We start from the raw sequence: 55,656 nt of genomic DNA on the forward strand, positions 1-55,656 counted from the left end.
CGCGGGGGGGGGAGGGGCGGCACCGACCCCCACCCGGACCTTCGGTCCGACCTCCCCACAAGGGGGAGGTAGAGGCGCCAGCGTGACGCGATCTACCTTGCGACAACAAAAAACCCGCCTCGAGGGCGGGTTTTTGATCTGCGACAATGCCGAAGTGCGTCTAGAGGCCGAAACCCTCAAAACGCTTCTTGAACTTCGACAGGCGGCCACCGCGGTCGAGCAGGGTCTGCTGGCCGCCGGTCCAGGCCGGATGGGTGGTCGGGTCGATATCGAGGTTCATCGTATCGCCTTCCTTGCCCCAGGTCGAACGGGTCGTGTATTCGGTGCCGTCGGTCATGACGACCTTGATGGTGTGGTAGTCGGGATGAATAGCGCTCTTCATGGGTCGGTTCCTGGCTTGTCGGCGCGGCTCACGGGCCAATGGCCTGCGTCGATGCGCCCCTTTTTAAAACTCGAAGCCGCAGCTATTGAGGAGCCACGGCTTCTAAAACGGTCGGCGTGCCTATACATCAGCCGGAATTGAATCACAAGGCCGCGGCGAGCGCATATTGAGGCGCACACACCGAGGCGGCTAGAGGAAACACCGAGATGGCGCAATCCAGCAGCGCAGACGAGCGCCGACGCTCGCTCAAGCCGCTCAGCCGCCTGTTCCCCTATATAACGCATTACCGCACGCTGGTTGTCGGCGCCCTCATCTCGCTGACCATCGCGGCGGCAACGACATTGGCGCTGCCGCTGGCCGTGCGGCGCATGATCGACCATGGGTTCTCCTCATCGAGCACCATCTTCATCGCCGAATATTTCGCCGCCCTTGTGGCAATGGCTGCCGTGCTGGCGGCGGCATCGGCCGGCCGCTACTATTTCGTCATCACGCTGGGCGAGCGCGTCGTCGCCGATATCAGGCGTGATGTCTTTGCCCATGTGACGACGCTGTCGCCTGCCTTCTTCGACACCGCCCAGTCGGGCGAGATCGTCTCGCGGCTCGCCGCCGACACCACGCAGGTCAAGTCGGCGGTCGGCGCTACGGCCTCGGTCGCGCTGCGCAACGTCATCCTTGGCCTGGGCGCGGTGGGAATGATGGTCGTCACCAGCCCGAAGCTGTCGGGCCTTGTCATTGCGGCCATTCCCGTCATCGTGCTGCCGCTGGTCGCCTTTGGGCGGTCGGTGCGGCGCAAGTCAAGGCAGGCGCAGGACACGCTGGCCGAGGCGACCGCCTATGCCAGCGAGCAGATCGGCGCGGTGCGCACCTTGCAGGCCTTCACCAATGAAAAGCTGGTCACCGGCCATTTCTCCAGCGCCGTGGAGGCTGCTTTCGAGGCGGCCCGTGCCTCGATCTTCGCGCGCTCCTTCCTCACCTTCTTCGCTATCTTCACCATCTTCTCTTCCGTCGTCGCGGTGCTGTGGTTCGGCTCGCGCGACGTGCTCGAAGGCACGATATCGCCGGGCACCCTCGGCCAGTTCCTGCTCTATTCGGTGTTCGCCGCCGGTGCGCTCGGCGCGCTGTCGGAAGTCTGGGGCGAACTTGCGCAAGCCGCGGGTGCAGCAGAACGGCTAACCGAGATCCTGGCCGAGAAGCCGGCGATCCAGGCGCCGGCCGATCCGAAGCCGCTGCCGGCGGTCGCCAGGGGGGCGATCGTCTTCGACGACGTTTCTTTCTCCTATCCGGCCAGACCCGACCGCGCTGCTGTCCACGGGCTGAGCTTTCAGGTCATGCCCGGCGAGACGGTGGCCATCGTCGGTCCTTCGGGTGCAGGCAAAAGCACGGTTTTCTCGCTGATCTTGCGCTTCTACGATCCCGAAACCGGCAAGGTGCTGATCGACGGCGTCGACGTGCGCGAGGCCGATCCCGCCTCGGTGCGCGGACGCATCGCGATCGTGCCGCAGGACGTCACCATCTTCGCGGCCACCGCGCGCGACAATATCGGCTTTGGCCGGCCGGGCGCCGGCAAAGCCGAGATCGAGGCGGCGGCGAAGGACGCGCTGGCCGACGAATTCATCCTCAAGCTCGACAAAGGCTATGACAGCCAGGTCGGCGAGCGCGGCGTGACGCTGTCCGGCGGCCAGCGTCAGCGGGTGGCGATCGCCCGCGCTATCCTGCGCGACGCGCCGATCCTGCTGCTCGACGAAGCCACGTCGGCACTCGACGCCGAAAGCGAGACGCTGGTGCAGACGGCACTCGAACGGCTGATGCAGGGCCGCACCACCATCGTCATCGCCCACCGGCTGGCGACCGTGCTGAAGGCCGACAGGATACTGGTCATGGATGGCGGCTCGATCGTCGAGGAAGGCACGCACCATAGTCTCGTCGCCAAGGGCGGCATCTATGCACGGTTGGCCAAGCTGCAGTTCGAGACCGGCGCCAGCGCCTTCCGGGGCGCGGCGGAGTAGGCGTTTTCCGATCCGGCGGGCTGTTGCCGCCGGTCGCCGAAAACCGGAATGGCGCGATGGCCGATTTCAGCCGCCGTAGCGCTGCTTCAAGTGGTTGACAAAATACGCGGCATTGAGCTTTTCGCCGGTGGCGCGCTCGAGCAGCTCCGGGGTCGACCAGCGCGATCCTTGCGACCATATCTTCTTGCGGCGCCAGTCGTTGATATCAGCGAAATTCCCTTTCGCCAGATCGCCATCGGCTGACGGATGCTCCCGCGTCAGCGCGGCCCATTGCTGCGCCGCCATCATCGCGCCCAGCGTGTAGGAGGGGAAGTAGCCGAAGGCGGCACTTGGCCAATGCACGTCCTGCATCGGCCCGTCGGCCGGATTGTCGATGGTGGAGAGGCCGAGATAGTCGCGCATCCTAGCGTCCCAGGCTTCGGGCAGATCAGCCACCTCCAGCCGGCCCGTGACAAGTTCCTGCTCCAGCTCGTAGCGCAGGATGACGTGCAACGGATAGGTCACCTCGTCGGCGTCGACCCGGATCAGGCCGCGCTCGACATGGTGCACATGCGGCAGGATATCGTCGAGCGACCAGGCTTCGCCGAGATGCTTTTCCACCACCGGCAGAGCCCAGCGCCAGAAAGCGGGATTGCGGCCGATCTGCTTTTCGACGAACAGGCTCTGGCTTTCATGCACGGCCATGCCGCGGGCCTTGCCGAGCGGCCAGTGCGACCATGCCTTGGGCAGGTTCTGTTCGTAGAGCGCGTGCCCGGTCTCGTGCAGCACGCCCATCAGCGCCGACAGGAAATCGGAGGTCTTGTAGCGGGTGGTGATGCGCACGTCGCTCGGCACGCCGCCGCAGAAGGGATGGTGCGACACCGACAGCGAGCCGTGTGTCAGGTCGAAGCCGACCGCCGCCATCATGGCAAGGCCGAGTTCGCGCTGGCGGTCGATCGCGTAAGTGCCCGAAAGTGGCTTCAGCGGATGCTTGCGCAGCCGCGCTTCCTGCACTGCCAGCGCCTCCGGCACGAACCCCTTGAGGAAGGCCTTCAACTCGGTGAAGACAGGGGTGATGTCGGCGACGCGGTTGCCGGGGTCGTATTGCTCCATCAGCGCATCATAAGGGGCGAGGCCGAGCACGTCGGAGCGCAGGGCGGCCTCTTCGCGCACCAGCGCCACCACGCCCTCCAGCGCCGGCTGAAAGCCCGCCCAATCATTCTTGGCGCGCAGGTCGCGCCACAGCTGCTCGCAACGCATGCGCGCCGTCGTCTGGCGTTCGACGAATTCGACCGGCAGGCAGGTCAGGTTGGTGTATTGGCGCCGCAGTTCGGCGAGTGCCGCGCGCTGCTCGTCGTCGAGCGCCTCACCTTCGGCGGCGGCGATCCAGTCGGATATCTCCGGTGCGGTCGCCCTGGTGTGGTACATGCCGGCAAGGGCTGCCATCGCTTCGGCACGCTTTTCGCCACCGCCCACGGCCATGTGGGTCGCTTCATCGGCACCGAGGATGGCCAGCGCATGCTCGAGCGCTTCGAGCTTGTGGCCGAGATCGTCGAGTTTCTGAAAGGACATGGCGGCTTCCGTGATTGAGGACGGCGCGAAAAGACACCAACGCAAAAGCGTTGGCAACCCTCGGAGATCGTCCGGCAGATGCGCCTTGCGCCGACGCCGTCGCGCATGAAATGCTGACGGGCCAAATGAAGGGGGAGCAAATGATCGGCAACATCCTGGTCGGGCTGGTGGCCTTGATCCATGTCTACATCGTCTATCTCGAGATGGTGCTTTGGGACACGCCGCGCGGGCACAAGACGTTTCGCCTGACGCCGGAATTCGCCAGCGCCTCGAAGGTGCTCGCTGCCAATCAGGGTCTTTACAACGGATTTCTCGCTGCCGGCCTGATCTGGGGGCTCACCCTCGGCGCGGCCGGTTTCCAGGTCAAGGTCTTCTTCCTTTTGTGCGTGGCCATTGCGGGCCTCTACGGCGCGGCAACGGTCGGCCGCAAGATCCTGTTCATCCAGACCGTTCCGGCTGTGCTCGCCCTGATCGCGGTCTGGCTCGGTTGGTAGGCAAGCTCGGCCGATGGGGAAAAAGGACGCCTGCGGGATTTGGGGTCCCGAAGGCGCCAGGTGGTCCCTTCCTCTGGGACCTTTCCAGGCGGGATAGCCTCAGCCGTTCGGATAGTTTCCGCCGTCGGAGCCGTCGCCCATCATGAAACCGCTGCCGGTGTCGCCCCTCAGCCGCTGGTCGACATTGTCGAGATGACGCAGCAGGTCACGATACTGCGCGGACGGGATCCTGCCGTGATCAGACGCAGCAATCTTCTCGGCGGCCTGGCTGATCTGGTTGGTGCGCATTTCCAGGTGTTCGGCGACCGCTGGGGTGATGTTGTTAGCCTGTCTTGCATCCACGATGCCCTGACGGACGCCCTGCGCCTGTTCGATGAGAGCCTCGACACGCGGGCCCTTCATCTCGGTCGGCGGGGCGGCGTCGAGCGCGCCCTTGTGATGGCCCGCGGCATAGGCGCCGGCAAGAGGGGCGGCAATCAGTATTGCGGCAAGGGTTGCAGTCTTGAGAGATGCTGAAGAGCGCATGAGGGCGCCTCCTTTTGCTGGGGAAAAGGGAGCGGCCTTGCCGCCCCGCGTTCCGGACGCGGGCCGTCCGGTTCCGTCGCGTCGCGATGGGAGGCATCGCCGGCGGTTCTCGGCCCTGCGCAGCAAGCTAGGAGCGCTCCGGCGCGAAGTGTAATTAAAAAAAGATAATCTTTTCAGGCCTTGCCGGCCGCACTTTGCGCCCTAGAGTTGAGCCGGCGAACAAATTCGCGTGACATCGCGTGATGATGGATCAACGTTCGGTGAGCTTGAGTTCAATGCGGCGGTTCTTGTTGCGCGCCTCTTCGGTGTCGGCGGGATCGAGCGGCTGGAACTCACCAAAGCCGGCGGCGACCAGCCGGTTGGCCGGCACGCCGTTCTCGATCAGGAACTTGACCACCGAGGTCGAGCGCGCCGTCGACAGTTCCCAATTGTCGCGATAACGGCCGGTGCCGGACAGCGGCTTGTTGTCGGTGTGGCCATCGACGCGCAGCACCCAGTTGATCTCCGGCGGAATTTCCTTCTGCAGCTCGATGATGGCATCGGCGAGTTTCTTCATCTCGACCTTGCCTGCATCGTTGATCACCTCGGAGCCGGTCGGGAACAGCACTTCCGACTGGAAGACGAAGCGGTCGCCGACGATACGGATGTTCTCGCGATCGGCGAGGATTTCGCGCAGGCGGCCGAAGAAGTCGGAGCGGTAGCGGTTCAGTTCCTGCACGCGCTGGGCCAGCGCGACGTTGAGGCGGCGGCCGAGATCGGCGATCTTGGTGTTGGAATCGCGGTCGCGCGTTTCGGACACGTTGAGCGCGTCCTCGAGCGCGCCGATCTGCTTGCGCAGTGCGGCGATCTGCTGGTTGAGGATTTCGACCTGGCTCAGCGCCTGCTGGCTGATCTGGCGCTGGTTGTCGAGTTCTCCGCCGAGCGCCGCCGCACGTTGGTTGGCGGCATCGCCGGCGCCGGCGCCTTGCGCCAGCAATTGTTCGAGCCGGCTCTTCTCGGCCTCCGCCGCCGACAGCGATGCCTGCAGATTGGCGAGCGAATCATCCTTGTCCTGTGCTGTCGAGCGCTCCAGCGCCAGAAGCTGGGTCAGTTCGTTGATCTGCGAGTTGAGGCGTGACAGCGCCGTATCCTTGCCGGAGATTTCGCGGCCGAGCAGGAACTGCGCCAGCACAAAGACGGTGAGCAGGAACATGATGGCCAGCAGCAGCGTCGACAGTGCATCGACGAAGCCTGGCCAATAGTCGATGCGGCGATCGGCGCGCCGCGCCCGTGCCAGGGCCACGCTAGTGTACTCCCTGCTTCTTCAGGACGTCGGCGATCTTTTCCAGCGTGTTGCGCATCGCCTTCTGCTCGTCGGATTGAGCCTCGACCCAGTCGCGCATGATCTGCTGCTCGGAGCGCATGTTCTTGACCAGGCCGGAAATGCCATCGGCAAGATTGGCCATGGCGGTGGCAACGCGCGGGTTGGAGCCGCCGCCGTTCTCCTGCATGCTGCGCAGCTTTTCGGACAGCACGCGGATCTCGTCGGAGGATTCGGTCTTGGCGGGGTCGGAAACCACAATGTCGGACGAGAGGTCCGTGACCGAAGACAGCCAGTTCTCAAGTTCGGTGTAGAAGCGCGTCTGGGCGCGGCCGGCCTGCAGATCGAGGAAGCCGAGTACGAGCGAGCCGGACAGGCCGAACAGCGAGGACGAGAAGGCGGTGCCCATGCCGGCCAGCGGCGCCGACAGGCCTTGTTTCAGTGAATCGAGCACCGCGGCCGCGTCACCCGTGCCGGGATCGAGCGATTCGATGGTCTCGCGGATAGAGCCGATCGTGTTCAACAGGCCCCAGAAGGTGCCGAGCAGGCCGAGGAAAACCAGCAGGCCGACAAGGTAGCGCGAGGTGTCGCGGCTTTCATCGAGGCGCGTGGCGATGGAATCGAGCATGGTGCGCATCGAGGAGGTCGAGAAGGCCATCGACGACGACCGGCCGATCATCGCCTTCATCGGCGCCAGCAGCACCGGTTCGGTGGTTTCCGAGCCGGCCCGGAAAGAGTTGACCCAGCGCACCTCGCGAAACAGCCGCCCGACCTGGACGAAGGCCAGCAGGATGCCGACGGCGAGCACGCCGACGATCAGGCCGTTGAGGCCGGGATTGGTGACGAAGGCGGTCGAGATCTGGCGGGTCAATATCGCGGCGATAAACGCCACGATGGCCAGGAAGATGACCATGGTGAGCAGGAAGACCTGCGGGCTCGACAGTTTATGTGGATCGTAGATCAGGACGTCGGAGCGCCTGCCCATGCCGAAGGATCTGAGAAAAGCCATTCGTGCCCCGTTTCCGATGCCGCTGCCGCCGATCACGTCGTTGGCGACTCTAAACGGAATTGTGACCAAATTGAATGGCGCTTGGCAATATTGCCGTGGGGCTAATGTGCAGCGCGTCCATCCGACATGCAAACCGAAATCGGCTTCCAGGATCAGAGGCGGTTTATCACCAGACAGTCGACCATGGCCGCCAGATGCAAGCCGGCGCCGGTGACGACGAAGCCATGCCACAGCGCGTTGTGGAAGCGCAGTCCCTTCCAGGCGAAGAAAACGACGCCGCAGGAATAGACGACGCCACCGGCGACAATGAGTACGATCGATGTCGTCGGCAGCGTCTCGACGAGCGGCTTGACCAGTACGACCCCGCTCCAGCCGATGGCGAGATAGAAGACGATCGCCAGGCGGTCGAAGCGGCCGGGGAAGAACACCTTGATGGCGATGCCCGTTGCCGCCGCGACCCAGACCAGCACGATCATCCATCTGGCCAGCGGCGAGCCGTCGAGCTGGGCCAGAAACGGCGTGTAGGTGGCCGCGATCAGCAGATAGATCGCGGCGTGATCGAAACGCCGCAGGATCCATTTCGCCGGCGAGGTCACCGGCCACAGATTGTAGGTCAGCGATACCGACAGAACGGTGAGCAGCGAGACGACATAGAAGGCGGCGGCAATGTATTCGCCAGGCCCGACCCGAGACGCCGCCAGCGCCAGCAACGCCGAGCCGGCCGCGATCGCCAGCACGATGCCGACCGCATGGACGATGCCGTCGGCGATCATCTCCGCGCGGGAGTAGTGCCAGCGCCCGACAAAGGGGATTTCGAGTGCGGCGGGGATTTCGAGTTGCGGCGGTGTGTTCGTCATCAATGATCCTGCGTCACCCTATCTGGGCAGCCGCCGGACAGTATTTCAAGCTTTGGTTGCGGTTTTGCGACTGCGGCGGTTCAGCGCGGCGGCATTTGTGCCCTACGCAATTCCCCAGGGAAAGCGCTACGCGCCTTTCCCGGAATTGCTTCAGCGGGGCGCGAGGGGCTTTTTCACCGTCTTCAGCAGCGCCCGCTGGATGATCTCGTTGCCGGCGACGACCGAACCATGGTCCAGCATGTCCTGTCCGCCATCCATGTCGGAGACGAAGCCGCCCGCCTCGCGGATGAGGAGCAGGCCAGCGGCGATGTCCCAGGCCGACAGGCCGATTTCCCAAAACCCGTCCATGCGGCCGGCGGCGACATAGGCCAGATCGAGCGAAGCCGAGCCAAGGCGCCTGACGCCGGAGACCTCGGCCATGACGTGGCGCAGCTCGATCAGGAAATTGCCGTGCTGGCCGCGTCCCAGATGCGGCACGCCGCAGCCGATGACGGCGTCGACGAGCTTGGTGCGGCCAGCGACGCGCAGACGGCGGTCGTTCAGGAAGGCGCCGCCGCCACGCTCGGTCGTGTAGAGCTCGTCCATTGCCGGATTGTAGATGACGCCGGCGACGATCTGACCTTGGCGCTCAAGCGCGATCGAGACGGCGAACAGCGGAATGCCATGCAGGAAATTGGTGGTGCCGTCGAGCGGATCGACGATCCAGCGGTGCTGGCTGTCGTCGCCGGCGACGATGCCGCGCTCTTCCATCAGGAAGCCGTAGCCCGGGCGTGCCTTCGACAGTTCGGCAAAGACGATATCCTCGGCCTTGCGGTCGGCCTGGCTGACATAGTCGCCCGGCCCCTTCATCGAGACCTGCAGGTTCTGGACCTCGCCGAAGTCGCGCGACAGCGAGCGGCCGGCCTTCATTGCGGCCTGGACCATGACGTTGAGAAGGGCTGAGCGTGCCATCGTATGTCTTCCTGTGCCCGCATTAAACTCTGTCTTGATGCATGTCGGTGACCCAAAACCGGGGCCACTTTTGGGCGACATGCATCAGTCGGCGCGGCGCACGTATGTGATTTCGTTGGTGTCGACGATGATGCGTTCGCCGGCACCGATGAAGGGCGGCACCAGAACACGGATGCCATTCTCCAGCACCGCCGGCTTGTATGAGGATGCCGCCGTCTGGCCCTTCACCACCGGGTCCGCCTCGGTGATGGCCAGGGTCACGTAATCGGGCAGCGAGATCCCGATCGGCCTTTCCTCGTAGAGCTGCACCGTCACCATCATGCCGTCCTGCAGGAAGGCGGCGCGGTCGCCGACGAAGTCCTTGTTCAGTTCGAGCTGCTCGTAGCTTTGGGTGTCCATGAACACCAGCGCGTCGTCCTGTTCGTAGAGGAAGGAAAAATCCTTCAGGTCGAGGCGGATCTGCTCGACCGTCTCGGCCGATCGGAAGCGCTCGTTGAGCTTGGTGCCGTTGATGAGGTTCTTCAGCTCGACCTGGTTGTAGGCGCCGCCCTTGCCAGGCTTGACGGTGTTGGTCCTGACCGCCACCCAGAGGCCGCCATCGTGCTCGATGACGTAGCCGGGACGGATTTCGTTGCCGTTGATCTTGGCCATGATGAGGTGATCCGGGATGCTGCCAACGGCCAGCCGTTGGTATGGGATTGTCGCTGGGAAAGCGATTTCGGGCTTCCAAGACCACAAATAACCGCAAGAGGCAAGGGAGCGGGCGGCTGGCGCCGCGCGACGGGCTGACTGCCGGGCGATCTCGCGGACCGCCGTCAAGGCAGGCGGTTCGCCTTCTGCAACGCCTGCTTGGTCTGGTCGTCGCTCAGCCCTTGCAGGAAATCGTCCATCTGAGGATCGATGAGGCCGGCGCGGCGCGCGACGATGTACCAGGCGGCGGCGAGCACCAGGTCGGGGTCGACGCCGATGCCTTCCATATAGAGTTTCGCCAGGCGGTTCTCGGCGGCGACATTGCCGCCTTCGGCTGCCTGCTTCGTCCAGCCGAAAGCGGATTTCAGGTCGCGCGCGCCGCCGCGGCCCTCGATCATCCAGGCGGCGAGGTCGATCTGCGCGGTGTCGTAGTTCTGCCGCGCGGCCTGCGCCAGCAGGCGCCTTGCGTGCGCATCGTCGCGCGGCTTGCCGCCCACGCCGTTGGCATAGATCTGGGACATGGCGTACTGCGCGTCGGCGAGGCCGGTCGCGGCGGCGCGCTCATAGTATGAGACCGCCTTGCTCAAGCCTGCGTCACCGGGATCCTGCTGGACCAGCATCTGCGCGAAATTGAATTGCGCCAGCTGGTTGCCGGCTTCGGCGGCCGCCTGCATCAGCGCATAGGCCTCCTTCTCGTCCTTCTTGACGTAGCGCCCGTCGAGCAGCATCAGCGCGTACTGGAACTGTGATTCCGGCACCCCCTGTTCGGCGGCGAGCGCATACCATTTCGCCGCTTCGGCCGCATTGAGCGGCACGCCGAGCCCGCGCGACAAGATCTCGGCCACCAGCGTCTGCGCCGCCGGGTCGCCATTTTGGGCGCGGACAAGCGCGAGGTTGTATGCGGTCTTGTAGAGCCCGCGCTGGAAGGCGCCATAGGCCGCGTCCGCCGGCTTGGCCCCGAAGCGGTCGGGGTTGATGTTGTCGGCCGAGGGCAAGGGCGCGGGCTCTGCCGTGGTGGCGGGCTGCGGCAGCTGGTTTTCGATCGGCTTGTCGGTATGCGCGCCGATATCCGGCTTGGGCTGCGGCAAGGGTACCGTTTCGGCGGCGGCAGCGGTCTGGATCATGACCGCCGCAAGCAGGGCCTGAAGGGGAAGCCTTGCCAGTGCCACGTCAATCCTCGAAGCGCGGCGCGGTTTCGTCGAGCGACGCGTTGGCTTGGGCGATCGCCGCCTTCGGATCGACGCCGTCGGCGAACACCGCGCTGGACAGGGCGACGAATTCGGCACCGGTGGCGGCCACCGTCTCGACGGATGCGAGGTCGGATCCAGCCATGACGATGCAGGGGATCTGGATCATATCGGCCCACCATCGCCCCAGCGACAGGTTGCGCGGGTGCGGCTCGGGCTTGTTGTCGTAGCCGAAGCGGCCGAAGAAGATGTAGTCGGGCCGCGTCTCGCCAAGCTCAAGCGCATCGTCACGCGTCTTGGCGCCGCCGGTGCCGACCATCATCTTGGCCTGGAAATGCCCAATCGTTTCGGCTAGCTCGGTCTTGGAAACCTCGACATGGATGCCGTCGGCCTGGACACGGCCCGCGATGCGGGTGTCGCCGGCAATGATGACGGCCACGCCCGCGGCCTGCGCCGCCGGCACGATTTGTTCGGCAAAGGCCTGGAAGGAGGCTTCGTCCATGCCGTTCTCCGGCAGGATCAGCGAGGCGACGTCGCCGCCGTCGAATGCGGCCGCGATACGGTCCGCCGGCACGCCTGGCGGCGCGATCAGCACAATGCGGCAGCGGTTGGGAGGCGTGGCGTCGTTCATGGTTCTCGATCCCGGGTTTCGCCTATGCCGGGCGAAGATGGTTGGATTGCGGCATAGAGCAAACTGCCCGCTTTGAACAGGCGGACGGGCGGGATCGCTGGTCGAAACGCGTCCAGGTATCTCGTGAGCGGTTGCGGTCGTCAGGCCGGGACCCGCGACCTCCACAGCGTCCAGCCGAGATTCATCCCGGCGGCGGCAACCAAAATGGCGGCGGCGCCGACGACCTGGCTGAGATGCAAGCGATGGCCGAAGGCGGTGACATCGACCAGGATGGCGACGACCGGATAGATGAAGGACAGCGATCCCTGCAGGTGTGTCGGCAGTTTCTGGATGGCGCCATACATCAGGATGTACATCAGGCCGGTGTGGACGACGCCCAGCGTCGCCAGCATGGCCCAGCTCCATGGGTCGGCGGGGAGATGCGAGAGATTGGCGAAGGGCGCCAGCATGACGACGCCGACACAGACCTGGATAAGCGCGATCAAATGCGGCGGCGTGCCCTTGAGCTTCTTGGTGACGATGGCAGCGACTGCCCAGAAGAAGGCCGCGGCCAGCGCCATCAGGATGCCGGCGAAATAGTTGGTGCCGACATCGCCGGCGTCAGGGGCGGCGCAGACGATCAGCACCATGCCGGCGAAGGCTATTGTCAACCAGGTCAGTTTGGTCAGCGTCAGCCGCTCGGCGAAGAAGAGCGCGCCGAAGCCGACCAGCATGAAGGGCTGGGTGTTGTAGACGGCGGTGGCGATGGAGATCGACGCGCGGGAGAAAGCACTGAAGAGCAGAACCCAGTTGATGACGATGGCGGCACCGCCGAGCGCGGCGAGGCCGATGATGCGCAGCGTCAGTCCGTTGCGCAGCAGCCCCAGCCCGGCGCAGATGACGAGCAGCGTCAGCGCGCCGAACGCGCAGCGCCAGAACACCACATCCATGATCGGCTGGCCGGACATGATCACGAACCAGCCGATCGTTCCCAGGATCGCCATGGCGGCGGACATTTCGATCGTGCCGCGTACCGTATCGTTCATGATGGACCTCTCAAACCCGTTTGAGGCTGCATAATCTCATGCGATGCGGGTGCTTTCTATCTTCTGAGAAAGGGAATATGGATAGATGTCCTAATTATATTAGGCATCTGGTTCGAATCTGTGAGAAATCTGAAATGCTCGACGATCTCGATCGAAATCTCCTCGAAATACTGGTGAGGGATGCGCGGACCTCGCTGAAGGATCTGGCGGCCCAGGTCGGGCTGTCGTCGCCGAGTGTTTCGGAGCGGCTTCGGCGGCTCGACGAGCGCGGCGTCATCCGGGCCTTCACCGTCGAGATCGATCCGCTGGCGCTCGGCTATTCGCTGCAGGCGATCGTGCGCATCAAGCCTTTGCCGGGCAAGCTGCACATTGTCCAGAAGCTGATCGAGGAGATTGCCGAGTTTGGCGAATGCGACAAGGTGACGGGCGATGACTGCTTCGTCGCACGGCTGTTCGTGCGCTCGATCGGTGATCTCGACGGCATTCTCGACCGCATCGCCGACAAGGCCGAGACCAGCACCGCCATCATCAAGGCGCAGCCGATCCGCCGGCGGCCACCACCGCTCGGGGCACCGTCGGCCTGATTGCCTTGACTCCGCGTGGCCGAGGTGGAAATGCGCGGCCAGCCCACCAAATATCAGTCATCCACCAGATGATTGTCCGGGAATGGTGATTGCCCGAACAACGAGGAAGACATGGCGCAGAATATCTACGACCAGCCGGATTTCTTCGCCGGCTACAGCCAGCTTGGCCGTTCGGTCGAAGGCCTGGAGGGTGCCGCCGAATGGCCGGCGTTGCGTGCGATGCTGCCTGAAGTCGCCGGCACAAGAATCGTCGACCTCGGCTGCGGCTTCGGCTGGTTCTGCCGCTGGGCGCATGAGAATGGGGCGCGAGAGATCCTTGGGCTGGACTTGTCGGAGAAGATGCTCGCCCGGGCGAGAGCCGCCAGCCGGGACACCGGCATCACCTACGAGCGGGCGGATCTCGACCAGCTCAGCCTGCCGCAAGGCGCCTTCGATCTCGCCTACAGCTCGCTTGCGCTCCACTATGTCGAGGACGTCGCGCGGCTGTTCGAGACTGTGCATCGAGCCCTTTCGCCCGGCGGCCATTTCGTCTTCTCGACGGAACATCCGATCTACATGGCGCCGACCAAACCCGGCTGGCTGAGCGATGCCGAAGGCCGCAAGACGTGGCCCGTCGACCAGTATCTGGTGGAAGGCCCTCGCAAGACCGACTGGCTTGCCAAGGGGGTGGTCAAATATCACCGCACGATGGGCACCACGCTGAACAGCCTGATCCGGTCCGGCTTCACCATAGAGCATGTCGAGGATTTCTGTCCGACGGCCGAGCAGATCGCGGCGAGGCCGGAACTGGCGGAAGAACTCGAGCGGCCGATGTTCCTGCTGGTTTCGGCCCGGCGATAGGGCCAGCGCCAGCCACTGGCCGGGTGCGCGGCGGCGGCCCCAGATTTGCAGTCGCCCGACGCGCAATTCTAGGCTATTCAGGCCGTTGACGCGCTTTCCCTCCAGACCAGTCCCTCCCCATGTCAGGCCTGCTTCTCGATCCGTGGTTCTACGCGGCCGCCATTCCGGCGGTCATTCTGGTCGGCCTGTCCAAGGGCGGGTTCGGCGGCGCCGTCGGCTTCGTCGGCGTGCCGCTGATGGCATTGACCATGCCGCCGGTGCAGGCGGCTGCCATCCTGCTGCCCATCCTGTGCCTGATGGACATCGTCTCGGTGTGGACCTGGTGGGGCGTTTACGACCGCAAGATGCTGGTCGACATGATGCCGGGCGCGGTCATCGGAATCGGCCTCGGCTGGCTGACAGCTGCCCTGGTCACCGAGGAGGCGGTGCGGCTCATCGTCGGCGCCGTCGCCATCATCTTCGTGCTGCGCTGGCTCTATTTGCAGTTTCGCCATGGCTCGAGCCATGCCGCCGAACCCAACCGCGTGGCTGCCGCCCTGTGGGGCGCCGTCGCCGGCTTCACCAGCTTCGTCGCCCATGTCGGCGGCCCGCCCTTCCAGGTCTACGCCTTGCCTATCCGGCTCGACCCCAAGGTGCTCTCGGGCACGGCGGCGATCTTCTTTGCCGCCACCAATGCGTTGAAGCTCGTGCCCTATTTCGCGCTCGGCCAGTTCGACACCGCCAACCTGACGGCATCCGCTGCGCTGATGCCGCTGGCGCCGCTGTCGACCATCGCCGGCGCATGGCTGGTGCGGCGCATGCGGCCGGAGATTTTCTACCCCTTCACCTACGCCACGGTGGCGGTGGTGGCGCTGAAGCTGCTGTGGGACGGCGTCGCCGGCCTTATCTAGCAGGCGAGGCGGGTGTTCAGCCGCTCTCAGCGTTTGGGGGATCAGGCGGCGCTGGGCACAAGGCGACGGCTTCCGCCGAAGGCCAGCACGGCGCCCGTCACCAGGACCAGCACCATGCCGGCGAGAATGCCGATGTCATCCGCGGTCGGCTTGAGCACCATGTCGGCGACGATCACCAGCATCACCGCATAGTCGAAGCGTGCCGCGCTCATCATGCGCTGGCCAATGGCAAGCACGGAAGACGTGACGCCTTCCGTGGCGATCATCGCAGCCATGCGCTCGCCGGTCGGCTTGAAGATGAACATGCCGATCGAGAAGGTGGTGGCGTAGCCGACCAGGCCGATGATGATCCAAAGATCGGAGAAGCCGACCCAGAAGCCGCACATGACAAGGCCGAAGAGCAAGGTAAGCATCGACATCGGTGCGAAGAAACGCCCGCCCAACTGCCCACTGGCACGCATCGCCTGAAGCTTGTCCTCGATGTTGCCGGCGCGTTCGGCAAGCATACCGAGCAGAAACAGTACGAAGCCGCCGCCGACCCACAAGGTGGCTGAGACGATGTGGAGAAATTTGACGATCGAATACCAGTCCATCGGTTGCTCCTGGAATATTTTCGGGTTGCCGCGGCGGAGCGGACATGCGCCAGCCGTCAGAGGAGCGGGCGTTTAGCGCAGCGCCTGTTTCGGAACGATGTCGCGAAAAACCGCCTGTGTTTCGGCGGTTCGATCGGCGCGGCTCCCGGCAACAGCCCGGTGCGCGGTTTCGCCAGAGCGAATTTCGAAACAGGCTCCGAGCCTGAAGCGAGGTTTGGTCCGTGTGCTGTTACGGCACAGGAGCGGGGCGTTCGGTCAAAAAACATCGGCGCCGTTAAGGGTCCATTAAGCTTTACAGGCGTTTACTATGTCCATCCAGTGATCTGGATTCTTACCGAGTGGTTGGAGCCACTTTGTTTGACGCCTCCCTGTTAAACTCCTGAGAGCCGCCTTATCCGCGGCTCTTTTTTTGTCCGCATTCCAGCGACATTGCGCGCACGGGATCGCTGTTAACCTTCTGTTAAACATGTGCTTGCCTTCACCCCTGGCGAAGCGCATTTTCAAGCATCAGTCTTATAGGGTCCCGGGTGTATCGGCAGTGAGCCGAATCGGCCGGTTGCAAGTGCAGGGGCGTATCCATGAACGAGGCTTCGAAGGGCAGTGCGAAAACCGTCAAACTGGCGGAGCGCCGGGTTTTTTCGCACTCCTTCAAACCGCTCTACCAGGAAGGCATGGGCCTGGTCGAACAGGCAGCGGAATATCTCGACGGCAAGGGCCGGGCCGAGGCCAAGAAGCTGTCGCGGCTGGCCGCCACGCTCTACGCGGCCGAATCGATGCGGCTGACCACCAGGCTGATGCAGGTTGCCTCGTGGCTGCTTTTGCAGCGCGCGGCCAATTCCGGCGAGATGACCCGCGACCAGGTCGCTTCGGAAAAATCCAAGGTGCGCCTCGACACGGCTTCCGCCCATAACGAGGCGGCCGGCTGGGCCGAACTGCCCGACGATTTCCTCGACCTCGTCACCCGCTCGCTGCGCCTGCAGGCGCTGGTGCGCCGCATGGACGAGGAGATCTACGGCGCCAGCGCCATGGTAGACATGCAGCCCGTGGCCCGCCGGGCCAATCCGGTTTCGGACCAGATCAGCCTGCTCAACACGGCTTTCGCCCGCAATTAGCTCCGTTTCTGGTTTGTTCACATTTTGCTGGCATCGCTGTCCGCCGGAGGTAAACTCGCCGGATGGGGGACGCGATTCGCATTATCGGGATTGATCCGGGGCTCAGGCGCACCGGCTGGGGCATCGTAGAGAGCCTCGGTAATTCCTTGCGCTTCGTCGCTTCCGGCACCGTGCGCTCCGAGGACAAGGCGGCGCTGGCAACGCGGCTTTGCCAGTTGCATGACGGGCTCGCCGAGGTTCTGCATGCGGCCATGCCGCACGAAGCGGCCGTCGAACAGACCTTCGTCAACAAGGACGCGGTGGCGACGCTGAAGCTCGGCCAGGCGCGCGGCATCGCCATGCTGGTGCCGGCGCGCGCCGGCCTCGTCGTCGCCGAATATGCGCCCAACGCCGTCAAAAAGGCGGTGATCGGCGTCGGCCATGGAGACAAGAAGCAGATCCACATGATGGTGAAGGTGCTGCTGCCGAAAGCGACCTTCGACACCGAACATGCCGCGGACGCGCTTGCGATCGCGATTTGCCACGCGCATCACCGGCAAAGCGTTGCCTACCGGATGGCGGCATTGGCATCATGAGAGGCTTTGCGGAATGATCGGCAAGCTCAAGGGCACGTTGGACGAGATCGACGAGGATCATTGCCTCGTCGACATCCATGGCGTCGGCTATGTCGCCTATTGCTCGGCGCGCACGTTGGCAGCACTGCCTTCTCCGGGCGAAGCGGTGGTGCTTTTCATCGAGACCTATGTGCGCGAGGATATGCTGCGCCTTTATGGCTTCCAGTCGCAGCTCGAGCGCGAGTGGTTTCGGCTGCTGATGAACAATGTGCCGGGCGTCGGCGCCAAGGTGGCGCTTGCCATCCTGTCGACGCTGACGCCGGCCGACCTCGCCAATGCGATCGCGCTGCGCGACATCGCCATGGTCAGCCGTGCGCCGGGTGTCGGCAAGAAAGTGGCCGAGCGCATCGTCACCGAATTGAAGAACAAGGCGCCGGCCTATGCCGGCGCCGCCTCTGGAACCATCGGCCTGAAGCAGGAACTCGGCGATGGCGTGGCGCCCGCGCCGATCACCGATGCCGTCTCGGCGCTGGTCAACCTCGGCTATTCGCGCGACACCGCCGCCAATGCGGTATCGGCGGCGCTGAAGACGGCGGGCGAGGACGCGGACGCCTCGAAGCTGATCCGCTTCGGGCTGAAGGAACTGGCGCGGTGAGGGCTCGCTTGTCCGTTTCCCGGCCATATGCGAGGAAGACGGCATGAGCCTAGCGCCCCGCCTGATTGCTCCCGAAAAACGCGGCGAGGATGCCGAGCAGACCTTGCGGCCGCAGACGCTTGACGATTTCGTCGGCCAGGCGGCGGTGCGGGCCAACCTCAAAGTGTTCATCGAGGCCGCCAAGGGCCGCAACGAGGCGCTCGACCATGTGCTGTTCGTCGGCCCGCCGGGGCTCGGCAAGACCACGCTGGCGCAGATCATGGCGCGCGAGCTCGGCGTCAATTTCCGCTCGACCTCCGGCCCGGTCATCGCCAAGGCCGGCGATCTCGCGGCACTGCTCACCAATCTCGAAGAAGGCGACGTGCTGTTCATCGACGAGATCCACCGGCTGAACCCGGCGGTGGAGGAAATCCTCTACCCGGCGATGGAGGATTTCCAGCTCGACCTGATCATTGGCGAGGGGCCGGCGGCGCGTTCGGTCAAGATCGACCTTGCCCGGTTCACGCTGGTCGCCGCCACGACGCGGCTTGGCCTGCTCACCAATCCGCTGCGTGACCGTTTCGGCATTCCGGTGCGGCTTAATTTCTATACGGTCGAGGAATTGGAACAGATCGTGCGGCGCGGTGCGCGCATCCTGCAAATGCCGCTCGGCGACGATGGCGCGCTCGAGATCGCGCGGCGCGCGCGCGGCACGCCACGCATCGCCGGCCGGCTGCTGCGCCGGGTGCGCGATTTCGCTTCGGTGGCCGGCGACGGTCATGTCGACCGCCTGATCGCCGACGAGGCGCTGACCCGGCTGGAGGTCGACGCGCTCGGCCTGGACGCGCTCGACCGCCGGTATCTGTCGATGATCGCCCGCAATTTCGGTGGCGGGCCGGTCGGCATCGAGACGATCGCGGCCGGCCTGTCCGAGCCGCGCGACGCCATCGAAGACATCATCGAGCCCTATCTGATCCAGCAGGGCTTCATCCAGCGCACGCCACGCGGACGCGTGCTGACGGCCAATGCCTGGCGACACCTCGGCATCGACGCGCCGATGGATCTGGCGCAGCAGCAGATCAACCTATTCCAGGAAGAGTAGCGGCGCCAATGATCAGGCACGGGTTTCCAGACCCAATGATCAAGCATCTGTGAACGTCCTGCGCAAAATCTACTCGTCTTTGCCGATTTGCCGGCGCAATCGTGGACTTTATCGGCGCTGCCTCGCGGCACGCCGCCGCGATCGAAGCGCCGGAGCCATAGAATGATAACCAGACGCGGGTTCCTGCGCTTCATGGGCGGGTCGTTCCTGTCGGTCGCCGCTTTCAGCGCCTACGCGGTCGGCATCGAGCCGATGCTGCTGACGCATGTCAAACGCTATGCGCTGACGCCGCCGCACTGGCCGGCGGGGTTGAAGCTGCGTGTCGTCGCCCTGGCCGACATCCATGCCTGCCGGCCGTGGATGACGCAGGAGCGCATCGCATCGCTTGTCGAAGAGGCGAATGCCTTGCAACCGGACCTGATCGTGCTGCTTGGCGACTACATCGCCGGCATGCGCCTGGTTTCGCAAAGGGTGACGCCACCGCAATGGGCCGGCGCCCTGTCAGGGCTCAAGGCGCCGCTCGGCGTGCTGTCGATCCTTGGCAATCACGACTGGTGGAACGACGGCTTCGCGCAGCGGGCAGGGATTGGGCCGACGATTGCACGAAAGGCATTGGAGAAAGTCGGCATTCCGGTGCTCGAAAACGATGCCGTGCACCTGGAAAAGGATGGGCATGGTGTCTGGATCGCGGGGCTCGCCGATCAGCTGGCCCTGCTGCCGACCAAAAAGGGCGACAGGCCCAAGGGGCTGGACGATCTCGACGGCACGCTGGCCAAGGTCAGCGATAGCTCGCCTGTCATCTTGCTGGCGCACGAGCCGGATATCTTCCCGAAAGTGCCATGGCGGGTTTCGCTGACGCTGTCGGGACACACCCATGGCGGGCAGGTGCGGCTGTTCGGTTATTCGCCGATCGTGCCGTCGCGTTACGGCAATCGCTACGCCTACGGCCATGTCGTGGAAAGCGACCGCAACCTGATCGTCTCAGGCGGACTTGGCTTCAGCAATTTGCCCATCCGTTTCGGAATGCGTCCGGAAATCCTGTCGATCGACCTTGGCTGATGCGTGGTTCAGCGCAGGTTGCGGATTGCCTTCATCACGTCCGGCTCGGCCTTGTCGCCGTTGAAGGCGTCGACGATGCCGAACGCGCCGCCATAGCTCCACACCGACCATGAGAAACCGTGCGCCTCGGCGCGCGCGATCATGTCGCTGACATAGGCGGCGCGGTACTCGGGCGGCATCACGTAGGAATTGCCGTATTCCTGGCGGATCATGCCGAACTCGCCCAGCGTGATGTTTTCCGGCTTGATGCTGTTGGCCTTCGCCCACGCCTCGACCTTCTTGAACGGCGCGTCCATGAGGCCGTCGAGCTTGTCGGGGCTGTCCATGCTGGCGACCTGTTCGTCGAGATAGGCAAGCAGGCCGCTCTGCCGTGTCCATGGCGCCTCGGCCTTGATCCGGGCGCGGATGGTGTCCAGCGTCATGTCGAGCTGCGCCTTCGGCAAGGCGGTCAGCGGATAGGGAAGGCCAGTCACATAGGGGATGAAGTCGCCGGCCCAGGTCGCGCCCTGATGGGTGAGCAGGAACGGATCGTAGGAATGGAAGGTCCAGATGACATTGTCATCGGGAATGGCCTTCGGATCGATCTTCTCCAGCGACGACGCCGCGGAATAGCAGGCGCCGGTCAGCACCAGGGTGAGTTTCGTCGCCGAGGATCGGGCGGCGGCGAACAATTTCTGCTGGCGGTCGGGCCACAGGCTGGTGCCGTCGCTGTCGCAATCGACGATCGGTTCGTTCATCAATTCGAAGGCGACCTTCTTGGGATCCTCACCGGCCAGGGTGCGGGCCATCTTGCGCACCATGTCGACATAAAGCTCGAAGGTCCGCGGGTCGTCCATCACCTCAGCCATACCGATCTTGCGGCTGCCGCCGGCGGGGATCAGATGCATGTCGACGATCACCTTCAGGCCGGCGCGGTTGATCATGCGCACCGAGTCCAGCACGCTGGCATAGAGGTCGTCGCGCAACGCCGTTGTCTGGTCGGACAGCAAGGGCGAGGGGTCGACCGGCATGCGCAGGAAATCGAAGCCGGCCTGCTTCAGTGCCTTGAGATCGTCCTCCCCAAGGAACTTGCGCCACTCGGGATAGGGCAGGATGGCCTTGGCGTCACCCCATTGGTCCTCGCCGGGCCAGGTGACCCACTGGTCGAGGTTGAGGCCACGCTTCATCGTGAAAGTCGCCGCCTGGCCGGGCCACGCCAGGGCCACGAGCACCAGCAGCGCCGCCATCAAACTCTTGATCATCGCCGTCAACAGTGCCATCCGATGCTTTGTCGCGTGGAGGACTGGTGCCTCGCTGCGGCTGAAAAAGGAAGCGCAATGGACGATCATGGTGAATCGGCGACGCTGCTGGCCGGGCTTTCCGGTGCGCTGACGGCGTCCGGGCATCGGCTGATGGCGCGGGTCTACTATGCCGACACCGATTTTTCGGGTGTTGTCTACCACGCGCGTTATCTCGAATTCCTCGAGCGCGGCCGCTCCGACTATCTCAGGCTCACCGGCGTGCATCACACCGAACTTGCCGATGGCAAGCATGGCGAAAGAATAGTCTGGGTGGTGCGGCGCATGGAGATCGACTTCCGTATCCCCGCCCGCATCGACGATATCCTGACCGTCGACACCCGCACCGAGGCCATTTCCGGAGCTCGCATCTTCATGGCGCAGCAGCTCAAACGCGGCGACGAGGTGCTGGTCGAAGCCAAGGTCGAGGCGGCGATCATAGGCGAGAATGGCCGGCCGAGACGCTTCCCCAAGGAATGGATCGCGGCGTTCATGCCCAGGTCTGGTGCGTAGGCTGATTGAACGGATTGCCCCTGGCGGCGCTAAAGCTCATCAATCTGGTTTTCAGCGGGGGTGGCGCGCCAGAAAATAGTATGACAGTGTCATACACTGTGCTATGAAGAAGGGGCAAGGAAACATTCGCCATGAGAACCAGCAAGCCCATAAGCGTAACGCTCGGACGCCAGCAGAGCAGCCTCGACGCCCGCCTGGCGTCGGGAGCGTATGATTCCGCGAGCGAAGTCATGCGTGCCGCGCTTCGCGCCCTTGACCGCGAGGAACAGGTCATCGCCGCCATCATGCGAGCCAAGGTGCAGGAGGCTCTCGACGATCCGCGCGCGGACATCCCTGCCGAGGACGTGTTCAAGGCATTGCGCGAGCACCATGCAGACCGGATGAAGGTCGCCACGCGTGACGCATAGGGCCATTTTCAGACCCTCGGCGCAATCCGATCTCTTTGCCATTTACAATTACATCGAAAAGGAAAGCAGTGCCGCGCGTGCCGGTGGCTATATCGACCGCATTGAGGCAGCATGCATGGCGCTATCCACGTTCCCGGAACGTGGCATCGTTCGCGACGCCGTCGGATCCGGCGTCCGCGTCGTCGGCTTCGAACGTCGTGCGTCGATCCTGTTTCGGGTCGACGCGGAGCAGGTGCTGATCCTGCGTATCCTCTATGGCGGGCAGGACTACCCCACCTATTATGTGGACGAAACGGACTTCTAGCCGCATCGCACAAACCTTATGTCTGCCCTTATGTCTGCGCCCCGGCCACGCCATCGGGCGCGGCAATGCGCCGCGCCTTACGGACTAACCCATCCTTAACCATAACGGTTCATGAAGAGATTGGTGAAGATTGGCGCTATCCAGCGCCTTCCTTTCACCAATATTTGCCCCGAAAAGGCCGCGAAAGGCTCGACTTGGGGTGCCCGGTAGCTTCGTGCGAACCGACCACAAGGGATGCCAGGGGCCAGCCGCCAGCTTCGCCCGGAAATCTTAAGGACGTAACGATGGAAAATATCGCACTCGCCGAACCGGGCGCGCAATTGTCGATTTGGGCGCTGTTCATGCAGGCCAGCTGGGTGGTCAAGCTGGTCATGATCGGGCTGCTTTGTGCCTCGGTCTGGACCTGGGCGATCATCATCGACAAGCTGGTTGCCTATGGCCGCATGCGGCTGGCGCTCAACCGCTTCGAGCAGGTCTTCTGGTCGGGACAGTCGCTGGAGGAACTCTACCGCACGCTCGCCGACCGCAAGACGTCAGGTATGGGCGCCATTTTCGTCGCCGCCATGCGTGAGTGGAAGAAGAGCTTCGAGAAAGGTGCAAAAACGCCGCTCGGGCTGCAAACCCGCATCGACAAGGCCATGGACCTGGCGCTGACCCGCGAGATGGAGAAGCTGGAGGGGCGCCTCGGCTTCCTCGCCACCACCGGCTCGGCCGCCCCCTTTATCGGCCTGTTCGGCACCGTCATCGGCATCATGACCTCGTTCCAGGCCATCGCCGGCTCCAAGAACACCAGCCTTGCGGTGGTCGCGCCCGGTATCGCCGAGGCGCTGCTGGCGACGGCCATCGGCCTGCTCGCCGCCATTCCCGCCGTCATCGCCTACAACAAACTGTCGTCCGACGCGAGCAAGATAGCGGTGCGCATGGAAGGGTTCTCCGACGAGTTCTCCGCCATACTCTCGCGCCAAATCGATGAAAAAGTCGCGCCGAAGGCCTGAGGAGCACAAAAGATGGGTATGTCCGTAGGCATGGCAGGGCGCGGCGGGCGCGGCCACCGGCGGCGCGGCCGTCACCATGGGCTGATGTCGGAAATCAACGTCACGCCGATGGTCGACGTCATGCTGGTGCTGTTGATCATCTTCATGGTCGCCGCACCGATGCTGACGGTTGGCGTGCCGATCGACCTGCCGGATACGCAGGCCAAGGCGATGAACGCCGACACGCAGCCGATCACCGTCTCGATCGATGCCGCGGGTAAGATCTATCTGCAGGAGACCGAGATTCCGATCGAGGAGTTGGTAGCCAAGCTGCAGGCGATCTCGAAGACCGGCTATGAGGAGCGCATCTTTATTCGTGGCGACAAATCCACCGACTACGGCACGGCGATGAAGGTGATGGCCCGCATTTCGGCCGCCGGCTACAAGAACATCGGCCTGGTTTCACTGCAGGAACAGGATCAGTAGACAAGACGATGAAGACCGGCCTCACCACATCGGTGATCCTGCACACGGCGGTGCTGGCCTTCGGCCTGTTCACCCTGTCGGCTCCGGCCGCGCTGCCGTCGGCCGATGTCGAGTCGGTCGCGGTCGATATCGTGCCGATGGAAGCCATCGCGCAGACATTGCAGGGCGACAAGAAGGCCGTGATGCATGAAAAGCCGGCGCCGTTGCCGACGCAGCGTCCCGATATCGTGCCGGATGCGCAGAAGGTCGGCGAGAACAGCGTCGACACCGACAAGCCGATAACGCCGGAAGCCAAGCCCAAGCCGGTCGATACGACCTCGGCTCCGCCGCCTGCGCCGACTCCCAAGGAAGCGCCGAAGACCGAGGACGTGCCGAAGCCACAGGAAAAGCCCAAGCCCATTCCGGCGACGGAAGTGGCGCCGGCGCCGCAGCCCAAGGAAGAGGTCAAGCCCGAGCCGGTCAAGCAGGTGGAGCCCAAGCCGACGCCGGCCAAGCCGGCGCCGACCCCGCCGCCGCAGGACAAGACCGCCGCTATCGATCCGACGCCCGAGGTCAAGCCTGATGCGGTCGCCGAGGCCATAGCGAAGGACCCGCCGACCGAAGAGACCCAATTGCCGAGTTCGGCGCCGGCGCCGGAAGCGCGGCCGAAGCCGCAGCCGGCACAAGCGGAAAGCGCCAAGGCGCCGGACCGCAAGGATGCCGACAAGCCGGTCAAGGAAGCGTCGTCCAAGCCTAAGTCCGACGACAAGCAGTTCAACGCCGACGAAATCTCTGCTCTCCTCGACAAGCAGAAGCCGTCCGGCGGCGGCGCCAAGCGTTCGACCCAGCAAGCCTCGCTCGGCGGTGACAAGGATCAGGGCCAGAAGCTCTCGAAGTCCGAACAGGGGACTCTGGAAAGCCAGCTGGGCGGCTGCTGGACGCTGCCGGCCGGGCTGGAAGGCTCGGAGAGTTTCGTCGTGGTGGTGCGCTTCAACCTGGACAACTCCGGCAAGCTCGATGGTCGTCCGTCCGTAGAAAAATCGAGCGGCAACCGGCAGTTCGATGAGAGCGCGGTCCGTGCGGTGCAGAAATGCGACGTGGCCGGGCTGCAGGTTCCCGCCGGCAAGCAAGACATCTGGAACGACATCCGGGTCACCTTCGATCCAAGGGAAATGCTCGGCCTCTAGGCCCGGTTATCCGAAAATCAGTATGAGAAGCGAGAAGACATGAAATCAATCCTCAAGCCGCTCCTGATGATCGCAGCGATGGCGATGGGAATGACCGCCGCCAGCACGCTGCCGGCGCTGGCGCTGGTCGAGCTCAACGTCAACAAGGGCAATGTCGAGCCGTTGCCGATCGCCATCACGGATTTCCAGGGCGGCGATGCGCTTGGTGCCCAGATCTCGCAAATCATCACCGCCGATCTCAAGCGCTCCGGCTTGTTCGCGCCGATCGACAAGAGTGCCTTCATCGAGAAGATCTCGAACCCGGATGCCGCACCCCGCTTCGACGACTGGAAGGTGATCAACGCCCAGGCGCTGGTCACCGGCAGCGTCAGCAAGGAGGCCGATGGGCGCATCCGCGCGCAGTACCGGCTGTGGGATACCTTTGCCGGCCAGCAGATGTCGGGCGAGCAATTCTTCGCCAACGATGCCAACCAGCGCCGCGTCGCCCACATCATTGCCGACGCCATCTATGAGCGGCTGACCGGCGAGAAGGGCTATTTCGACACGCGCGTCGTCTTCATCGACGAGTCCGGCGCCAAGAACGCGCGCAAGAAGCGCCTTGCCATCATGGACCAGGATGGCGCCAACGTCCGCTATCTCTCGGACGGCCGATCGATCGTCCTGACGCCGCGCTTCTCGCCGAACCGGCAAGAGATCACCTACATGTCCTATGAAAGCGGCCAGCCGCGGGTCTATCTCCTGCAGATCGAGACCGGGCAGCGCGAACTCGTCGGCAACTTCCCCGGCATGACGTTTGCGCCGCGCTTCTCGCCTGATGGCCAGAAGGTGATCATGAGCCTGCTGCGCGACGACGGCAATTCCAACATCTTCGCCATGGATCTGCGCAGCCGCTCGACGACGCGGCTGACCAACTCGACCGCCATCGACACCTCGCCTTCCTATTCGCCGGACGGCAGCAAGGTCGTGTTCACATCCGATCGTGGCGGCCGCGCGCAGATCTACGTGATGGGCGCGGACGGCTCCGGCCAGACCCGCATCTCCTTCGGCGACGGCGTCTATTCGACGCCGGTGTGGTCGCCACGCGGCGACCTCATCGCCTTCACCAAGCAGACCGGCGGCGAATTCCAGATCGGCGTCATGAAGACCGACGGTTCGGGCGAGCGCATCCTGTCGTCGGGCTTCCAGCAGGAAGGGCCGACCTGGGCGCCGAACGGCCGCGTCCTGATGTTCTTCCGCGACGCCAATGGTGGTCCGAAACTCATTTCGGTCGATCTCACCGGCCGCAACGAGCAGCCGATCCCGACTTCGAATTTTGCGTCCGATCCGGCCTGGTCGCCCTTGCTTGAATAGGGGAATTGAAGAACTGAGGAATTGAAGAACTGAGGAATGGAGAAGCAGGGAGGCTACGTTGGGCGCGCCAGGGACCTCGAGGTCTACAAGCGGGCCTATGCTGTTTCTCTCGAGATTCACAAAGCCACGCTTGCCTTTCCCAAGATCGAGCAATATGCGCTCGCCGATCAATTGCGCCGTTCAAGCAAGGCGATCTGCGCGAATCTGGCTGAGGGGTTTGCCAAACAACCTCACTCCAAAGCTGAATTCGCGCGGTTCATTTCAATGGCGATGGGATCATGCAGCGAGGTGGAGACGTGGATTTCCTACGCATCCGACCTTGAGTACATCTCGAAGACACAACTCGACAGGTGGCAGCAGTTCTATAGCCATATCTACGGGATGCTGGTGAATCTCAGAGCAGCGCTGAAGTGACCTCTTTCTCCAACTCTTCAATTCTCCAGTTCTTCAATTCCCCTTTTTCCACGCCTTCGTCGCGTTTTGGCCGTATTTCCGCCTAGGGTCCGCGCCAATTGTGACCCCGGGGATAACAGCTGCGGACGGGTAGCTAAACCTAATATTAACCGTGTTTCTTGAATGCCGGTTAACCCAAACGTGGTTACTGGGTGATCAACGAAATCACTCGAATACGATCACTCGAAATACGAAGGAGAGGCGGCATGGGCCGTATCGCAGCACTTACCAGAAACCCGGTCATGATCGCGCTGGTGGCGATGCTCGCCATCGCCGGTTGCGCCTCGAAGAAGACGCCGAACAGCGCCGCTGATCTCGGCCTCAACGGCGCGGGTGCCGCAACGCCCGGCTCGGCGCAGGACTTCACCGTCAACATCGGCGACCGCATCTTCTTCGACACGGACTCGTCCTCGATCCGCGCCGATGCGCAGACGACGCTCGCCCGGCAGGCGCAGTGGCTGAACCAGTACAAGCAGTATGCCATCGTCGTCGAAGGCCATGCCGACGAACGCGGCACGCGCGAATACAATCTGGCACTCGGTGCCCGCCGCGCCGCCGCCGCCCGCGACTTCCTCGTTTCCAAGGGTGTCGCTTCCAGCCGCCTGAAGACCATTTCCTACGGCAAGGAACGCCCGGTCGCGGTGTGCGACGACATCTCGTGCTGGTCGCAGAACCGCCGTGCGGTCACCACGCTCAGCGGCGCCGGTTCCTGATCGGCGCAGGGCCGTCCAGGCTGCGCCAGGAGAAGGCGCGGCGGTAGCGGCAGAAATGCAACACAGCTTTGCGAAAGGCGGCCTCCGGGCCGCCTTTTTCATATCCGGCTGCCCGAAACAAAATTTGGCCGAAGTCTCGCGCCCTGCTATGAGCCGAGGGCGCTTGGCTGGTCTCATGGTGATTGGAATGCGCGAACAACTAACGACACACGCGAGAGGCACATGCATTTGAGATCGGTTCTGAGCGGCACGCTTGCGCTGCTGCTCCTATCAGGCGTCACAGCCTCGGCTAGCGGCTTGGGGGCTGGCGGCGCGGGGCAATCAACCGGCAGCGGCTTTTCCTTCCACCTGCCGTCGATCGAGTTGCCCAGCCTGTTCGGCGACAAGAAGAAACCGGATCAGGTCCAGCTTGCACAGCAGTCGAACGGCGCCGGCGCAACCGCGCTCGAGGATCAGCTGCGGCAGATGAACGGCAAGATCGAGGAACTCAATTTCCAGATCCTGCAGATGCAGGAACAGATCCGCAAGCAGCAGGAAGACAACGAGTTCCGCTTCCAGCAGCTCGAAGGCGGGGCGCAAGGCGGACAAGCACCGGCACAGAAGAAGTCGGATGCCGGCACCAACAACGACGTGGCCTCGGCCCCCGCGACCCAGGCGCCGGCCGATGCCGGCGCCGCGGCCGGCAGCGATCAGTCCGCCGGCGGCAAGACGGTCGAGGACGTCATCGTCGAATCGCCCGATGGCGACCCGGGCAAGGTGATCCCTGGAAAGGGAGCACCGGAAAAGACCTTTGGTTCCATCACCGTCGACAAGAACGGCAATGTGATCGACGCCGGCGGCAACACCCAGGCGACCGCGCCGGCACAGGATGCCGCTCCGGCCACCGGTGCGCCGGCCAAGGCCGGCAAGTCCGACGGCACGGTGGTCGCGGCGCTGCCCGCCACCAACGATCCGGAGGAGCTTTACCGCAATTCCTATCAGTTCATCCTGTCGGGCGACTACGGCACGGCCGAGCAGGGGTTCCGCGATCACATCTCGCGCTTCCCCAGGGATGCCAAGACGGCCGACGCGCATTACTGGCTGGGCGAGTCGCTGCTGGGCCAGCAGAAATTCCGCGACGCGGCCGAGGTTTTCCTCGCTGCCAGCAAGGACTATCCCAAGGCCAAGAAAGCGCCGGACATGCTTTTGAAGCTCGGCGTGTCGCTGGTCGGTCTCAAGCAGCATGACGTCGCCTGCGCTACTTTCGGCGAGATCGGCAAGCGTTATCCCGACATTTCCAGCGCCCTCAAGGAACGCGTCAAGCAGGAGAAGGCACTGGCTGCGTGCTGATTTTTCGCCTGCATGTCCCAGCCCAAGAACCGGGATGTTGATGCTCGATTCCGGGCCTGATCTTTCGACCAGACTTTTTTCGCATATCGATTTCACCAACGGCGCTGTTGCGGCCGTATCCGGCGGCAGCGATTCGACCGCCCTGCTTCTGCTTCTCAAACATCATCTCGATCGATCCGCGCCGTCCGCCAAGCTGTTGGCGGTGACCATCGACCATGGCCTGCGGCAGGACTCGGCGGCGGAGGCGCAAGCCGTGGCGAAGCTGTGCGCGGAGCGGGGCATCGCCCACCGCACCATGATCTGGTCCGGGCGCAAGCCTTCGACCGGTCTGCCGGCGGCGGCACGGGAGGCGCGCTACCGGTTGCTGGCAAGCGCTGCCCGCGCGGAAGGCATCGGCCTGATCGTGACCGGCCACACCGCCGACGACCAGGCCGAGACGGTGCTGATGCGCCACGCCCGCGACGGGAGCCTGGGCCATGTACAGGGACGGGGGCTGGCCGGCATGGCGCCGGCCACGCTCTACGACTGGCGCGAATGGATCGTGCGGCCGCTGCTGGGCACGCGGCGCGCGGCACTGCGCGATTTCCTGCAAAGCAAACATGTCGGCTGGGCAGAGGATCCGACCAACAGCGACGAGAGCTTCGAGCGACCGCGCGTGAGAGCGGCACTTGCCGGCGACAATGTCCGCCGCATGGACGAGGCTTTGGTCCTGGCCAGCCAGGCTGCCATCGAGCGCGGACAGCTTGGTCTCGATGCTGCCGACCTGATCCGGCGTTTTGCCAGCCAGCCAGCCACAGGCCTTGTGCGCCTCGACCCGCAACTGCTCTCGACCGGCGACGAGCGCGCGGCCATCTATGCGTTGCGTATCCTGCTGGCGACCGTCGGAGGGCTTGCCTTCCTGCCGGACCAGGCCCGCGGCGAGGTGCTGTTCGGCCGGCTGAAGGCCGGATTTCTTTGTGCCACATTGTCGCGGACGGTGGTCGATTTCCGGCGTGCCGGCATCTTCCTGCGCCGCGAGGCGCGTGGCTTGCCGCCGGCCGCCGCGGCCATCGACAACGCCATCTGGGATGGCCGCCGCCACATCACATTGAACGACAGCTCCGCCGGATTGTTGATCACGCCGCTGGGTGCGGCAGCAGCGAAGCGGCTGCCGATCGACGCGGGAGAAACCCCGGCAAGCCTGATGCGCGCTGCGTTGGCTGCGGAACCGACATCGCGGCAAGCCTTTGAAAACCCTGATGTGCCGCAGGGCGAACCGGCATCGCCAGGGTTCGACGCGCGGCCGGTCGTTGCGCCTTTTGCCCGGTTCCTGCCATCCTTCGACCTGGCGCCGGCGCGGGCCATCGCCGGCCTGATTGGCGCGCCATCGCTGCCCGCCTTGCCTTCCGGCGGCCACAGTGCCGGTTGACGGTGGTCGAAAGCTTAACCCAGACATGCTGTTCTGCTTGGCAAGGGGGGACGCTCTCCCTATGTTAGGCGCAAGTTTCCTCTCATGATGCTGTCCGCAAGCGGACGCCAACGGGACAATTGATGAATCCGAACTATCGCAACCTCGCGCTCTGGGCGATCATAGCGGTCCTGCTCATCGCCCTGTTCAATCTGTTCCAGACGCCGCAGACGCGCGGGGCTTCGAGCGATGTGCCTTATTCGCAGTTCCTCCAGGATGTCGGCGCCGGCCGGGTCAAGACGGTGACCATCGCGGGTGCCCGCATCACCGGCACCTACACCGACAATTCCAGCGGCTTCCAGACCTATTCACCCGGCGATCCCCAGCTGGTTTCGCGGCTGCAGGACAAGAACGTCACAATCAACGCGCGGCCAGAGACCGACGGCTCCAACTCGCTGTTCGGTTACCTGATCTCCTGGCTGCCGATGATCCTTATTCTCGGTGTCTGGATATTCTTCATGCGCCAGATGCAGTCCGGATCCGGGCGCGCCATGGGTTTTGGCAAGTCGAAGGCCAAGCTTCTGACCGAGGCGCATGGCCGCGTCACCTTCCAAGACGTCGCCGGCGTAGACGAAGCCAAGGAAGATTTGGAAGAGATCGTCGAATTCCTGCGCGATCCGCAGAAGTTCCAGCGCCTCGGCGGCAAGATTCCGCGCGGCGTGCTGCTGGTCGGCCCTCCCGGCACCGGCAAGACGCTGCTTGCCCGCTCGGTCGCCGGCGAAGCCAACGTGCCGTTCTTCACCATTTCCGGCTCGGACTTCGTCGAAATGTTCGTCGGCGTCGGCGCCAGCCGCGTGCGCGACATGTTCGACCAGGCCAAGAAGAATGCGCCCTGCATCATCTTCATCGACGAAATCGACGCTGTCGGCCGCCATCGCGGCGCCGGCCTCGGCGGTGGCAATGACGAGCGCGAGCAGACGCTGAACCAGCTGCTGGTCGAGATGGACGGTTTCGAGTCCAACGAAAGCATCATTCTGATCGCCGCCACCAACCGTCCCGACGTGCTCGATCCGGCGCTGTTGCGTCCGGGCCGTTTCGACCGCCAGGTGGTGGTCCCGAACCCCGACATCGTCGGCCGCGAGAAAATCCTCAAGGTGCATGTGCGCAACGTGCCGCTGGCGCCTAATGTCGATCTCAAGGTCGTGGCCCGCGGCACGCCGGGCTTTTCCGGCGCCGACCTGATGAACCTCGTCAACGAATCGGCGCTGATGGCGGCGCGGCGCAACAAGCGCCTCGTCACCATGGCCGAGTTCGAGGACGCCAAGGACAAGATCATGATGGGCGCGGAGCGCCGCTCGTCGGCCATGACCCAGGCCGAGAAGGAGCTGACCGCCTATCACGAGGCCGGTCACGCCATCCTGGCGCTCAACGTGCCGTCGGCCGATCCGCTGCATAAGGCCACTATCATCCCGCGCGGCCGCGCGCTCGGAATGGTCATGCAGTTGCCGGAAGGCGATCGCTATTCGATGAGCTACAAATACATGATCTCGCGCCTCGCCATCATGATGGGTGGCCGCGTCGCCGAGGAGTTCAAGTTCGGCAAGGAGAACATCACCTCGGGCGCGTCCTCGGACATCGAACAGGCGACCAAGCTGGCACGCGCCATGGTCACGCGCTGGGGCTTCTCCGACAAGCTCGGCCATGTCGCCTATGGCGACAACCAGGAGGAAGTGTTCCTCGGCCATTCGGTGGCGCGCACGCAGAACATCTCGGAAGAGACCGCGCAGATCATCGACGCCGAAGTGCGCCGCCTGATCGACGAGGCCTATTCGACGGCGAAGTCCATCCTGACCAAGAAGAAGAAGGAATGGATCGCACTGGCGCAGGGCCTGCTCGAATACGAGACGCTGTCGGGCGACGAGATCAAGCAACTGATCGCGGGCAACAAGCCCGCGCGAGATTTGGGGGATGATACCCCTCCGAGCCGCGGCTCGGCCGTGCCGAAGTCCGGTGGTCGCCGCAAGAAGGGGCCCGAGCCCGAAGGCGGCATGGAGCCGCAGCCGTCAAGCTGAATGCGCTGCACCTTTGCGATGGAGGCGGAATGATTTCAGGTCGATCGACCTGAAATCATTCGCTTTTCAAGCACCCTGCCTGCATTCGCTCAGGCGCTTGGCGCTTCGGGGTTTGCCGGATGGTTCCTCATGATTCAGCTTTCAGCCGCGCATTGCACAGGCTGTAATAGCCGCCGCCCTTCTGGATCCAGCGAAGGCCGTCCAACGTACCCGCCTCCTTGTTGCCGTGGTAACCCTGCAGGCAGGTTTTCATCCGTGCCTTGGCGGGCTTTTCGGTCTTGAACTCGGCGGCGAGGGTAGTCGGGAATGTGACGCCCGCCGGCGCCACGGTGGGGGCGGACGCCGGACTGGCTTCGTCCTTCGGCTGCTGCGCGGTTTTGGCCGTATCTGCGCTGACACCCTCGGCGAGGGACGTCGCGCATTTCTCCTTACGGAAAGCGGCCCAGTCCATGCCGTTCAGTGTGCCGCCCTCCTTGGCGGTTCGATAGGTTTCGCTGCATTCCTTCATCGTCAGTGCGCTTGCAGGGGCGACGCTCCAAGAAACCAATGCCGTCGCGGCCAATACCGCCAATTTCAAACTGGACATAAGACCCTCCTAGTTGATAACAAGTTTGACGTCTTTTTGTATACTTTTTGTTCTTGTTATGTTCAACAGGAATCTTTTGCCAAGAGCACACGAACTGATGGGACCGACAACTCGGTCATGTACACAAGCGAGCAAGCCGGGGCGCTGTCATGCGCAACAAAAAGCCCGCGAACCTCGCGGCTCGCGGGCCTATATTTTTTCAGAATGCTGCTGGAGATCAGCTCTTCAGCTTGGCATTGCACAGGCTGTAGAAACCGCCGCCCTTCTGGATCCACTTCAGGCCGCCAAGCGCGTTAGCGTCCTTGAGGGTGTAATACTGGTCAAGGCAGGTATGCATGCGGCCCTTTCCGGGGGTCTCGCTGGCATATTTCGGCGAGATCGCGGACGGGAAGGTAACGCCCTTGGGCGCGACCGTCGTCGGCTTTGCCGGCTCCTTGGTATAGCTCGCCTCGCTGGGGGCAGGCACGGTGTCGTCATCGGAGGCACCGGCACCGCATTCGGCCTTGCGGAAGTCGTTCCACTTCATGCCCTTCAGCGTGTTCGCCGTCTTGGCAGCCTGGTACTTGGTGCTGCACTCGGCCATGCTCAGGCCCTTGCCGCCGTCTGCGGGAGCCGCGGCTGCCTTTGTGGTGGCCGGCTTGGTCGTGTCGGTGGCAGCGGATGCGCCGGCGGCGCACTCGGCCTTGCGGAAGTCGTTCCACTTCATGCCGTTCAGCGTGCCGGCGGACTTCGCCGCCTGGTACTTGGCGCTGCATTCCTTGGCCGTCAGGCCCTTGGCCGTGCTGTCGGCGGCGGCAGCCTTTGCTGCCTTGGCGGGCTTGGTTTCGGCAGCCTTGGTTTCGGCCTTGGTGGTGGCGGCCGGCTTGGTGTCGGTGGTGGCGGCGGCGTCGGTGCCGCACTGCGCCTTGCGGAACTGGTTCCAGGTCTGTCCGGAAAGGGTCCCCGCGTCCTTGGCCGCGTTATACTTCGTGCTGCATTCGGCCATCGTCAGTGCGTTGGCTGGCGCGGCCAGGAACAACGTCACGACGGCGAGGCCGGTCAAAGTGGCAAGTCGGTGGATGAGCATAGCGTTTCTCCGTTGCAGCAGCCCATGATACGTCCCTGCGAATCAATAACGCTCAACGGTCGGTTGCGCCAGATGCTAAGTAGCGTATATGTCGCCGAAAGCCGGAGCCTCGCGGCAAGGTGATGAAATTGTTCGGACTGTTGGACTTGAGGACAAGTTTTTCCAGGTGCATCTACGCTGAAAGGCTAACGTGACTGGTATATTGCGACGTGGCAGTCTCAGCAGGTCAGGGTGTGTGCAGTGCACAACAATGATTTTCTAAGGAATGGTAACATATAATCACACAATGTGATCAAAGGGCGCGGGCCAATTGTGGCATGACGTGCCGGCTAAGAACAATCAGGGATGCTGGTTAGCATGGCGGGAAATTACTTCGGCACGGACGGCATTCGCGGGCGCGCCAACAAGTTTCCAATGACCGCGGAAATCGCCATGCGGGTCGGCATGGCCGCCGGCCTTTCGTTCCAGCGCGGCAACCATCGCCATCGTGTCGTTCTGGGCAAGGATACCAGGCTTTCCGGCTACATGATCGAGAACGCCATGGTGGCCGGTCTTTGCGCCGCCGGCATGGATGTGTTCCTGCTCGGCCCCATCCCGACGCCGGCGGTGGCCATGCTGGTGCGTTCGCTGCGGGCCGACATCGGCGTCATGATCTCGGCTTCGCACAACCCCTATTACGACAACGGCATCAAGCTGTTCGGGCCCGATGGCTACAAGCTCTCCGACGAGATCGAAGAGCGCATCGAGAGCATGCTCGACAAGGATATCGAACTGGCGCTCGCCGATTCCGACGGGCTTGGCCGGGCCAAGCGCGTCGACGGCGTGCATGACCGCTACATCGAATTCGCCAAGCGCACCTTGCCGCGCTCGATGTCGCTTTCGGGCCTCAGGATCGTCGTCGATTGCGCCAATGGCGCGGCCTACAAGGTGGCGCCCGAGGCGCTGTGGGAACTCGGCGCCGAAGTCGTGGCCATCAATGTCGAACCCAACGGCTTCAACATCAACAAGGAATGCGGCTCGACCCATCCGGCGGGGCTGCAGAAGAAAGTGCACGAAGTGCGCGCCGACATCGGCATCGCGCTCGACGGCGACGCCGACCGCGTCGTCATCGTCGATGAAAATGGCGCCATCGTCGACGGCGACCAGATCATGGCACTGATCGCCGAGTCCTGGCACCAGAGCGGGCGGCTTGCCGGCGGCGGCGTCGTTTCGACGGTCATGTCCAATCTCGGGCTGGAACGGTTCCTCGGCGACATGAAGCTGCAATTGCACCGCACCAAGGTCGGCGACCGCTACGTCGTGGAGCATATGCGCGCGCACGGGCTCAATGTCGGCGGCGAACAGTCGGGCCACATCGTGCTGTCGGATTTCTCGACCACCGGCGACGGCCTCGTCTCGGCGCTGCAGGTGCTGGCCTGCATCAAGCGGCAGGGCAGGCCGGTCAGCGAACTGTCGAAGAAGTTCGAGGCGGTGCCGCAACTCCTGAAGAATGTCCGCATCGCGGGCGGCAAGCCGCTCGAGGAAGCCCCGGTCAAGGCCGCCATCGAGGATGCCCGTCATCGCCTCGGCAAGGCCGGGCGGCTGGTCATCCGGCCATCGGGCACCGAACCGCTGATCCGTGTCATGGCCGAGGGCGACGATCCGCAACTGGTCGAGGCCGTCGTCAACGACATCGTCGAGGTCATCTCCGAAACCCGCAGCGCCGCCTGATCTCCGGCGCGCGCCGCGGCTTCGCCCTGGTTACATCGAAGGCCCGCCCCTCCGGCGGGCTTTTTTCGTTGGCGGCAGGACCGATCCCGCTCTCGATAATTACCCTCGAATGCTTCGGATTCTAGAGATTCGTGGTTAATCGACAGGGTTAAATGCCTTTTAACTTTTGCAATTCATTATCCACGCCTGAAAGCCAAATCTTATTCGGACACGATCGCCGTTCCGAGGGTTCTAGGGGTGACAAGCATGTTCAATACAGCAAGAAAGGCCCTGTTCGCGTTGCTGTTCGCGGGTCTGGCCTGGCCAGTGTTCGCGGCCGACCTGCCGGAGCCGCAGGTCGAAGAGGCACCGCCGCCGGTTTACGAACAGCCGGTTGCCGATGTCGGCGGCTGGTATATCCGTGGCGACATCGACTATCACAAGTCCGACGTGCGCGGCATCGACTACACGACCTACACCATCTGTCCCTGTAACGTGGTCACGCCGGGCAGCAACAGTTTCGATTCCGGCAAGCTCAAGGGCGGTTTCTCGCTCGGCGGCGGCGTCGGTTACAAGATCAACGATCACTTCCGCACCGATCTGACCGCCGACTACTGGTTCAAGTCGAACTTCAATGGCAGCACCTCCGGCTTTGACTCGGGTGGCAACCCCACGACCTCCGTCGAAGTGTCGAAGATGAGCGCCTTGCTGCTGCTCGCCAACGCCTATGTCGATATCGGCACCTACCACGGCATCACGCCCTATGTCGGCGCCGGTATCGGTGGCGCGCATGTCAAATGGGACACCGTCTACGACCCGAACACCACCGAGACCAATCCCGGCTCGTCCAACTGGCGCTTTGCCTATGCCCTGATGGCCGGTGCCTCCTACTGCCTGACCGACAAGATTATCCTCGATGCAGGCTACCGCTTCTCCCATATCCAGGGCGGCCGCATGTTCGAATGGGATGCGAGCAGCGCCGGTCCTGGCTTCGACCGTGGCATCAACACCCACGAAGTGCGCGGCGGCCTGCGCTACCAGTTCGGCGGCAACAATGGATGCGCCGCACCGGTGGTGGCCTACCAGCCCGAACCCGAGCCGATCTACACCAAGTAACACCTCCGACATCGGAACAATCGCGAACCGCCCGGCTCAGCCGGGCGGTTTTCGTTTGGCGGTCTCGCGCCGGGCGGCCCGGATGAGTTCGCGTGCGAAATCAATCCGCTAACGCTCTGTTAGCCTTAACCCCGACTTAACCACTATGGTTAACAATGCTCCTTGAAACGATGGCAGCCGTCACGATCGCGGACGGGGCCGAATGCGGGAGCCGGGGACCATGACACTCACATCGCGTATGGCGCAGGCGCTTGCCGCGCTCACCCTGTTGCCGCTGACACCAGCCCTGGCCGCCGACTACGATCCTCCGATCTATGTCGACCAGGCGCCCGATTACGTGCCTGTCGAGGTTGGCTCCGGCTGGTATCTGCGCGGCGATGTCTCCTACCTGGCGGAGAAGAGCTTCAAGAATGGGGATTTCACCTTCCCGTCAACGATCAACAACGAAAGCTTCAGTCAGAGCGAAGACGCATTTTTCGGGAGCGTAGGCTTCGGATATCATTTCAACGATTACCTCCGCGCCGATCTCAACTTCGGCTATCTGCCCGGCAACAGCGCCAACGCCAGCTACAATGATTCAGCGGTCGTAACGTCGCCGACATTGCCGACCGTGGGATCGGCATCGCTGAAGAACTATGCCTTCTCGGGCATGCTCAACGGCTATGTCGATCTTGGCACCTATGTCGGGATCACGCCTTATGTCGGCGCTGGCGTCGGTGTCGTCCGCAGTACGCGCAAGCTTTCGGCGACCTACATCGATAACAATGACCCGGCAAACAATCTCACCCAGCAGGACAACAAGAACCAGTACTCGCTGGCCTACACACTGAATGCCGGTTTGGCTTACCAGGTGACGAAGAATGTTTCCGTCGATCTGGGCTATCAGTACTTCTCCGCCCCGGACGCCGAATATGTGACAGCCGAAAGCCTGACCTCCTTTCCAGTCAAAAAGGGGATCAGCAATCACCAGGTCAAGCTCGGCCTGAGATACGATCTCTGGTAGGCCTTGGGCAGACGAGGATTTCGGCGGCGGATCCCTGGGGTCCGCCGTTTGCGTTTGAAATCACGAGATCCTGATCAAGGATCACCAGTATCCTGCCAGCGACAAAAACTTTTCCCTTGACGCCTGGGACCTGAACGCATATCGCCGTCCGTGGGCCACCCCTCCCCAACGAGGGGCCACTATCTGGAAGGATAGACCACGATGACGACGCCTACGAAGCCCGGACTCCGTCCGGCAAATCCCAATTTCTCCTCAGGTCCCTGCGCAAAACGCCCCGGCTGGTCGGTCGAGGCGCTGAAGCATGCCGCGCTCGGCCGTTCCCATCGCGCCAAGATCGGCAAGACCAAGCTCGAACAAGCAATCGAGCTGACGCGCGAAATCCTCAACGTCCCGGCGGACTACCGCATCGGCATCGTGCCGGCGTCGGACACCGGTGCTGTCGAGATGGCGCTGTGGTCGCTGCTCGGCGAGCGTGGTGTCGACATGGTCGCCTGGGAAAGCTTTGGCTCCGGCTGGGTCACCGACGTGGTCAAGCAGCTGAAGCTCGCCGACGTGCGCAAGATCGAGGCCGGCTACGGCGAATTGCCTGATCTCACCAAGATCGATTTCGACCGCGACGTGGTCTTCACCTGGAACGGCACCACGTCGGGCGTGCGCGTGCCGAACGGCGATTTCATTCCGGCCGATCGTAAGGGCCTCACTATCTGCGACGCCACTTCGGCCGCGTTCGCGCAAAAGCTCGATTTCGAGAAACTCGATGTCGTCACCTTCTCCTGGCAGAAGGTGCTGGGCGGCGAGGGCGCACACGGCATGCTGATCCTGTCGCCGCGCGCCGTCGCGCGGCTGGAGAGCTACAAGCCTTCATGGCCGCTGCCGAAAATCTTCCGCCTGACCTCGGGCGGCAAGCTGATCGAAGGCATCTTCAAGGGCGAGACCATCAACACGCCGTCGATGCTGTGCGTCGAGGATTACCTCGACGCGCTCAACTGGGCGAAGTCGATCGGCGGCCTCGATGCCCTGGTCGCCAGGGCCGACGCCAATGCCGCGGTGCTCGATCGCCTCGTCGACAAGTCCGCATGGCTTGGCCATCTTGCCGCCCTGCCGGCGACGCGGTCGAACACCTCCGTCTGCCTGTCCTTCACCGATCCGCAAGTCGCGGCACTCGATGCCGACGGGCAGGCGGCTTTCGCCAAGGGACTGGTCACGGCGCTCGACAAGGAAGGGGTCGCCTACGACATCGGCTCCTATCGCGACGCGCCCCCCGGCCTGCGCATCTGGTGTGGCGCGACTGTCGAGACTTCCGATCTCGAAGCGCTGCTGCCCTGGCTCGACTGGGCTTTCGCCGCGCAGAAGGCGTCGCTGAAAGCGGCTGCCTGAGATTTTTCGTGGGGGCCCGCGGGCCGCCCCATTCCCGGATCAATCCCATTTTTCAAGGAGGCCGCCATGGCGCCCCGCGTTCTCGTTTCGGATAAACTCTCCACCACCGCAGTCCAGATATTCAAGGATCGCGGCATCGAGGTCGACTATCTGCCGGACCTCGGCAAGGACAAGGAAAAGCTGCTCGAGGTGATCAGCCAGTATGATGGCCTTGCCATCCGTTCGGCGACCAAGGTCACCGAAAAGCTGATCAACGCCGCCACCAAACTCAAGGTCGTCGGCCGCGCCGGCATCGGCGTCGACAATGTCGATATCCCGGCGGCCAGCCGCAAGGGCATCATCGTGATGAACACGCCCTTCGGCAATTCGATCACGACGGCCGAACATGCCGTCGCGATGATCTTCGCGCTGGCGCGCCAGATCCCGGAAGCCAATGCCTCGACCCATGCCGGCAAATGGGAGAAGAACCGCTTCATGGGCGTCGAGATCACCGGCAAGACGCTGGGCGTCATCGGCTGCGGCAATATCGGTTCGATCGTCGCGACGCGCGGCGTCGGCCTGAAGATGCATGTCATCGCCTTCGACCCGTTCCTGTCGGACAAGCGCGCCGAGGAACTTGGCGTCGACAAGGTGGAACTGGACGAGCTTTTCGCCCGCGCGGACTTCATCACGCTGCACACGCCGCTGACCGACAAGACGCGCAACATCATCGACGCCGCGGCAATAGCCAAGATGAAGAACGGCGTGCGCATCATCAACTGCGCCCGCGGCGGGCTGGTCGTCGAGGCCGACCTGATCGCGGCGCTGAAAAGCGGCAAGGTCGCGGGTGCGGGCATCGACGTGTTCGAGGTCGAACCGGCCGAGCAGAACGCCCTGTTCGGCATGGAGAACGTGGTGGCGACGCCGCATCTCGGTGCCTCGACGGCGGAAGCGCAGGAGAATGTCGCGCTGCAGGTCGCCGAACAGATGTCCGACTATCTGATCAAGGGCGCCGTCTCCAACGCCATCAACATGCCCTCGATCACGGCGGAGGAAGCGCCGCGGCTGAAGCCCTTCGTCAAGCTGGCGGAAGTGCTTGGCGCCTTTGTAGGCCAGGTCACCGAGGATCCGATCAAGGAGGTCGAGATCCTGTTCGACGGCTCGACCGCGACGATGAACACGCGCGCGCTGATCAGTGCCGCACTTGCCGGCCTGATCCGGCCGCAGGTCTCCGACGTCAACATGGTGTCGGCGCCGATCATGGTGAAGGAGCGCGGCATCATCGTCGCGGAAGTCAAGCGCGACAAGTCGGGCGTATTCGACGGCTATATCAAGCTGACCGTCACGACCGAGCACAGGACGCGCTCGATCGCCGGCACCTGCTTCTCCGACGGCAAGCCGCGCTTCATCCAGATCAAGGGCATCAACCTCGACGCCGAAGTCGGCCAGCACATGCTCTACACGACCAATGCCGACGCGCCCGGCATCATCGGCCTGCTTGGCACGGTGTGCGGCGAGAACGGCGTCAACATCGCCAATTTCCAGCTTGGCCGCAATCGGCCGGGCGGCGACGCCATTGCGCTGCTTTATCTGGACGCACCGTTCCCGGAAAAGGTGTTGGAACAGGTGCGGGCACACAAGTCGATCGATTCGGCCAAGCGGCTGCAGTTCGACGTGGGCGGGGTGTAGACGACGCGACCTTGCAATCAGCCTCGAAAGGCGCGGCGTGGTCGTGCCTTTCGTTCAGACTGGCGGCAAATTTGCCGTCTTTCGCCCGCTGTATTCGGCGAGCGCGATGCCGCCCAGCACGAGTACCAGCGCCAGCGCCTGATAGAGTTGGAACGTCTCGCCGACGATCAGCACCGAGAGCAGCGTGCCGAAGATCGGCACCAGATTGATGAACAGGCCGGCGCGGTTGGCGCCGATCAGTTCGTTGCCCCTGATGTAGGTTATCTGCGAGATGACCGAGGCGCCGATCGCGGTGTAGACGATCACCGTCCAGCCGCGTGCGTCGGGTACGATGACCTTGCCGGCGGCGACCTCCCACAGGAAGAAGGGCAGCGAGGTGATGAGCGCGGCGACCGCAAGGGACAGCATCAGGCTCTGCCAACGCATCACCGGCTTCATCCGCAGCCCGACCGAATAGCCGCTGTAGAGGACGACCGCCACCAGCATGATGGCGTCGCCGAAATTGAGTTCCAATGCGAGCAGCCGGCGCGGATCGCCATGGCAGGCAGTCAGGACTACGCCGAAGATGGTCAGCACCACGCCGGCAATCTGCGCCCAGCTCACAGGCAAGCGGAAGAAGATGAAATTAGCGACGATGATCAAGACCGGCATCGCCGCCTGTTCGATCGAGACATTGATCGCCGTCGTGTAGTTGAGCGCGGTGTAGAAGATGGTGTTGAACAATGTGAAGCCGCTGGCCCCAAGTGCGGCCAACACGAACCAGTGCCGGCGCACGACAGGCCAGTCCTCCTGGATCGTGCGCCAGCCGATCGGCAGCAGTATCGCCACCGCCAGCACCCAGCGCAGGAAGACCAGCGTCATCGGCGAGACGTGATCGACCGCCAGCTTGCCGGCCACCGAATTGCCACCCCACAGCAGCGTGGTGAGCAGCAGGAATATGTAGGCGCTTCGATGCATCGCGGGATTCCGGCCGTGGGGATGGCCACGGTGTTTGCCGGCCTATTGCCCCCGTCAGCCCAAGTAAATGATGTCAAAGCCGAAAATTGTTGTGCCTCAGGGCATTTTCGGCGGCAAAGAAAGGTCGCACTCGCGAGGTCTTGACGCTATAGAGGCCTGTCGTTTGGAACCAAATCCAAGCCGCTCGGCGGCGTCTCAAGGGAAAAGAAACATGGCCAATGTGGTGGTCGTCGGCTCGCAGTGGGGCGACGAAGGCAAGGGCAAGATCGTCGACTGGCTGTCGGAGCGCGCCGATGTCGTGGTGCGTTTCCAGGGTGGCCACAATGCCGGCCATACGCTGGTTGTCGACGGCAAGGTCTACAAGCTGTCGCTGTTGCCGTCCGGCGTCGTGCGGCAAGGCAAGCTGTCCATCATCGGCAATGGCGTGGTCTTCGATCCGCATGCTTTCGTGGCCGAAGTGGCGAAGCTCAAGGCGCAGGGCGTCGAAGTGACGCCTGACCGCCTGAAAATAGCCGAAAACACGGCGCTTATCCTGTCACTGCACCGGGAGCTGGACGGATTCCGCGAGGACGCCGCCACCAATTCCGGAACGAAGATTGGCACGACCCGCCGTGGCATCGGCCCCGCCTACGAGGACAAGGTGGGTCGGCGCGCGGTTCGGGTGATGGATCTGGCGGATTTGGAAACGCTTCCCCTGAAAGTCGACAGGCTGCTGACGCATCACAATGCGCTGCGTCGCGGGCTTGGCCATGCCGAAGTCACGCATGATGCGATCATGACGGAGTTGACCTCGGTCGCCGACGAGATCCTGCCCTACATGGACCGGGTCTGGAAGATCCTCGACGACAAGCGCCGCGCCGGCGAGCGCATCCTGTTCGAGGGCGCGCAAGGCACGCTGCTCGACATAGACCATGGCACCTATCCGTTCGTCACCTCGTCGAACACGGTCGCCGGGCAGGCCGCCGCCGGCGCGGGCGTTGGTCCAGGCGCCATCGGCTATGTGCTCGGCATCACCAAAGCCTACACGACGCGTGTCGGCGAAGGTCCGTTCCCGACCGAGCAAAAGAACGAGATCGGCGAGTTCCTCGGCACACGCGGCCATGAATTCGGCGTCGTCACCGGGCGCAAGCGCCGCTGCGGCTGGTTCGACGCGGTGCTGGTGCGCCAGGCGGTCGCCGTCAACGGCATCAAGGGCATCGCGCTGACCAAGCTCGACGTGCTCGACGGGCTGGATGAGATCAAGGTCTGCACCGGCTACCGCCTCGACGGCGAGGCGATCGACTATCTGCCGGCGAGCCAGGGCGCGCAGGCCCGTGTCGAACCGGTCTACGAGACGCTGGAGGGGTGGAAAGGCACCACCGCCGGGGCGCGCAGCTGGAACGATCTTCCGGCCCAGGCCGTCAAATATGTCCGATACATCGAGGAGCTCATCGGCGCACCGGTCGCGCTCCTCTCCACCAGTCCGGAACGGGACGATACGATACTTGTGACCGATCCGTTTCAAGACTAGTTTCTGAAGCCTTTCCGGGCATTGCGGCTGATTTGCGGGGGCCGGCGCGGAAGCAAAAATACAGGTCGACTGAAGCATGGCAGATTTCGTTGCTGTTCTGAAGAAAACGATAGACAACCTCAGCGATCAGTCGCCGGAGATGCGGGCGAGGGTCTATGACAAGGCCCGCTCGACGATCGCAGCCAAGATTGCCCTGCGCGATCCGCCGCTGTCGCCGTCGGATGCCGCCAAGCAGAAGCGCGGTCTGGAAGATGCTATCTCCAGCGTCGAGCGCGACTACACCAAGAGCGTGCCGGAGACGGATCCGCTCGCCGAGCTGGAGAACATCTTTTCCTCCATCGACCGCAACAAGAACCAGCCGAACCACACACGCCAGCCGGCGAATGCGGAGCCTTCGTGGCCAGCGCCGCCTCTTGCCAAGCCGGACCCCTATCGGCCGGCGCCGCCGCCCGCCGCCAAGGCCGAGCCGAGCTGGCCGAAGCCCGCGCCGGTGCAGCCGGCATCCTTCAATCTGGCTGACAAGAACCTGCCGGGCATGGACGCGGACCAGGAAGACGACCAGCCGGATGTCTTTCCCAATGATGACGAGCCGGCCACGGCCGACACCTTCCAGCGTCTGCGTCCCGCCGAGCGCAAGCGTAGCTATGGCGGGCTGATTGCCGCCGTCGTCGCCCTGTTGGTCGTTGCCGGCGGCGGCTATGGCATCTGGCTGAACAAGGATGCCTTTGGCAAGATGCTGGGTCTGGACGGCAGCAAGGTTGCCAAGACCGAACCGGTGAAACCGGCGCCGGCCAAGCCGGCGACCGACGCGGCGACGCCGCCGGCGGCAGGCGCCGAAGCGACGAAATTCACGCAGCGGCTGACACCTGAAGGCGGCGAAACCGATCCCGGCCCGGCCGGTGGGCAAAGCGGCATAGGCGAGGGCGAATCCGTCGCCGCGTTGACGACGCCGCCAACGGCAACGAACGCGCCGGCCAATGCGCCTACGCCCGCCGCCACGCCTGCCCCCGCCGCGACCCCGCCTGCGGCTGGTGCTGCGCCGGCAACGCCGCCCGCCAACGGCACCGCACCCGCGGCACAAGCCGATGCCGCCGCTACGCCGCCGGCTCCCGCGGCCGCCACACCGCCCGCCGCCGCCGCTCCGGCGACGCAAGCCGCGGTGCCGGTTGGCCAGAAGGCGATCTTCTATGAGGAGCGCACCAGCACAGCGCAGGGTTCGGCCGAGCCCGGCAGCATCGTCTGGTCGCTGGTCCAGGAATCGCCCGGCGGCGACCTGCCGCCCGAGCCGGCGATCCGCGCCGAGGCGACCATCCCCGGCAAGGACATCCAACTGCGCATGACCATCCGCCGCAACACCGATCAGACGCTGCCGGCGAGCCACATTATCGAGATGATCTTCCTGACGCCCGACGGCTTCGAAGGCGGCGGTGTCGACAACATCCTGCGCGTCGCCATGAAGAGTTCGGAGCAGGACGCCGGCAGCCCGCTGATCGGCATTCCGGCCAAGATCGCCGACGGCTTCTTCCTCGTCGCGCTCAACGACACCAAGGCCGACGAGGACGCCAACATGACCTTGCTGCGCGGCCAGGACTGGATCGACGTGCCGGTCGTCTACAAGACCGGACGGCGGGCGCTGCTGACCATGGAAAAAGGCATCCCCGGCGAGAAGGTGTTCGACGAGGCGATCAAGGCCTGGCAGGCGAAGACGGCGGGTTGAGGAGGCGGCCTAACATCGCCTTCGTTCAGAAACCCTGGAACAGCATGTCGAGCGCTGCGACGATGTCGTCGTGATGCTTTGAGAGGTTTCCCTCCGCGTCCGATAGTTCAGATGCGGTGAAGGCTGATATAAACTGCGTGACCATCACATGATCTTTGCCGTCTATAGCGAAGGTCGGGTTTAGTCGGCGGCCAGGAACCGGAGCTATTTGGGGCGGCATCAGGGGAATGACGACCCTCGTGTTCAGCCCTTCAAGAAGGTCGGACTGCACATCGAGAAGATAACCGTTACCGTCGGCATTCCGATAAAAATCGTAACGTGCCATCAGAACGGCCGATGTTTGGCCAATGGCAGTCCGTTGCGCCTAACATACTCGTTGGAGCTTTCGATGGCTTCGTTGTTTTCTTCCTGCCATCGACGCGTTTTCTCCGCCGCTATCGCTTTCGCGATACCTGCCTCGGCAGCGCGGGAGATGTTGATGCCCAACGCCTTGGCGTCTTTGATCAACTGAGAGTCAATGGACGTGTTGACGGACGTCCTCTGAGGTTTTGGCGTCGATTGAAGCATGGGGATGCCCTTCTTCCATGCGCATAATATACGCGCATAAAAGACCGCATGCAATCGTTCACCCTTCCATCTCTTCCCGCAACATCTCCAGTTCCAGCCACTCCTCTTCGAGCGCCGCCAGCGTAGCGCGTTCCTTGTCGAGGGCGGCGATGGTCTTTTGGAACGAGGCTGGATCGCGCTCGTAATAAGCCGGGTCGGCGATGTTGTTTTCCAACCGCGAGATCGACGCGGTCACCGCCTCGATCTTCTTGGGGAGCGATTCCAGCGCGAATTTCTGCTTGAACGACAGCTTCTTCGCCGGCCCCTTCGGTGCCACGGGCTCGCTCTTGCCCGGTGCCGGCATATCGGCGGCTTCAGTCTTGGCGCGCGCCTTGCGGTCGTCGAGCCTGGTGCCGCCCCGTTGGGCCAGCATGTCGGAATAGCCGCCGGCATATTCGACCCAGCGGCCCCCGCCGTCCGGCGCGATGATGCTGGTGACGGTGCGGTCGAGGAAATCGCGGTCGTGGCTGACCAGGATGACGGTGCCGGCAAAACCGGCGACCAGTTCCTGCAGGAGTTCCAGGGTCTCCATGTCGAGATCGTTGGTCGGCTCGTCGAGCACCAGGAGGTTCGCCGGCCGCGCCAGCACGCGCGCCAGGATCAGCCGCGCCCGTTCGCCGCCGGACAGTTCGCGCACCGGCGTGCGCGCCTGTTCCGGCTTGAACAGGAAATCCTTCATGTAGGAGACGACATGGCGCTGCTCGCCATTGATGACGAGGTTTTCGCCGCGCCCGTCGGTGAGGTATTGCGCCAGGGTCTCCTGCGGGTCGACCGCCTCGCGCTTCTGGTCGAGCGTGGCGATCTCCAGATTGGTGCCGAGCCGCACCGAGCCTGCATCCGGCGCCAATTCACCGGTCAGCATCTTCAAAAGCGTCGTCTTGCCGGCGCCGTTCGGTCCGACGAGGCCGACGCGGTCGCCGCGCTGGATGCGGGTCGAGAATCCCTTGACCACGGTGAGATCGCCAAAACTCTTCTCGATGTTCTTGGCTTCGATCACCAGCTTGCCGGATTCGGCGGCGTCGCTGGCCACCATGGTCGCCGAACCCTCGGCGCCGCGATGGCCGCGAAAATTCTTGCGCATGGTCTGCAACTCGCCGAGGCGGCGCATGTTGCGCTTGCGCCGCGCCGTCACGCCATAGCGCAGCCAGTGCTCCTCGCGCACGATCTGGCGGCCGAGCTTGTGCTGCTCGCGCTCTTCCTCTTCCAGCACCTGATCGCGCCACTCCTCGAAATGGCCAAAACCCTTGTCGAGCCTGCGGGTCTGGCCGCGGTCGAGCCAGATGGTGGCGCGCGAGACGCGTTCGAGGAAACGGCGGTCGTGCGAGATGACGATATGTGCCGATGAGGTGCGGACAAGCTCTTCTTCCAGCCACTCGATGACCGACAGATCGAGATGGTTGGTCGGCTCATCAAGCAGCAGGATGTCCGGTTCCGGCGCCATGACGCGGGCAAGGGCGGCGCGCCTGGCCTCGCCACCGGACAGATCGTTCGGCCGCTCCTCGCCCGACAGGCCGAGATGCTCCATCAGATAGCTGGCGCGGTAGGGATCATCGGCGGGGCCAAGCCCTGCCTCGACATAGGCGCGGACCGTTGCGAAACCTTCCATGTCGGGCATCTGCGGCAGATAGCGCACGGTCGCCGACGGCTGGCGGAACACCTCGCCGTCCTGGGGTTCGATCAGGCCGGCGGCGATCTTGAGCAGCGTCGACTTGCCCGAGCCGTTGCGGCCGACCAGCGCGATCTTGTCGCCGGCCGAAGCGGTCAAGGCGGCGCCATCGAGCAGCGGCGTGCCGCCAAAGGTCAGTTTTATCCCGTCGAGGTTGAGAAGAGGCGGGGCCATGTCAGCTTTCGGGCAAGGGATAGGGATGAGCGAGCAGCAGCGCGCGGCCGTGGCCGAGCGCGATTTCGAGGCCCCCCCGGACCTCGTTGGAGATGGTCAGCGACGAACCGAAGGCCACCTCGACCTGGTTGAGCGGCCATTTGGCGCCGGTGACGGTCAGGCCGGCGAGGTCTGAAAAGCCGAGGATCGAAAACAGCGTGCCGTCGGTATAGTCGAAACCCGTCTTTCCCAACAGCAAGGGCACGCCTTCCTGGGCGCCGCTGGTCAGCACCACTCCGGTGCCGGTCTCGGCCAGCCGCAGGGCGAGCGACAGATGCAGGAAAGCATGGTCGGCCCGTTTGCCGCCGAAAGCGCCTGCCAGCACCAGGCGGGTCGCGCCTCGTTCGAGTGCGGCGGCGATCGCCAGTTCGCCATCGGTCTTGTCCTTCTCCGCCGGAAAGGTCTGGCGGGGCACGGCGGCCAGATCGTCAAGCAGATTGGCCGGTACCGAATCGAAATCACCCACCCAGAGTTCCGGGACAAGGCCGAGCAGCCGCGCATGGCCGATGCCGGCGTCGGCGGCGATCACGCGGCAGCCTTCGATCTGGCGGTCGAGCCGCGGCGTGCGGATGAGATCGCCGCCAAGCAGGATGGTGAATGTGCTCATATCGTGTGGCCCTTACCAGCCCGACACGCGAAACGGAAGGCGGCAAACTCCCACTTGCGCGGTTCATTGGCCCGGCCTATGTGTCGAAACGCTCTAACGGGGTGCCGGACGCGATCTTCGCGGACCGGCTGAGAGGCAGTCTCGCCAACCCGCTGAACCTGATCCGGTTTGTACCGGCGGAGGGATTAGACGTTTCGGACAGTCCGACGCCTCAATTCCTTTCAACTCGAACGAAGGAGGCGCCGATGCGCACGCTTTTATACTCTCTTGTCTCGGCAGCGGTTCTGGCGCTGTCCGGGCCGGCCTTGGCCAAGGACAAGCTCACCGTCTACACCTATGAAAGCTTCACCGCCGACTGGGGTCCAGGCCCCGTGGTGAAGAAGGAATTCGAGGCCGAATGCGGCTGCGATGTCGAGTTCGTCTCGGTCGCCGACGGCGTGGCGCTGCTCAACCGCGTCAAGCTCGAAGGGGCCTCGACCAAAGCCGATATCGTGCTCGGCCTCGACACCAATCTCACCGCCGATGCCAAGGCGACAGGCCTGTTCGCGCCGCATGGCGCGGTGTCCGACGTCGATGTGCCGGGCGGCTGGAGCGACGATACTTTTGTCCCCTTCGACTATGGCTATTTCGCCGTCGTCTACGACACCGAAAAGCTGAAGAACCCACCCAAGAGCCTTAAGGATCTGGTCGAGGGCAGTGCCGACGACAAGATCGTCATCCAGGATCCGCGCACTTCCACGCCGGGTCTCGGCCTGCTTCTGTGGGTCAAATCGGTCTATGGCGACAAGGCGCCGGAGGCCTGGGCCAAGCTCAAGGCGAAGGTGCTGACGGTGACGCCAGGCTGGAGCGAGGCCTATGGCCTGTTCACCAAGGGCGAGGCGCCGATGGTGCTGTCCTACACCACGTCGCCGGCCTATCACATGATCGCCGAGAACACCGAGCGCTACCAGGCGGCTTCCTTCGAGGAGGGCGAATATCTGCAGATCGAGGTTGCCGGCATCACCACGACGGGCGCCAAGAACCCGCTGGCTGCAAAGTTCATGGCCTTCATGACCAGCCCGAAGTTCCAGGACGCCATCCCCGAGACCAACTGGATGTTCCCCGCCGGCAAGACCGACAAGCCGCTCAACCCGGCCTTCGGCAAACTGGTCAAGCCGACCAAGACCTTGCTGTTCAGCCCGCAGGAGGTCGCCGCCAACCGCAAGGCCTGGGTGGACGAATGGCTTTCGGTGATGAGCAGGTAGGGTTCAAGTCTCGTCGGATGTTTGCGCCAAGCCGCCCCCCTCTGGCCTGCCGGCCATCTCCCCCTCAAGGGGGGAGATTGGCAGTTTTGGCGCCTAGCCAAGTCCAGCAGCATTGGAGAATAGCGAAAGCCTCCGCGTGCGCAATCTCCCCCCTTGAGGGGGAGATGTCCGGCAGGACAGAGGGGGGTGGGCTCGGCCTTCGCCAGGTATTTCCTTCGATCGATACCCACCACAGTGTTGGGTAGCGCGAAATGCATACGCGCCACCCCACCGACCCCCGCGTCAGCGCCGGCATCACCGCGCTTTCCGCGATCGCGCTGCTGATCGGTGGCGCGTTTGCCGGGCTGCTTGTCGAGGGCGCCCACGATCTCACGGGCGCTTGGGCGGCCTTCGATCCCTATCTGCTGCGCGTCGTGCGCTTCACGCTCTTGCAGGCCGCCCTTTCGACACTTCTCTCGGTCATACCGGCGCTGTTCGTGGCGCGTGCGCTGTCGCGGCACCCGCGCTTCCCGGGCCGCGCCTTCATGCTGCAGCTCTTTGCCGTGCCGCTGGCGCTGCCGGCCATCGTCGCGGCGCTCGGGATCCTGGCGCTCTACGGCCGTGCCGGTTATTTCGCCGGCCTGTTCGGCGCGGTCGGCGGCCAGGGCTGGCCAGGCATTTACGGCCTGTCCGGCATCCTCGTCGCCCATGTCTTCTTCAACCTGCCGCTCAGCACGCGGCTGTTCCTCGAGACGCTGCAGACCATTCCTGCCGACCAGTGGCGGCTGGCGAGCCAGCTTGGCATGGGCGCGCGGCCGGCGTTCCGGCTGATCGAATGGCCGACGCTGCGCGCCGCCTTGCCCGGGGTCGCCGGGCTTGTCTTCATGCTCTGCATCACCTCCTTCACCATCGTGCTGACGCTCGGCGGCGGACCAGGCGCGACGACGCTGGAAGTCGGCATCTATCAGGCGCTCCGCTTCGATTTCGATCCGGCGCGGGCGGTCGCGCTGACGCTGCTGCAGATCGCCTTGACCTTCATCGTGGTGCTGGCGCTGACGCGGCTTGGCGCCAATGTCGTCGGTGACACCAACCTGCCGGTCGCACCGCGCCGTTATCTCTCCGTCAACCGGACCGAGACCTGGCTGAACGCGGCGCTCATCGTGCTGGCGCTGCTGTTCGTTGCCGGACCGATGGCGGCCACGGTGATCGCCGGGCTTGGCGCCGATCTCGGCCGGCTCGCCGGCGAGGCCGCGGTCCGGCAGGCGACGCTGACGAGTGCGGTGCTGGCCTTCCTGTCGGCGCTGCTTTCGGTGATGCTGTCGCTGGCCTTGACCATGGCGCGCAGGGCGCTGGCGCTGAACCGCCGCTCCGGGCCAAGGACGCTGCTCGAACACGCCACCGATACCGGCGCGGGGTTCGTCCTGGTCGTGCCGCCCATCGTCATCGGCGCCGGCTGGTTCCTGCTGCTGCGTCATGCCGGCGATGTCTTCGCCATCGCCCCGGTCATGGTCGTCACCGTCAATGCGGTGATGGCGATGCCTTTCGCGTTGCGCGCCGTCCGTCCCGCCTATGATGCGGGCAGCGAGCGTCACGAACGGCTCTGCGCGCAGCTGGGCATTGTCGGATGGGCCAGGCTGCGGCTGGTCGACTGGCCGTCGCTGCGGCGGCCGCTCGCCACCGCCTTCGCCTTCGCCATGGCACTGTCGCTTGGCGATCTCGGTGTCATCGCGCTGTTCGGCAGTGATTCCGTGCAGACATTGCCCTACCTTCTGCTGGCGCGCATGGGCCGCTACCGCACCGCGGACGCCGCCGGCCTGGCACTGTTGCTCGGCCTGGTTTGCCTGGCGCTGGTCCTGGCAGCGGACCGGCTGGGAAAAGGAATGGCCCGCGATGTCTGATGGGGCGATTGGCAGGAAAGGTGTTCCGGTGCGGCTGGACAAGGTTTCGTTCAGCTATGGGGAGGCGCCGCTTGCCTTCGATGTCGCGTTCGCCGCAGCGGAAATCACCGCCATCATGGGGCCGAGCGGCTCGGGGAAGTCGACGCTGCTCAACCTGGTCGCCGGGTTCGAGACGCCTCGGTCTGGCCGTGTGCTGATCGGCGGGGCCGATGTCAGCGGCGCGCCTCCGGCGGCGCGGCCGGTGTCGATGGTGTTCCAGGAAAACAACCTTTTCGCCCATCTCAGCGTCGAGCAGAATGTCGGGCTCGGCCGCTCGCCGTCGCTGCGGCTGACCGAGGCCGACCGCGCGGCGATTGCCGACGCGCTTGCGCGCACCGGCCTTGCCGGCAAGGAAAAACGCTTGCCGCGCGAACTCTCGGGCGGTGAGCGCCAGCGCGTCGCCCTGGCCCGCGTGCTGGTGCGCGATCGCCCGGTGCTGCTGCTAGACGAACCCTTCGCTTCGCTCGGGCCCGCTTTGCGCGACGACATGCTCGACCTGGTTGCCGGCGTCCATGCCGACCATGGCATGACGGTGCTGTTCGTCACGCACCAGCCGCAGGATGCGCGCCGCATCGGCCGCAATGTGGTGTTTCTGGACAATGGCGCCGTGGCGGCCACCGGCTCCGCCGAGGATTTCTTTGCCGGGGCTGGTCCCGAGGCGTTCCGGCGCTATATCGGTACCGGTGCCGGGGATGCCGTATCACGAGATATTGCCCGGAAGCGGACATAATTTACGGCCAAACCGTCTTCGGGCGAAGTGGCGCTTGCTTGCCATGGCAGACGTAGTGTGGCTAGGTCCGCCCTATTGGTCCGGCACAGGCCGTGATTTGCCTACAGCATCCGCCGCACGCCCCGAGGGACGTGTGAGGGATGCTGTAGTAGTTTGTTTGCGCATGACAATTCCGAAGATCGCCCCCGATTTTCGTGGTCATGCGCCGGGACCCGAAAGGAAGCCGTTCTGGCGATCGGCGTTGACAGACCAAGATGGAACCCGCTGGCGCGCTTTCTTGCGCTGGCCGGTTTTGCCGTGGCGCTCGCAAGCTGCCAGATGTTCACACCTCCGGCAGTCCAGGAATCCGGGTTCCAGCCGTCCGACAAGCCGATCACGGTCGACAATGTCGGCGCCAACAACAAACTCGCCGAACTGGCCAAGGCGCAGCACCCGCGCATCCTGGCGACTTATGGCGGGGAATATTCCGATCCCAAGCTCGAGCGCATGGTCGCCAAGGTGGTCGGCAGCCTGACCGTGGTGTCCGCCAATCCGACCCAGACCTACCGCATCACCATTTTGAATTCGCCCAACGTCAACGCCTTCGCGTTGCCGGGCGGCTATCTCTACATCACGCGCGGCCTGCTGGCGCTGGCAAACGATTCGTCCGAACTCGCCGCGGTCATCGCGCACGAGATGGGCCACGTCACCGCCAACCACGGCCTGCAACGCCAGCAGCTGGAGGCCGAGGAAGGCCTGGCGACCAAGGTGGTCTCGGACGTGCTCGGCGACAGCCCGACCGCCAAGGCCGCACTGATCCGCGGCAAGCTCAGGCTGGCGCAGTTCTCGCGCAACCAGGAGCTGGAAGCGGATGCCATCGGCATCAAGTCGATCGGCGAAGCCGGCTATGATCCATACGCCGCCGGCCGGTTCCTGCAGTCGATGTCGGCCTATACCGATTTCCGCTCGATCAGCGGCGCCACCGACGCCAGCCTCGACTTTCTGGCGACGCATCCCAATACGCCGCAGCGTATCGACCTGGCGCAGCGCCATGCCCGCCAGTTCGGCGCACCCGGCGTCGGCACGCGCGACCGCGATTCCTTCCTCGCCGGCATAGACGGCCTGCTCTACGGAGATACGCCGGAGGAAGGCTATGTGCGGGGCGAGACCTTCCTGCATCCGGGCCTCGGTGTGTCATTCACGGTGCCGGACGGCTTCATCATCGACAATTCCGCGGCAGCGGTGACGGCGACCGGGCCGGGCGACATAGCCATCCGCTTCGACGGGGTTTCGATCGACAAGAACCGCGCCTTGACCGACTACATCCGGAGCGGCTGGGTCGCCGGTCTCGACGACAGCACCGTCAAGCAGGAAACGATCAATGGCAACGAGGCGGCGACCGCGCATGCCGGCGCCGAAGGCTGGCAGTTCGACATCGCGGTGATCCGCGCCGGCGGCCAGGTCTACCGGCTGCTGACCGCGGCACCCTCGGCCAGCACCTCGCTCGACACGGTGGCACGCTCGGTCAGCGGGTCGTTCCGTATCCTGAGCCCTGCTGAAAAAGCGGCCCTGAAGCCGCTGCACATCCGCGTGCTCACCGTGCAGCCGGGACAGACCATGGGCTCGCTCGCCGCGCAGATGGTGGGCGTCGACCGCAAGCTCGACCTGTTCCGCGTGCTCAATGCGCTGTCGCCGGGTGCTGCTGTTTCGGCCGGCGACAAGGTCAAGATCGTCACCGACAAATAAGAGCCGGCTTCGCGGTCAGGCGGCTGTCGCCAGGAACTCCGGATTCTGCTTCACCAGCGCGACCTTGAGCTTTTCCATGGCGCGGGCCTCGATCTGGCGTACGCGCTCCTTGGAAATGCCGAGCGTTTCGCCGAGTGCCTCAAGCGTCGCACCCTCGTCGCTGAGCCGGCGTTCCTCGATGATGCGCAGTTCACGGGCGTTGAGGGCGGCGAGAGCCGCTTTCAGCCAGACGGAGCGGCGCGCGACATCGATGCGGTCGCTGACGACCTCATCGGGCAGGGGATCGTCCGAGACCAGGAAATCCATCCGCTCGGTGGCGCCCGCATCGTCGGCCAGCGGCACGTTGAGCGAGGAATCCGGAGCCGACAGCCGCGAATCCATCATCGCCACATCAGCTTCGGAAACACCAAGCGCAACCGACACTTCGCGATACAGGGTTTCGTTGGAGAGCGGCTCGGCGCCATTTGCCAAGCGGGCACGCAAGCGCCTGAGATTGAAGAACAGCGCCTTTTGCGCGGAACTCGTGCCGCCGCGCACGATCGACCAATTGCGCAGGATGTAGTCCTGCATCGAGGCTCGGATCCACCATGTCGCATAGGTCGAGAACCGCACGTCGCGTTCGGGCTCGAAGCGCGCGGCGGCCTCGAGCAGGCCGACATGGCCTTCCTGGATCAGATCGCCAAGCGGCAGGCCGTAATGGCGGAATTTGGAAGCCATGGAGATGACCAGCCGCATATGAGCGACGGTGATGCTGTGCAAAGCGTTCTGGTCGTTGTCTTCTTTCCAGAGCAGGGCCAGCCGATGCTCCTCGTCACGCTCCAGGTAGGGGGCCTTCATGGCCGCGCGGACCATGGTCCGTCCTGCCGTGTCTTCCATCATGAGGCACTCCCTGGCTCAGGCGATGCGAATAACGAACTGGCAGGGCGTCGGGTTGAAATCGCGGCGTCGTGCCCTAGAACAGCCAAAACTGCCATGCGCGAGAAAAGTTCCGCCCGCGCGGGCAGGCGAGCGGTATCATCCGGGCGATTTCGCAGCGGTTGCCTGGACCATCAGGATGCTGCGAATAAGGCCCCTGCGGAGAATGCGGTTTCAGAAATCCATTGTTTTTGAAATCTCGTTCCTTATTTTTTCGACCTGCATCTGTCATTTTCCAACCCTCACAACATGCCGGGTTGCCGGCCAAGGACGGGATCACAGAAAAATGAAATGGCTCAAGTCGCTCATCATTGCCGGAACGCTGCAAGCCCTGGCTGTCGCATCGGGCCATGCCGGCGCCAATCTCGACCAGATCAAGCAGGCCGGGGTCATCAAGGTCGGCACGGAAGGCACCTACGCACCCTTCACCTATCATGACGCTTCCGGCGCGCTGGTCGGCTTCGACGTCGAAATCGCCAAGGCGATCGGCGACAAGCTCGGGGTCAAGGTCGAGTTCCTCGAGGGCAAGTGGGACGGGCTGATCGCGGGCCTCGACGTCAACCGCTACGATGCCGTCATCAACGAAGTCGGCATCACCGACGCCCGCAAGGCCAAGTATGATTTCTCCGATCCCTACATCGCCTCCAAGGCGGTGCTGATCGTGCGCGGCGACAACACCGACATCAAGACCTTCGCCGATCTCAAGGGCAAGAAGTCGGCGCAGTCGCTGACCTCGAATTTCGGCAAGCTGGCCGAGACGAACGGCGCCGAACTGGTCGGCACCGATGGTTTCGACCAGTCGATCCAGCTGCTTTTGACCGGCCGTGCCGACGCCACCATCAACGACAGCCTGTCGTTCCTCGACTTCAAGAAGCACAAGCCCGACGCCAATGTGAAGATCGCCGCGCAAGAGGAAAACGCCGACTATTCAGGCGTGA

At 63.9% G+C, this 55,656-nt stretch carries 55 protein-coding genes and 1 riboswitch (1 of these 56 only partly in view); of the genes, 34 read left to right on the forward strand and 21 right to left on the reverse strand.

Annotated features, from left to right (window positions below; genetic code table 11):
* Nucleotides 1–160 precede the first annotated feature (160 nt).
* Nucleotides 161–382: a 50S ribosomal protein L31 gene (gene rpmE / locus LB568_RS09200; RefSeq protein ID WP_010912060.1), complete on the reverse strand. Its 222-nt coding sequence runs from the start codon at nucleotides 380–382 to the stop codon at nucleotides 161–163.
* A gap of 206 nt (nucleotides 383–588) precedes the next feature.
* Here rpmE and LB568_RS09205 point away from each other — a divergent pair, with 206 nt between their 5' ends.
* The gene (locus LB568_RS09205; RefSeq protein ID WP_224729938.1) at nucleotides 589–2,388 is read left to right on the forward strand and encodes an ABC transporter transmembrane domain-containing protein; all 1,800 of its coding nucleotides are present in this window, start codon (nucleotides 589–591) and stop codon (nucleotides 2,386–2,388) included.
* A 66-nt stretch (nucleotides 2,389–2,454) separates the two neighbouring features.
* Here the strand turns inward: LB568_RS09205 and LB568_RS09210 are convergent, their stop codons facing one another.
* Nucleotides 2,455–3,939 carry a carboxypeptidase M32 gene (locus tag LB568_RS09210; RefSeq protein WP_013892512.1) on the reverse strand — a complete coding sequence of 495 codons (1,485 nt, stop codon included), beginning with the start codon at nucleotides 3,937–3,939 and terminating at the stop codon, nucleotides 2,455–2,457.
* A 140-nt stretch (nucleotides 3,940–4,079) separates the two neighbouring features.
* Here LB568_RS09210 and LB568_RS09215 point away from each other — a divergent pair, with 140 nt between their 5' ends.
* A complete protein-coding gene (locus LB568_RS09215) occupies nucleotides 4,080–4,433 on the forward strand; it encodes a DUF1304 domain-containing protein (RefSeq protein WP_013892513.1) in 354 nt (117 codons plus the stop codon).
* 99 nt (nucleotides 4,434–4,532) lie between these two features.
* On the opposite strand, the gene LB568_RS09220 is transcribed toward LB568_RS09215, so the two are convergent.
* The 9 genes from LB568_RS09220 to LB568_RS09260 form a co-directional block, all read right to left on the reverse strand.
* On the reverse strand, nucleotides 4,533–4,958 hold the full coding sequence (locus LB568_RS09220) for a hypothetical protein (protein ID WP_013892514.1): 426 nt from the start codon (nucleotides 4,956–4,958) through the stop codon (nucleotides 4,533–4,535).
* 250 nt (nucleotides 4,959–5,208) lie between these two features.
* Entirely contained in the window at nucleotides 5,209–6,240 is a 1,032-nt protein-coding gene (locus tag LB568_RS09225) for a peptidoglycan -binding protein (protein WP_013892515.1), read from the reverse strand.
* 1 nt (nucleotide 6,241) lies between these two features.
* Complete coding sequence (locus LB568_RS09230) at nucleotides 6,242–7,267, reverse strand: MotA/TolQ/ExbB proton channel family protein (RefSeq protein ID WP_224729939.1); 1,026 nt, start codon at nucleotides 7,265–7,267, stop codon at nucleotides 6,242–6,244.
* A 152-nt stretch (nucleotides 7,268–7,419) separates the two neighbouring features.
* Complete coding sequence (gene trhA / locus LB568_RS09235) at nucleotides 7,420–8,124, reverse strand: PAQR family membrane homeostasis protein TrhA (RefSeq protein ID WP_013892517.1); 705 nt, start codon at nucleotides 8,122–8,124, stop codon at nucleotides 7,420–7,422.
* 150 nt (nucleotides 8,125–8,274) lie between these two features.
* Entirely contained in the window at nucleotides 8,275–9,075 is an 801-nt protein-coding gene (locus LB568_RS09240) for an inositol monophosphatase family protein (RefSeq protein ID WP_013892518.1), read from the reverse strand.
* Nucleotides 9,076–9,159: 84 nt separating this feature from the next.
* Nucleotides 9,160–9,726: an elongation factor P gene (efp, locus tag LB568_RS09245; protein WP_013892519.1), complete on the reverse strand. Its 567-nt coding sequence runs from the start codon at nucleotides 9,724–9,726 to the stop codon at nucleotides 9,160–9,162.
* Between the two features lie 164 nt (nucleotides 9,727–9,890).
* The gene (locus tag LB568_RS09250; protein ID WP_224729940.1) at nucleotides 9,891–10,934 is read right to left on the reverse strand and encodes a tetratricopeptide repeat protein; all 1,044 of its coding nucleotides are present in this window, start codon (nucleotides 10,932–10,934) and stop codon (nucleotides 9,891–9,893) included.
* Between the two features lies 1 nt (nucleotide 10,935).
* Entirely contained in the window at nucleotides 10,936–11,583 is a 648-nt protein-coding gene (locus LB568_RS09255; protein ID WP_224729941.1) for a thiamine phosphate synthase, read from the reverse strand.
* A gap of 140 nt (nucleotides 11,584–11,723) precedes the next feature.
* Nucleotides 11,724–12,608, reverse strand: a complete 885-nt coding sequence (locus LB568_RS09260; protein WP_224729942.1) for a DMT family transporter — start codon at nucleotides 12,606–12,608, stop codon at nucleotides 11,724–11,726.
* A gap of 134 nt (nucleotides 12,609–12,742) precedes the next feature.
* Between LB568_RS09260 and LB568_RS09265 the strand changes: the two genes are divergently transcribed.
* The 3 genes from LB568_RS09265 to LB568_RS09275 all read left to right on the forward strand — a co-directional run bounded on the left by LB568_RS09265 (nucleotide 12,743) and on the right by LB568_RS09275 (nucleotide 14,922).
* A complete protein-coding gene (locus tag LB568_RS09265) occupies nucleotides 12,743–13,192 on the forward strand; it encodes an Lrp/AsnC family transcriptional regulator (protein WP_224729943.1) in 450 nt (149 codons plus the stop codon).
* Nucleotides 13,193–13,303: 111 nt separating this feature from the next.
* Nucleotides 13,304–14,032, forward strand: coding sequence for a class I SAM-dependent methyltransferase (locus LB568_RS09270; RefSeq protein ID WP_224729944.1), 729 nt, complete (start codon nucleotides 13,304–13,306; stop codon nucleotides 14,030–14,032).
* A gap of 119 nt (nucleotides 14,033–14,151) precedes the next feature.
* A complete protein-coding gene (locus tag LB568_RS09275; protein ID WP_140573078.1) occupies nucleotides 14,152–14,922 on the forward strand; it encodes a sulfite exporter TauE/SafE family protein in 771 nt (256 codons plus the stop codon).
* Between the two features lie 41 nt (nucleotides 14,923–14,963).
* On the opposite strand, the gene LB568_RS09280 is transcribed toward LB568_RS09275, so the two are convergent.
* The gene (locus LB568_RS09280; RefSeq protein WP_224729945.1) at nucleotides 14,964–15,515 is read right to left on the reverse strand and encodes a DUF2269 family protein; all 552 of its coding nucleotides are present in this window, start codon (nucleotides 15,513–15,515) and stop codon (nucleotides 14,964–14,966) included.
* 578 nt (nucleotides 15,516–16,093) lie between these two features.
* Here LB568_RS09280 and LB568_RS09285 point away from each other — a divergent pair.
* The 5 genes from LB568_RS09285 (at nucleotide 16,094) to LB568_RS09305 (ending at nucleotide 19,976) form a co-directional block, all read left to right on the forward strand.
* The gene (locus tag LB568_RS09285; protein ID WP_140573080.1) at nucleotides 16,094–16,627 is read left to right on the forward strand and encodes a DUF1465 family protein; all 534 of its coding nucleotides are present in this window, start codon (nucleotides 16,094–16,096) and stop codon (nucleotides 16,625–16,627) included.
* 62 nt (nucleotides 16,628–16,689) lie between these two features.
* Nucleotides 16,690–17,202 carry a crossover junction endodeoxyribonuclease RuvC gene (gene ruvC, locus LB568_RS09290; protein WP_013892528.1) on the forward strand — a complete coding sequence of 171 codons (513 nt, stop codon included), beginning with the start codon at nucleotides 16,690–16,692 and terminating at the stop codon, nucleotides 17,200–17,202.
* Between the two features lie 13 nt (nucleotides 17,203–17,215).
* Nucleotides 17,216–17,836, forward strand: coding sequence for a Holliday junction branch migration protein RuvA (gene ruvA, locus LB568_RS09295; RefSeq protein WP_013892529.1), 621 nt, complete (start codon nucleotides 17,216–17,218; stop codon nucleotides 17,834–17,836).
* A gap of 43 nt (nucleotides 17,837–17,879) precedes the next feature.
* A complete protein-coding gene (gene ruvB / locus LB568_RS09300; RefSeq protein WP_224729946.1) occupies nucleotides 17,880–18,917 on the forward strand; it encodes a Holliday junction branch migration DNA helicase RuvB in 1,038 nt (345 codons plus the stop codon).
* 162 nt (nucleotides 18,918–19,079) lie between these two features.
* A complete protein-coding gene (locus tag LB568_RS09305) occupies nucleotides 19,080–19,976 on the forward strand; it encodes a metallophosphoesterase (RefSeq protein ID WP_224729947.1) in 897 nt (298 codons plus the stop codon).
* 8 nt (nucleotides 19,977–19,984) lie between these two features.
* On the opposite strand, the gene LB568_RS09310 is transcribed toward LB568_RS09305, so the two are convergent.
* A complete protein-coding gene (locus tag LB568_RS09310; RefSeq protein WP_224729948.1) occupies nucleotides 19,985–21,235 on the reverse strand; it encodes a glycoside hydrolase family 5 protein in 1,251 nt (416 codons plus the stop codon).
* Between the two features lie 57 nt (nucleotides 21,236–21,292).
* On the opposite strand from LB568_RS09310, the gene ybgC reads away from it, so the two are divergent.
* The 12 genes from ybgC (at nucleotide 21,293) to ftsH (ending at nucleotide 32,407) form a co-directional block, all read left to right on the forward strand.
* Entirely contained in the window at nucleotides 21,293–21,766 is a 474-nt protein-coding gene (ybgC, locus tag LB568_RS09315; protein WP_224729949.1) for a tol-pal system-associated acyl-CoA thioesterase, read from the forward strand.
* 131 nt (nucleotides 21,767–21,897) lie between these two features.
* On the forward strand, nucleotides 21,898–22,173 hold the full coding sequence (locus LB568_RS09320) for a type II toxin-antitoxin system ParD family antitoxin (protein WP_224729950.1): 276 nt from the start codon (nucleotides 21,898–21,900) through the stop codon (nucleotides 22,171–22,173).
* A complete protein-coding gene (locus tag LB568_RS09325) occupies nucleotides 22,163–22,477 on the forward strand; it encodes a type II toxin-antitoxin system RelE/ParE family toxin (protein ID WP_224729951.1) in 315 nt (104 codons plus the stop codon). The genes LB568_RS09320 and LB568_RS09325 overlap by 11 nt, the downstream gene beginning before the upstream one ends.
* Before the next feature lie 284 nt (nucleotides 22,478–22,761).
* Nucleotides 22,762–23,472, forward strand: coding sequence for a protein TolQ (tolQ, locus tag LB568_RS09330; protein ID WP_023766137.1), 711 nt, complete (start codon nucleotides 22,762–22,764; stop codon nucleotides 23,470–23,472).
* Nucleotides 23,473–23,484: 12 nt separating this feature from the next.
* A complete protein-coding gene (gene tolR / locus LB568_RS09335) occupies nucleotides 23,485–23,937 on the forward strand; it encodes a protein TolR (RefSeq protein WP_013892535.1) in 453 nt (150 codons plus the stop codon).
* A gap of 8 nt (nucleotides 23,938–23,945) precedes the next feature.
* Entirely contained in the window at nucleotides 23,946–25,103 is a 1,158-nt protein-coding gene (locus tag LB568_RS09340; RefSeq protein WP_224729952.1) for a cell envelope integrity protein TolA, read from the forward strand.
* A 39-nt stretch (nucleotides 25,104–25,142) separates the two neighbouring features.
* Nucleotides 25,143–26,453, forward strand: a complete 1,311-nt coding sequence (gene tolB / locus LB568_RS09345; protein WP_412033905.1) for a Tol-Pal system beta propeller repeat protein TolB — start codon at nucleotides 25,143–25,145, stop codon at nucleotides 26,451–26,453.
* A gap of 36 nt (nucleotides 26,454–26,489) precedes the next feature.
* The gene (locus tag LB568_RS09350; protein ID WP_224729953.1) at nucleotides 26,490–26,867 is read left to right on the forward strand and encodes a four helix bundle protein; all 378 of its coding nucleotides are present in this window, start codon (nucleotides 26,490–26,492) and stop codon (nucleotides 26,865–26,867) included.
* A gap of 245 nt (nucleotides 26,868–27,112) precedes the next feature.
* Nucleotides 27,113–27,619 (forward strand): peptidoglycan-associated lipoprotein Pal, encoded by a 507-nt coding sequence (gene pal, locus LB568_RS09355; RefSeq protein WP_013892538.1) that lies wholly within the window; start codon nucleotides 27,113–27,115, stop codon nucleotides 27,617–27,619.
* Nucleotides 27,620–27,841: 222 nt separating this feature from the next.
* Entirely contained in the window at nucleotides 27,842–28,948 is a 1,107-nt protein-coding gene (gene ybgF, locus LB568_RS09360; protein WP_224729954.1) for a tol-pal system protein YbgF, read from the forward strand.
* A 40-nt stretch (nucleotides 28,949–28,988) separates the two neighbouring features.
* Nucleotides 28,989–30,356, forward strand: a complete 1,368-nt coding sequence (gene tilS / locus LB568_RS09365; RefSeq protein WP_224730104.1) for a tRNA lysidine(34) synthetase TilS — start codon at nucleotides 28,989–28,991, stop codon at nucleotides 30,354–30,356.
* 122 nt (nucleotides 30,357–30,478) lie between these two features.
* A complete protein-coding gene (gene ftsH / locus LB568_RS09370; protein WP_013892541.1) occupies nucleotides 30,479–32,407 on the forward strand; it encodes an ATP-dependent zinc metalloprotease FtsH in 1,929 nt (642 codons plus the stop codon).
* A 127-nt stretch (nucleotides 32,408–32,534) separates the two neighbouring features.
* On the opposite strand, the gene LB568_RS09375 is transcribed toward ftsH, so the two are convergent.
* Entirely contained in the window at nucleotides 32,535–32,993 is a 459-nt protein-coding gene (locus LB568_RS09375; RefSeq protein ID WP_224729955.1) for a hypothetical protein, read from the reverse strand.
* A gap of 217 nt (nucleotides 32,994–33,210) precedes the next feature.
* On the reverse strand, nucleotides 33,211–34,059 hold the full coding sequence (locus LB568_RS09380; protein WP_013892543.1) for a hypothetical protein: 849 nt from the start codon (nucleotides 34,057–34,059) through the stop codon (nucleotides 33,211–33,213).
* A gap of 357 nt (nucleotides 34,060–34,416) precedes the next feature.
* Between LB568_RS09380 and glmM the strand changes: the two genes are divergently transcribed.
* The 5 genes from glmM to serA all read left to right on the forward strand — a co-directional run bounded on the left by glmM (nucleotide 34,417) and on the right by serA (nucleotide 40,912).
* Entirely contained in the window at nucleotides 34,417–35,769 is a 1,353-nt protein-coding gene (gene glmM / locus LB568_RS09385; RefSeq protein ID WP_224729956.1) for a phosphoglucosamine mutase, read from the forward strand.
* 246 nt (nucleotides 35,770–36,015) lie between these two features.
* The gene (locus LB568_RS09390) at nucleotides 36,016–36,864 is read left to right on the forward strand and encodes an outer membrane protein (protein ID WP_224729957.1); all 849 of its coding nucleotides are present in this window, start codon (nucleotides 36,016–36,018) and stop codon (nucleotides 36,862–36,864) included.
* A 220-nt stretch (nucleotides 36,865–37,084) separates the two neighbouring features.
* Entirely contained in the window at nucleotides 37,085–37,867 is a 783-nt protein-coding gene (locus tag LB568_RS09395) for an outer membrane protein (protein WP_224729958.1), read from the forward strand.
* Between the two features lie 201 nt (nucleotides 37,868–38,068).
* Nucleotides 38,069–39,244, forward strand: coding sequence for a phosphoserine transaminase (locus LB568_RS09400; protein ID WP_224729959.1), 1,176 nt, complete (start codon nucleotides 38,069–38,071; stop codon nucleotides 39,242–39,244).
* A gap of 66 nt (nucleotides 39,245–39,310) precedes the next feature.
* Entirely contained in the window at nucleotides 39,311–40,912 is a 1,602-nt protein-coding gene (gene serA / locus LB568_RS09405) for a phosphoglycerate dehydrogenase (protein ID WP_023766149.1), read from the forward strand.
* 54 nt (nucleotides 40,913–40,966) lie between these two features.
* Here serA and LB568_RS09410 read toward each other — a convergent pair whose 3' ends face one another.
* Nucleotides 40,967–41,869 carry a DMT family transporter gene (locus tag LB568_RS09410; protein ID WP_224729960.1) on the reverse strand — a complete coding sequence of 301 codons (903 nt, stop codon included), beginning with the start codon at nucleotides 41,867–41,869 and terminating at the stop codon, nucleotides 40,967–40,969.
* A gap of 211 nt (nucleotides 41,870–42,080) precedes the next feature.
* Between LB568_RS09410 and LB568_RS09415 the strand changes: the two genes are divergently transcribed.
* Nucleotides 42,081–43,379, forward strand: a complete 1,299-nt coding sequence (locus LB568_RS09415; RefSeq protein ID WP_224729961.1) for an adenylosuccinate synthase — start codon at nucleotides 42,081–42,083, stop codon at nucleotides 43,377–43,379.
* Nucleotides 43,380–43,455: 76 nt separating this feature from the next.
* A complete protein-coding gene (locus tag LB568_RS09420; RefSeq protein WP_224729962.1) occupies nucleotides 43,456–45,096 on the forward strand; it encodes a hypothetical protein in 1,641 nt (546 codons plus the stop codon).
* Between the two features lie 25 nt (nucleotides 45,097–45,121).
* Here LB568_RS09420 and LB568_RS09425 read toward each other — a convergent pair whose 3' ends face one another.
* From LB568_RS09425 to LB568_RS09440, 4 genes are read right to left on the reverse strand one after another with little or no spacing between them, the layout of a single operon-like run.
* Nucleotides 45,122–45,421, reverse strand: coding sequence for a CcdB family protein (locus tag LB568_RS09425; RefSeq protein WP_013892552.1), 300 nt, complete (start codon nucleotides 45,419–45,421; stop codon nucleotides 45,122–45,124).
* Entirely contained in the window at nucleotides 45,421–45,663 is a 243-nt protein-coding gene (locus LB568_RS09430) for a type II toxin-antitoxin system CcdA family antitoxin (RefSeq protein WP_140573096.1), read from the reverse strand. The genes LB568_RS09425 and LB568_RS09430 overlap by 1 nt, the downstream gene beginning before the upstream one ends.
* 58 nt (nucleotides 45,664–45,721) lie before the next feature.
* Entirely contained in the window at nucleotides 45,722–47,542 is a 1,821-nt protein-coding gene (locus LB568_RS09435; protein WP_224729963.1) for an ABC-F family ATP-binding cassette domain-containing protein, read from the reverse strand.
* Nucleotide 47,543: 1 nt separating this feature from the next.
* Nucleotides 47,544–48,188 carry a thiamine diphosphokinase gene (locus LB568_RS09440; protein ID WP_224729964.1) on the reverse strand — a complete coding sequence of 215 codons (645 nt, stop codon included), beginning with the start codon at nucleotides 48,186–48,188 and terminating at the stop codon, nucleotides 47,544–47,546.
* 87 nt (nucleotides 48,189–48,275) lie between these two features.
* A riboswitch (TPP riboswitch) is annotated at nucleotides 48,276–48,390 on the forward strand.
* A 43-nt stretch (nucleotides 48,391–48,433) separates the two neighbouring features.
* On the opposite strand from LB568_RS09440, the gene thiB reads away from it, so the two are divergent.
* From thiB to LB568_RS09460, 4 genes are all read left to right on the forward strand, one after another.
* A complete protein-coding gene (thiB, locus tag LB568_RS09445) occupies nucleotides 48,434–49,432 on the forward strand; it encodes a thiamine ABC transporter substrate binding subunit (RefSeq protein WP_224729965.1) in 999 nt (332 codons plus the stop codon).
* A 251-nt stretch (nucleotides 49,433–49,683) separates the two neighbouring features.
* Entirely contained in the window at nucleotides 49,684–51,309 is a 1,626-nt protein-coding gene (gene thiP, locus LB568_RS09450) for a thiamine/thiamine pyrophosphate ABC transporter permease (protein ID WP_224729966.1), read from the forward strand.
* Entirely contained in the window at nucleotides 51,302–52,078 is a 777-nt protein-coding gene (gene thiQ, locus LB568_RS09455) for a thiamine ABC transporter ATP-binding protein (RefSeq protein ID WP_224729967.1), read from the forward strand. Before thiP ends, thiQ begins: the two co-directional genes overlap by 8 nt.
* A gap of 318 nt (nucleotides 52,079–52,396) precedes the next feature.
* Nucleotides 52,397–53,803, forward strand: coding sequence for a M48 family metalloprotease (locus LB568_RS09460; protein ID WP_263496972.1), 1,407 nt, complete (start codon nucleotides 52,397–52,399; stop codon nucleotides 53,801–53,803).
* A gap of 15 nt (nucleotides 53,804–53,818) precedes the next feature.
* Here LB568_RS09460 and LB568_RS09465 read toward each other — a convergent pair whose 3' ends face one another.
* Nucleotides 53,819–54,682, reverse strand: coding sequence for an RNA polymerase factor sigma-32 (locus LB568_RS09465; RefSeq protein ID WP_013892560.1), 864 nt, complete (start codon nucleotides 54,680–54,682; stop codon nucleotides 53,819–53,821).
* 322 nt (nucleotides 54,683–55,004) lie between these two features.
* Between LB568_RS09465 and LB568_RS09470 the strand changes: the two genes are divergently transcribed.
* On the forward strand, nucleotides 55,005–55,656 hold the 5' portion of the coding sequence (locus LB568_RS09470; RefSeq protein WP_013892561.1) for an amino acid ABC transporter substrate-binding protein. The gene runs 122 nt beyond the window's last position; the window shows 652 of its 774 coding nt (coding positions 1–652); its start codon is at nucleotides 55,005–55,007; its stop codon lies beyond the right edge, outside the window.

Origin of the sequence: Mesorhizobium sp. B263B2A (assembly GCF_020165775.1) — a bacterium.
GTDB classification, from domain to species: domain Bacteria; phylum Pseudomonadota; class Alphaproteobacteria; order Rhizobiales; family Rhizobiaceae; genus Mesorhizobium; species Mesorhizobium opportunistum.

Bases quoted from the DNA above. Each gene is read 5' to 3' on its own strand.
- rpmE (WP_010912060.1), bottom strand. From the start codon at position 382: ATGAAGAGCGCTATTCATCCCGACTACCACACCATCAAGGTCGTCATG.
- LB568_RS09205 (WP_224729938.1), top strand. From the start codon at position 589: ATGGCGCAATCCAGCAGCGCAGACGAGCGCCGACGCTCGCTCAAGCCG.
- LB568_RS09210 (WP_013892512.1), bottom strand. From the start codon at position 3,939: ATGTCCTTTCAGAAACTCGACGATCTCGGCCACAAGCTCGAAGCGCTC.
- LB568_RS09215 (WP_013892513.1), top strand. From the start codon at position 4,080: ATGATCGGCAACATCCTGGTCGGGCTGGTGGCCTTGATCCATGTCTAC.
- LB568_RS09220 (WP_013892514.1), bottom strand. From the start codon at position 4,958: ATGCGCTCTTCAGCATCTCTCAAGACTGCAACCCTTGCCGCAATACTG.
- LB568_RS09230 (WP_224729939.1), bottom strand. From the start codon at position 7,267: ATGGCTTTTCTCAGATCCTTCGGCATGGGCAGGCGCTCCGACGTCCTG.
- trhA (WP_013892517.1), bottom strand. From the start codon at position 8,124: ATGACGAACACACCGCCGCAACTCGAAATCCCCGCCGCACTCGAAATC.
- LB568_RS09240 (WP_013892518.1), bottom strand. From the start codon at position 9,075: ATGGCACGCTCAGCCCTTCTCAACGTCATGGTCCAGGCCGCAATGAAG.
- efp (WP_013892519.1), bottom strand. From the start codon at position 9,726: ATGGCCAAGATCAACGGCAACGAAATCCGTCCCGGCTACGTCATCGAG.
- LB568_RS09255 (WP_224729941.1), bottom strand. From the start codon at position 11,583: ATGAACGACGCCACGCCTCCCAACCGCTGCCGCATTGTGCTGATCGCG.
- LB568_RS09260 (WP_224729942.1), bottom strand. From the start codon at position 12,608: ATGAACGATACGGTACGCGGCACGATCGAAATGTCCGCCGCCATGGCG.
- LB568_RS09265 (WP_224729943.1), top strand. From the start codon at position 12,743: ATGCTCGACGATCTCGATCGAAATCTCCTCGAAATACTGGTGAGGGAT.
- LB568_RS09270 (WP_224729944.1), top strand. From the start codon at position 13,304: ATGGCGCAGAATATCTACGACCAGCCGGATTTCTTCGCCGGCTACAGC.
- LB568_RS09275 (WP_140573078.1), top strand. From the start codon at position 14,152: ATGTCAGGCCTGCTTCTCGATCCGTGGTTCTACGCGGCCGCCATTCCG.
- LB568_RS09280 (WP_224729945.1), bottom strand. From the start codon at position 15,515: ATGGACTGGTATTCGATCGTCAAATTTCTCCACATCGTCTCAGCCACC.
- LB568_RS09285 (WP_140573080.1), top strand. From the start codon at position 16,094: ATGAACGAGGCTTCGAAGGGCAGTGCGAAAACCGTCAAACTGGCGGAG.
- ruvC (WP_013892528.1), top strand. From the start codon at position 16,690: ATGGGGGACGCGATTCGCATTATCGGGATTGATCCGGGGCTCAGGCGC.
- ruvA (WP_013892529.1), top strand. From the start codon at position 17,216: ATGATCGGCAAGCTCAAGGGCACGTTGGACGAGATCGACGAGGATCAT.
- ruvB (WP_224729946.1), top strand. From the start codon at position 17,880: ATGAGCCTAGCGCCCCGCCTGATTGCTCCCGAAAAACGCGGCGAGGAT.
- LB568_RS09305 (WP_224729947.1), top strand. From the start codon at position 19,080: ATGATAACCAGACGCGGGTTCCTGCGCTTCATGGGCGGGTCGTTCCTG.
- LB568_RS09310 (WP_224729948.1), bottom strand. From the start codon at position 21,235: ATGGCACTGTTGACGGCGATGATCAAGAGTTTGATGGCGGCGCTGCTG.
- ybgC (WP_224729949.1), top strand. From the start codon at position 21,293: ATGGACGATCATGGTGAATCGGCGACGCTGCTGGCCGGGCTTTCCGGT.
- LB568_RS09320 (WP_224729950.1), top strand. From the start codon at position 21,898: ATGAGAACCAGCAAGCCCATAAGCGTAACGCTCGGACGCCAGCAGAGC.
- tolQ (WP_023766137.1), top strand. From the start codon at position 22,762: ATGGAAAATATCGCACTCGCCGAACCGGGCGCGCAATTGTCGATTTGG.
- tolR (WP_013892535.1), top strand. From the start codon at position 23,485: ATGGGTATGTCCGTAGGCATGGCAGGGCGCGGCGGGCGCGGCCACCGG.
- LB568_RS09340 (WP_224729952.1), top strand. From the start codon at position 23,946: ATGAAGACCGGCCTCACCACATCGGTGATCCTGCACACGGCGGTGCTG.
- tolB (WP_412033905.1), top strand. From the start codon at position 25,143: ATGAAATCAATCCTCAAGCCGCTCCTGATGATCGCAGCGATGGCGATG.
- LB568_RS09350 (WP_224729953.1), top strand. From the start codon at position 26,490: ATGGAGAAGCAGGGAGGCTACGTTGGGCGCGCCAGGGACCTCGAGGTC.
- pal (WP_013892538.1), top strand. From the start codon at position 27,113: ATGGGCCGTATCGCAGCACTTACCAGAAACCCGGTCATGATCGCGCTG.
- ybgF (WP_224729954.1), top strand. From the start codon at position 27,842: ATGCATTTGAGATCGGTTCTGAGCGGCACGCTTGCGCTGCTGCTCCTA.
- tilS (WP_224730104.1), top strand. From the start codon at position 28,989: ATGCTCGATTCCGGGCCTGATCTTTCGACCAGACTTTTTTCGCATATC.
- ftsH (WP_013892541.1), top strand. From the start codon at position 30,479: ATGAATCCGAACTATCGCAACCTCGCGCTCTGGGCGATCATAGCGGTC.
- LB568_RS09375 (WP_224729955.1), bottom strand. From the start codon at position 32,993: ATGTCCAGTTTGAAATTGGCGGTATTGGCCGCGACGGCATTGGTTTCT.
- LB568_RS09380 (WP_013892543.1), bottom strand. From the start codon at position 34,059: ATGCTCATCCACCGACTTGCCACTTTGACCGGCCTCGCCGTCGTGACG.
- glmM (WP_224729956.1), top strand. From the start codon at position 34,417: ATGGCGGGAAATTACTTCGGCACGGACGGCATTCGCGGGCGCGCCAAC.
- LB568_RS09390 (WP_224729957.1), top strand. From the start codon at position 36,016: ATGTTCAATACAGCAAGAAAGGCCCTGTTCGCGTTGCTGTTCGCGGGT.
- LB568_RS09395 (WP_224729958.1), top strand. From the start codon at position 37,085: ATGACACTCACATCGCGTATGGCGCAGGCGCTTGCCGCGCTCACCCTG.
- LB568_RS09400 (WP_224729959.1), top strand. From the start codon at position 38,069: ATGACGACGCCTACGAAGCCCGGACTCCGTCCGGCAAATCCCAATTTC.
- serA (WP_023766149.1), top strand. From the start codon at position 39,311: ATGGCGCCCCGCGTTCTCGTTTCGGATAAACTCTCCACCACCGCAGTC.
- LB568_RS09410 (WP_224729960.1), bottom strand. From the start codon at position 41,869: ATGCATCGAAGCGCCTACATATTCCTGCTGCTCACCACGCTGCTGTGG.
- LB568_RS09415 (WP_224729961.1), top strand. From the start codon at position 42,081: ATGGCCAATGTGGTGGTCGTCGGCTCGCAGTGGGGCGACGAAGGCAAG.
- LB568_RS09420 (WP_224729962.1), top strand. From the start codon at position 43,456: ATGGCAGATTTCGTTGCTGTTCTGAAGAAAACGATAGACAACCTCAGC.
- LB568_RS09425 (WP_013892552.1), bottom strand. From the start codon at position 45,421: ATGGCACGTTACGATTTTTATCGGAATGCCGACGGTAACGGTTATCTT.
- LB568_RS09430 (WP_140573096.1), bottom strand. From the start codon at position 45,663: ATGCTTCAATCGACGCCAAAACCTCAGAGGACGTCCGTCAACACGTCC.
- LB568_RS09435 (WP_224729963.1), bottom strand. From the start codon at position 47,542: ATGGCCCCGCCTCTTCTCAACCTCGACGGGATAAAACTGACCTTTGGC.
- LB568_RS09440 (WP_224729964.1), bottom strand. From the start codon at position 48,188: ATGAGCACATTCACCATCCTGCTTGGCGGCGATCTCATCCGCACGCCG.
- thiB (WP_224729965.1), top strand. From the start codon at position 48,434: ATGCGCACGCTTTTATACTCTCTTGTCTCGGCAGCGGTTCTGGCGCTG.
- thiP (WP_224729966.1), top strand. From the start codon at position 49,684: ATGCATACGCGCCACCCCACCGACCCCCGCGTCAGCGCCGGCATCACC.
- thiQ (WP_224729967.1), top strand. From the start codon at position 51,302: ATGTCTGATGGGGCGATTGGCAGGAAAGGTGTTCCGGTGCGGCTGGAC.
- LB568_RS09460 (WP_263496972.1), top strand. From the start codon at position 52,397: ATGTTCACACCTCCGGCAGTCCAGGAATCCGGGTTCCAGCCGTCCGAC.
- LB568_RS09465 (WP_013892560.1), bottom strand. From the start codon at position 54,682: ATGATGGAAGACACGGCAGGACGGACCATGGTCCGCGCGGCCATGAAG.